Annotated in this window: 52 protein-coding genes (1 of these 52 only partly in view); 33 read left to right on the forward strand and 19 right to left on the reverse strand. The window is 59.3% G+C overall.

The features are described from left to right. Positions 1-203: 203 nt before the first annotated feature. Together trmA and AO065_RS10905 are read right to left on the reverse strand one after the other, a co-directional pair. The gene (gene trmA / locus AO065_RS10900) at positions 204-1,289 is read right to left on the reverse strand and encodes a tRNA (uridine(54)-C5)-methyltransferase TrmA (RefSeq protein ID WP_004883990.1); all 1,086 of its coding nucleotides are present in this window, start codon (positions 1,287-1,289) and stop codon (positions 204-206) included. Further along, the gene (locus AO065_RS10905; RefSeq protein WP_004883993.1) at positions 1,286-2,581 is read right to left on the reverse strand and encodes an NCS2 family permease; all 1,296 of its coding nucleotides are present in this window, start codon (positions 2,579-2,581) and stop codon (positions 1,286-1,288) included. The genes trmA and AO065_RS10905 overlap by 4 nt, the downstream gene beginning before the upstream one ends. 275 nt (positions 2,582-2,856) lie before the next feature. Here AO065_RS10905 and AO065_RS10910 point away from each other — a divergent pair, with 275 nt between their 5' ends. The 6 genes from AO065_RS10910 (at position 2,857) to AO065_RS10935 (ending at position 9,648) form a co-directional block, all read left to right on the forward strand. Beyond that, positions 2,857-3,393, forward strand: coding sequence for a (2Fe-2S)-binding protein (locus tag AO065_RS10910; protein ID WP_032651601.1), 537 nt, complete (start codon positions 2,857-2,859; stop codon positions 3,391-3,393). Further along, complete coding sequence (locus tag AO065_RS10915) at positions 3,390-4,379, forward strand: FAD binding domain-containing protein (protein ID WP_004883997.1); 990 nt, start codon at positions 3,390-3,392, stop codon at positions 4,377-4,379. The genes AO065_RS10910 and AO065_RS10915 overlap by 4 nt, the downstream gene beginning before the upstream one ends. Then, entirely contained in the window at positions 4,376-6,577 is a 2,202-nt protein-coding gene (locus AO065_RS10920; RefSeq protein WP_004883998.1) for a xanthine dehydrogenase family protein molybdopterin-binding subunit, read from the forward strand. The genes AO065_RS10915 and AO065_RS10920 overlap by 4 nt, the downstream gene beginning before the upstream one ends. Before the next feature lie 431 nt (positions 6,578-7,008). Then, positions 7,009-8,448, forward strand: a complete 1,440-nt coding sequence (locus tag AO065_RS10925) for a cytochrome ubiquinol oxidase subunit I (RefSeq protein ID WP_004884000.1) — start codon at positions 7,009-7,011, stop codon at positions 8,446-8,448. A 3-nt stretch (positions 8,449-8,451) separates the two neighbouring features. After that, entirely contained in the window at positions 8,452-9,459 is a 1,008-nt protein-coding gene (cydB, locus tag AO065_RS10930; protein WP_004884003.1) for a cytochrome d ubiquinol oxidase subunit II, read from the forward strand. A 21-nt stretch (positions 9,460-9,480) separates the two neighbouring features. Then, entirely contained in the window at positions 9,481-9,648 is a 168-nt protein-coding gene (locus AO065_RS10935) for a DUF2474 domain-containing protein (RefSeq protein ID WP_004884005.1), read from the forward strand. A 95-nt stretch (positions 9,649-9,743) separates the two neighbouring features. Here the strand turns inward: AO065_RS10935 and AO065_RS10940 are convergent, their stop codons facing one another. Continuing rightward, positions 9,744-10,868, reverse strand: coding sequence for a methyltransferase (locus tag AO065_RS10940; RefSeq protein WP_004884007.1), 1,125 nt, complete (start codon positions 10,866-10,868; stop codon positions 9,744-9,746). Between the two features lie 131 nt (positions 10,869-10,999). Next, positions 11,000-11,233, reverse strand: coding sequence for a helix-turn-helix domain-containing protein (locus AO065_RS10945; protein ID WP_004884008.1), 234 nt, complete (start codon positions 11,231-11,233; stop codon positions 11,000-11,002). 341 nt (positions 11,234-11,574) lie between these two features. Here AO065_RS10945 and AO065_RS10950 point away from each other — a divergent pair, with 341 nt between their 5' ends. After that, on the forward strand, positions 11,575-12,351 hold the full coding sequence (locus AO065_RS10950) for a ferredoxin--NADP reductase (protein ID WP_004884010.1): 777 nt from the start codon (positions 11,575-11,577) through the stop codon (positions 12,349-12,351). A 462-nt stretch (positions 12,352-12,813) separates the two neighbouring features. Here the strand turns inward: AO065_RS10950 and mscL are convergent, their stop codons facing one another. Next, entirely contained in the window at positions 12,814-13,260 is a 447-nt protein-coding gene (gene mscL / locus AO065_RS10955) for a large-conductance mechanosensitive channel protein MscL (RefSeq protein WP_004884015.1), read from the reverse strand. A 192-nt stretch (positions 13,261-13,452) separates the two neighbouring features. On the opposite strand from mscL, the gene radA reads away from it, so the two are divergent. Beyond that, positions 13,453-14,820, forward strand: a complete 1,368-nt coding sequence (radA, locus tag AO065_RS10960) for a DNA repair protein RadA (RefSeq protein ID WP_004884016.1) — start codon at positions 13,453-13,455, stop codon at positions 14,818-14,820. Positions 14,821-14,826: 6 nt separating this feature from the next. Here the strand turns inward: radA and AO065_RS10965 are convergent, their stop codons facing one another. Further along, positions 14,827-15,195, reverse strand: a complete 369-nt coding sequence (locus AO065_RS10965) for a PilZ domain-containing protein (RefSeq protein ID WP_004884018.1) — start codon at positions 15,193-15,195, stop codon at positions 14,827-14,829. A gap of 284 nt (positions 15,196-15,479) precedes the next feature. On the opposite strand from AO065_RS10965, the gene AO065_RS10970 reads away from it, so the two are divergent. The 3 genes from AO065_RS10970 (at position 15,480) to yjiA (ending at position 18,854) form a co-directional block, all read left to right on the forward strand. After that, positions 15,480-17,555, forward strand: coding sequence for a carbon starvation CstA family protein (locus tag AO065_RS10970; RefSeq protein ID WP_004884019.1), 2,076 nt, complete (start codon positions 15,480-15,482; stop codon positions 17,553-17,555). A 27-nt stretch (positions 17,556-17,582) separates the two neighbouring features. Next, positions 17,583-17,780, forward strand: coding sequence for a YbdD/YjiX family protein (locus AO065_RS10975; RefSeq protein ID WP_004884022.1), 198 nt, complete (start codon positions 17,583-17,585; stop codon positions 17,778-17,780). Between the two features lie 96 nt (positions 17,781-17,876). Beyond that, positions 17,877-18,854: a GTPase gene (yjiA, locus tag AO065_RS10980; RefSeq protein ID WP_004884024.1), complete on the forward strand. Its 978-nt coding sequence runs from the start codon at positions 17,877-17,879 to the stop codon at positions 18,852-18,854. 479 nt (positions 18,855-19,333) lie between these two features. On the opposite strand, the gene AO065_RS26605 is transcribed toward yjiA, so the two are convergent. The 5 genes from AO065_RS26605 to AO065_RS11005 form a co-directional block, all read right to left on the reverse strand. Further along, positions 19,334-20,053, reverse strand: coding sequence for an MFS transporter (locus AO065_RS26605; RefSeq protein WP_081256103.1), 720 nt, complete (start codon positions 20,051-20,053; stop codon positions 19,334-19,336). Positions 20,054-20,066: 13 nt separating this feature from the next. Next, positions 20,067-21,299: an aminotransferase class I/II-fold pyridoxal phosphate-dependent enzyme gene (locus AO065_RS10990; protein WP_032651605.1), complete on the reverse strand. Its 1,233-nt coding sequence runs from the start codon at positions 21,297-21,299 to the stop codon at positions 20,067-20,069. Positions 21,300-21,675: 376 nt separating this feature from the next. Further along, entirely contained in the window at positions 21,676-22,245 is a 570-nt protein-coding gene (locus AO065_RS10995; RefSeq protein ID WP_004884030.1) for a YdcF family protein, read from the reverse strand. A 103-nt stretch (positions 22,246-22,348) separates the two neighbouring features. Beyond that, the gene (gene glyA / locus AO065_RS11000) at positions 22,349-23,602 is read right to left on the reverse strand and encodes a serine hydroxymethyltransferase (protein WP_004884032.1); all 1,254 of its coding nucleotides are present in this window, start codon (positions 23,600-23,602) and stop codon (positions 22,349-22,351) included. A 374-nt stretch (positions 23,603-23,976) separates the two neighbouring features. Next, positions 23,977-27,813 (reverse strand): sensor domain-containing protein, encoded by a 3,837-nt coding sequence (locus AO065_RS11005; RefSeq protein ID WP_004884040.1) that lies wholly within the window; start codon positions 27,811-27,813, stop codon positions 23,977-23,979. Positions 27,814-28,196: 383 nt separating this feature from the next. On the opposite strand from AO065_RS11005, the gene ettA reads away from it, so the two are divergent. Next, complete coding sequence (ettA, locus tag AO065_RS11010) at positions 28,197-29,861, forward strand: energy-dependent translational throttle protein EttA (RefSeq protein ID WP_004884041.1); 1,665 nt, start codon at positions 28,197-28,199, stop codon at positions 29,859-29,861. 42 nt (positions 29,862-29,903) lie between these two features. On the opposite strand, the gene AO065_RS11015 is transcribed toward ettA, so the two are convergent. From AO065_RS11015 to AO065_RS11030, 4 genes are all read right to left on the reverse strand, one after another. Then, a complete protein-coding gene (locus AO065_RS11015) occupies positions 29,904-30,404 on the reverse strand; it encodes a GreA/GreB family elongation factor (RefSeq protein ID WP_004884042.1) in 501 nt (166 codons plus the stop codon). A gap of 79 nt (positions 30,405-30,483) precedes the next feature. Then, on the reverse strand, positions 30,484-30,837 hold the full coding sequence (locus AO065_RS11020; protein ID WP_004884043.1) for a hypothetical protein: 354 nt from the start codon (positions 30,835-30,837) through the stop codon (positions 30,484-30,486). A gap of 187 nt (positions 30,838-31,024) precedes the next feature. After that, positions 31,025-32,878, reverse strand: a complete 1,854-nt coding sequence (locus tag AO065_RS11025) for an Lnb N-terminal periplasmic domain-containing protein (RefSeq protein WP_004884044.1) — start codon at positions 32,876-32,878, stop codon at positions 31,025-31,027. Positions 32,879-32,939: 61 nt separating this feature from the next. Then, positions 32,940-33,428, reverse strand: coding sequence for a DUF3015 domain-containing protein (locus AO065_RS11030; RefSeq protein ID WP_004884045.1), 489 nt, complete (start codon positions 33,426-33,428; stop codon positions 32,940-32,942). Between the two features lie 287 nt (positions 33,429-33,715). Between AO065_RS11030 and AO065_RS11035 the strand changes: the two genes are divergently transcribed. The 5 genes from AO065_RS11035 (at position 33,716) to AO065_RS11055 (ending at position 38,486) form a co-directional block, all read left to right on the forward strand. Continuing rightward, on the forward strand, positions 33,716-36,151 hold the full coding sequence (locus AO065_RS11035) for a Lon protease family protein (protein ID WP_004884046.1): 2,436 nt from the start codon (positions 33,716-33,718) through the stop codon (positions 36,149-36,151). 173 nt (positions 36,152-36,324) lie between these two features. After that, positions 36,325-36,660, forward strand: coding sequence for a PA4575 family protein (locus tag AO065_RS11040; RefSeq protein WP_004884047.1), 336 nt, complete (start codon positions 36,325-36,327; stop codon positions 36,658-36,660). Positions 36,661-36,754: 94 nt separating this feature from the next. Next, the gene (locus tag AO065_RS11045; RefSeq protein WP_004884048.1) at positions 36,755-37,261 is read left to right on the forward strand and encodes a TIGR00645 family protein; all 507 of its coding nucleotides are present in this window, start codon (positions 36,755-36,757) and stop codon (positions 37,259-37,261) included. Positions 37,262-37,407: 146 nt separating this feature from the next. Further along, the gene (locus AO065_RS11050) at positions 37,408-37,716 is read left to right on the forward strand and encodes a DUF6482 family protein (protein WP_004884049.1); all 309 of its coding nucleotides are present in this window, start codon (positions 37,408-37,410) and stop codon (positions 37,714-37,716) included. A 152-nt stretch (positions 37,717-37,868) separates the two neighbouring features. Beyond that, positions 37,869-38,486, forward strand: a complete 618-nt coding sequence (locus AO065_RS11055; protein ID WP_004884050.1) for a BamJ family beta-barrel-assembly machinery protein — start codon at positions 37,869-37,871, stop codon at positions 38,484-38,486. 79 nt (positions 38,487-38,565) lie between these two features. Here AO065_RS11055 and AO065_RS11060 read toward each other — a convergent pair whose 3' ends face one another. Further along, positions 38,566-38,808 carry a PA4570 family protein gene (locus tag AO065_RS11060; RefSeq protein WP_004884051.1) on the reverse strand — a complete coding sequence of 81 codons (243 nt, stop codon included), beginning with the start codon at positions 38,806-38,808 and terminating at the stop codon, positions 38,566-38,568. Between the two features lie 395 nt (positions 38,809-39,203). After that, positions 39,204-40,172, reverse strand: a complete 969-nt coding sequence (locus tag AO065_RS11065; RefSeq protein WP_004884052.1) for a polyprenyl synthetase family protein — start codon at positions 40,170-40,172, stop codon at positions 39,204-39,206. A gap of 240 nt (positions 40,173-40,412) precedes the next feature. On the opposite strand from AO065_RS11065, the gene rplU reads away from it, so the two are divergent. The 5 genes from rplU (at position 40,413) to AO065_RS11090 (ending at position 44,182) form a co-directional block, all read left to right on the forward strand. Continuing rightward, positions 40,413-40,724, forward strand: a complete 312-nt coding sequence (rplU, locus tag AO065_RS11070; protein ID WP_002551971.1) for a 50S ribosomal protein L21 — start codon at positions 40,413-40,415, stop codon at positions 40,722-40,724. A 33-nt stretch (positions 40,725-40,757) separates the two neighbouring features. Then, positions 40,758-41,033, forward strand: coding sequence for a 50S ribosomal protein L27 (rpmA, locus tag AO065_RS11075; protein ID WP_002551972.1), 276 nt, complete (start codon positions 40,758-40,760; stop codon positions 41,031-41,033). Positions 41,034-41,249: 216 nt separating this feature from the next. Next, positions 41,250-42,473 (forward strand): Obg family GTPase CgtA, encoded by a 1,224-nt coding sequence (cgtA, locus tag AO065_RS11080; protein WP_004884053.1) that lies wholly within the window; start codon positions 41,250-41,252, stop codon positions 42,471-42,473. A gap of 90 nt (positions 42,474-42,563) precedes the next feature. Next, complete coding sequence (gene proB / locus AO065_RS11085) at positions 42,564-43,682, forward strand: glutamate 5-kinase (RefSeq protein ID WP_004884054.1); 1,119 nt, start codon at positions 42,564-42,566, stop codon at positions 43,680-43,682. Between the two features lie 29 nt (positions 43,683-43,711). Next, positions 43,712-44,182 carry a CreA family protein gene (locus AO065_RS11090; RefSeq protein WP_004884055.1) on the forward strand — a complete coding sequence of 157 codons (471 nt, stop codon included), beginning with the start codon at positions 43,712-43,714 and terminating at the stop codon, positions 44,180-44,182. Between the two features lie 216 nt (positions 44,183-44,398). Here AO065_RS11090 and rpsT read toward each other — a convergent pair whose 3' ends face one another. Beyond that, positions 44,399-44,677: a 30S ribosomal protein S20 gene (gene rpsT, locus AO065_RS11095; RefSeq protein WP_003344603.1), complete on the reverse strand. Its 279-nt coding sequence runs from the start codon at positions 44,675-44,677 to the stop codon at positions 44,399-44,401. Positions 44,678-44,928: 251 nt separating this feature from the next. Here rpsT and murJ point away from each other — a divergent pair, with 251 nt between their 5' ends. The 6 genes from murJ to ispH all read left to right on the forward strand — a co-directional run bounded on the left by murJ (position 44,929) and on the right by ispH (position 52,361). After that, positions 44,929-46,467: a murein biosynthesis integral membrane protein MurJ gene (gene murJ / locus AO065_RS11100; RefSeq protein WP_004884056.1), complete on the forward strand. Its 1,539-nt coding sequence runs from the start codon at positions 44,929-44,931 to the stop codon at positions 46,465-46,467. A 132-nt stretch (positions 46,468-46,599) separates the two neighbouring features. Then, on the forward strand, positions 46,600-47,550 hold the full coding sequence (gene ribF, locus AO065_RS11105; protein WP_004884057.1) for a bifunctional riboflavin kinase/FAD synthetase: 951 nt from the start codon (positions 46,600-46,602) through the stop codon (positions 47,548-47,550). Next, positions 47,547-50,378 (forward strand): isoleucine--tRNA ligase, encoded by a 2,832-nt coding sequence (gene ileS / locus AO065_RS11110; RefSeq protein WP_004884058.1) that lies wholly within the window; start codon positions 47,547-47,549, stop codon positions 50,376-50,378. Before ribF ends, ileS begins: the two co-directional genes overlap by 4 nt. After that, on the forward strand, positions 50,371-50,886 hold the full coding sequence (lspA, locus tag AO065_RS11115; protein ID WP_004884059.1) for a signal peptidase II: 516 nt from the start codon (positions 50,371-50,373) through the stop codon (positions 50,884-50,886). The genes ileS and lspA overlap by 8 nt, the downstream gene beginning before the upstream one ends. Continuing rightward, positions 50,879-51,355 (forward strand): FKBP-type peptidyl-prolyl cis-trans isomerase, encoded by a 477-nt coding sequence (locus AO065_RS11120; RefSeq protein WP_004884060.1) that lies wholly within the window; start codon positions 50,879-50,881, stop codon positions 51,353-51,355. Before lspA ends, AO065_RS11120 begins: the two co-directional genes overlap by 8 nt. Positions 51,356-51,413: 58 nt before the next feature. Beyond that, the gene (gene ispH / locus AO065_RS11125; protein WP_004884061.1) at positions 51,414-52,361 is read left to right on the forward strand and encodes a 4-hydroxy-3-methylbut-2-enyl diphosphate reductase; all 948 of its coding nucleotides are present in this window, start codon (positions 51,414-51,416) and stop codon (positions 52,359-52,361) included. A gap of 6 nt (positions 52,362-52,367) precedes the next feature. Here ispH and AO065_RS11130 read toward each other — a convergent pair whose 3' ends face one another. After that, the gene (locus AO065_RS11130) at positions 52,368-52,868 is read right to left on the reverse strand and encodes a GspH/FimT family pseudopilin (RefSeq protein ID WP_004884062.1); all 501 of its coding nucleotides are present in this window, start codon (positions 52,866-52,868) and stop codon (positions 52,368-52,370) included. Between the two features lie 131 nt (positions 52,869-52,999). Between AO065_RS11130 and AO065_RS11135 the strand changes: the two genes are divergently transcribed. The 5 genes in view from AO065_RS11135 to AO065_RS11155 are tightly spaced (at most 10 nt apart) and all read left to right on the forward strand, a layout consistent with a single transcriptional unit that may run on beyond the window. Further along, positions 53,000-53,482, forward strand: coding sequence for a GspH/FimT family pseudopilin (locus AO065_RS11135; protein ID WP_004884063.1), 483 nt, complete (start codon positions 53,000-53,002; stop codon positions 53,480-53,482). Next, positions 53,482-54,000: a type IV pilus modification protein PilV gene (gene pilV / locus AO065_RS11140; protein ID WP_004884064.1), complete on the forward strand. Its 519-nt coding sequence runs from the start codon at positions 53,482-53,484 to the stop codon at positions 53,998-54,000. Before AO065_RS11135 ends, pilV begins: the two co-directional genes overlap by 1 nt. Beyond that, the gene (locus tag AO065_RS11145) at positions 53,997-54,701 is read left to right on the forward strand and encodes a PilW family protein (protein WP_004884065.1); all 705 of its coding nucleotides are present in this window, start codon (positions 53,997-53,999) and stop codon (positions 54,699-54,701) included. Before pilV ends, AO065_RS11145 begins: the two co-directional genes overlap by 4 nt. Before the next feature lie 10 nt (positions 54,702-54,711). Further along, a complete protein-coding gene (locus AO065_RS11150) occupies positions 54,712-55,218 on the forward strand; it encodes a pilus assembly PilX family protein (protein ID WP_004884066.1) in 507 nt (168 codons plus the stop codon). Continuing rightward, on the forward strand, positions 55,205-56,983 hold the 5' portion of the coding sequence (locus AO065_RS11155; RefSeq protein ID WP_004884067.1) for a pilus assembly protein. Its footprint extends 1,482 nt past the window's final position; the window shows 1,779 of its 3,261 coding nt (coding positions 1-1,779); its start codon is at positions 55,205-55,207; the stop codon falls past the right edge of the window. The genes AO065_RS11150 and AO065_RS11155 overlap by 14 nt, the downstream gene beginning before the upstream one ends.

A 56,983-nucleotide genomic window follows, 5' to 3' on the forward strand; every position in this document is an offset into this window, starting at 1 on the left:
GGCGTCTTGCGGACTTGTGTATAACGATGAGCGCAGAGCGTAGGAACGATCATCATCGTATTCCTCCATGAGGACTTGTGTATAACGCCGAGCGCGGAGCATGGGCACGATCGGCGTACTTGATATCACCGCTCGTTCCCACGCTCCTGCGTGGTAACGCCTCTCGGGACGCTCCGCGTCCGCTGTTGGGGCGACGCGGAGTGTCAGCGCCTGACCAGCAACACACCCGATTCCATGTGGTGGGTATACGGAAACTGATCAAACAATGCACAGCGCTCGACCCGGTGGGTGTCGTGCAACTGGGCGATGTTGGCGGCCAGGGTTTCCGGGTTGCAGGAGATGTACAGGATGCGCTCGAAGCGGCGGGTCAGCTCGCAGGTGTCTGCGTCCATGCCGGCGCGCGGCGGATCGACGAACACGCTGCCGAACTCGTAGCTCTTGAGGTCCACGCCCTGCAGACGGCGGAACGGACGCACCTCGTTCAATGCCTGGGTCAGTTCTTCGGCCGACAGGCGCACCAGCGTGACGTTGTCGACCGCGTTGTCTTCCAGGTTGCTCAGCGCAGCATTGACCGAGGTCTTGCTGATTTCGGTCGCCAGTACCTTGCGCACCCGAGTGGCCAGCGGCAGGGTGAAGTTGCCGTTGCCGCAATACAGCTCCAGCAGATCGTCACTGCGCTCGCCCAGCGCGTCATACGCCCAGTCGAGCATCTTCTGGTTCACAGTACCGTTAGGCTGGGTGAACGCGCCTTCCGGCTGGCGATAACTGAAGGTGCGACCGGCAACGTCGAGCTTCTCGGTCACGTAGTCATGCCCGATGACCAGACGCTGACCCTTGGAGCGACCAATCAGGCTCACGTTCAGGTCGGCTGCCAGTTGCTCGGCTTCAGCCTGCCAGACCTCGTCCAGCGGGCGGTGATAACACAGGGTGATCATCGCATCGCCCGCCAGGGTGGTCAGGAAGTCCACCTGGAACAGCTTGTGGTTCAGATTCGGGCTGGCTTCCCAGCGCTCGCGCAGCACCGGCATCAGCGCATTGATGCGCTCGCTGGCAATCGGCAGGCCGTCGAGCAGGATCGGCGTTCTGTTGTCGCCCGGCGCGAACATCGCGTAATAACGCTTCTGGTCTTCGCGCCAGAGGCGGAACTCGGCGCGCAGGCGGTAATGCTCGCGCGGCGAATCGAATACCTGAGGTTCAGGCGCGTCGAAAGGTGCCAGCAGTTCGCGCAGGCGGACGGTCTTTTCTTCGAGCTGACTTTCGTAGCTCGCGGGATCGAAAGGAACACTCATGCGTTGAACCAGCCCAGCTTGATCACGAACAGGATCGACAGAATCACCAGCGCGGCATTCAGCTCGCGCCCGCGACCCGACAGCAGTTTGATCGCCGTCCAGGAAATGAAACCAAAGGCGATGCCATTGGCGATGGAATAGGTGAAGGGCATCGCCAGCGTCGTAATCACCACAGGTGCGGCGACGGTGATGTCGTCCCAATCGATTTCGGCCATGCCCGAGGCCATCAGCACCGCAACGAACAGCAGGGCAGGTGCGGTCGCATAGATCGGTACGCTGCTGGCCAGTGGCGCGAAGAACAACGCCAGCAGGAACAGCACGGCCACCACAATGGCCGTCAGGCCGGTACGGCCGCCGGCGCTCACACCGGCCGCGGATTCGATGTAGCTGGTGGTGGTCGAGGTGCCGAGCAACGAACCGGCCATTGCCGCCGTACTGTCAGCGATCAGTGCGCGGCCCATTTTCGGCATGTGACCGTCCTTGCCCATCAGTCCGGCGCGCTTGGCCACGCCGATCAGGGTGCCGGAGTTGTCGAAGATGTCCACGAACAGGAAGGCGAAGATGATGCTGACCAGACCGACGTCCAGTGCGCCCATGATGTCCAGTTGCATAAAGGTCGGCGCCAGCGATGGCGGCATCGATACGACTCCGCCAAACTCACTGAAGCCCAGCGCAATCGAAGCAATGGTGACCGCCAGAATGCCGATCAGCACTGCGCCTTTGACCTTGAGCTTGTCCAATGCAACGATCAGAAAGAAGCCCAGCGTCGCCAGAATCGGTGCGGGCTGCTTGAGATCGCCCATGGTGAGCATGGTGACCGGGTGGCTGGCCACGATACCGGCGTTCTGCAGGGCAATCAGCGCCAGAAACAGGCCGATACCGGCCGCAATGGCCGAGCGCAGGGGCAAGGGGATGCTGTTGATGATCCATTCGCGGATGCGGAAGATCGACAACAGAAAGAACATCACTGCCGACAGGAAGACCGCACCCAGTGCCACCTGCCAGGTATGGCCCATGTGCAGGACCACGGTGTAGGTGAAGAAGGCGTTCAGGCCCATGCCCGGTGCCAGGGCAATCGGGTAGTTGGCGATCAGGCCCATCACGGCCGAGCCGATGGCGGCGGCCAGACAGGTCGCAACGAACACAGCGCCCTTGTCCATGCCGGTTGCGCCGAGGATGCTCGGGTTGACGAACAGGATGTAAGCCATCGCCAGGAACGTCGTGACGCCCGCGAGGATTTCAGTCCTCACGTTGGTGTTATGTGCCTTGAGTTGAAACAGCCTTTCCAGCATGTCTGGCTCCCCGTGACGCGGCCTGCGTCGTGAATGATTCAACTCCAACAGCAAAGCACAGGCTGCCCGGGCAGCTCGCGAAATGATGCGGGTCGGAAAAAGCCGCGCATCATACCAGCAGCCAAACACGATGGGTGCGCGTGGATGACGGCTTTTGGATGATCTGCACGCCTGTCTATCGCTGCCGAGAAACCCTGAACGTTGCAAATCATGCGAAGTCGTACCCCCTAAGACGCATAAAAATGCGCTGAATGAGTACCTACCGTGAGGTTTCCATGAATGCTACGAACCCGATTCCCAAGGATGTCGCAGGTCATGCGATCTCGCTGACCCTCAATGGGCAACTGCGTCAACTCGATGTACAGCCCTGGACCACCTTGCTTGACCTGTTGCGCGACGGACTCGACCTGGTCGGCACCAAGAAAGGCTGCGACCACGGTCAATGCGGTGCCTGCACCGTACTGCGCGACGGCAAGCGGATCAATGCCTGCCTGACGCTTGCGATCATGTGCGATGGCGCCGAACTGACCACTATCGAAGGCCTGGCGGATGGCGACACGTTGCATCCGATGCAGCAGGCATTCATCAAGCACGATGCTTTCCAGTGCGGCTACTGCACGCCGGGGCAGATCTGCTCGGCCGTAGGCCTTGCCAATGAGGGACGCGCCAGCACTCGCGCCGAAATTCAGGAACTGATGAGCGGTAACCTGTGCCGTTGCGGCGCTTACAGCAACATTCTCGCCGCCGTGGAAGAAGCCTTGCCGCAGTTTCATGACGCGACCCAGACTCAAGAGCAGAAGGTGAGCGCATGAATCCGTTCACCTACAGCAAGCCGGCCGATATCCGCGCCGCCATCGACCTGAGCGGCCCGGCCACACGCTTCATCGCGGGTGGTACCAACCTGCTCGACCTGATGAAAGAGAACGTCGCCCGTCCCGAGCACCTGATCGACATCAACGATCTGCCGCTCAAGGACGTCACTGAAACCGCTTCGGGCGGCTTGATGATCGGCGCGCTGGTCAGCAATGCCGATCTTGCCTGGCACCCTCTGGTCGAACAGCGGTATCCGCTGTTGAGCCAGGCGCTGCTGGCCGGTGCATCGCCGCAACTGCGCAACATGGCCAGCACCGGTGGCAATCTGTTGCAGCGCACGCGCTGCTATTACTTTTACGACACCGGCGTGCCGTGCAACAAGCGCGAGCCTGGCAGTGGCTGCCCTGCAAAAGACGGCATCAATCGTATTCACGCAATTTTTGGCGCCAGCGATGACTGCGTCGCGACGCATCCGTCCGACATGTGCGTGGCCATGGCTGCGCTGGAAGCGGTGGTGCATGTAGAAGGCCGTGCCGGTCGCCGCACCATCGAGTTCGCGGATTTCCATCGTCTGCCGGGCGATGCGCCGCAGCGTGACAACCAGTTGGCCGATGATGAGCTGATTACCGCCATCGAGCTGCCCGCTCCGCGCTTCACGGGTCACAGCACCTACCTGAAGGTCCGTGATCGTGCGTCCTATGCGTTTGCGCTGGTGTCGGTCGCAGCGGCGCTGGAGCTGGATGGCGATGTGGTGAGCGATGCACGTCTGGCGCTTGGCGGTGTGGCCCACAAACCGTGGCGCGACAAGCAGATCGAGCGTTTGCTGATCGGCAAACCCGCCACCCGCGAGTCTTTTGCTGCTGCCGCAGACGCCATGCTGGCTGACGCGCAGCCGCTCGAGCACAACGCGTTCAAGGTCAAGCTGGCGCGCCGGGCGATCATCCGCGCCCTGAGCGACGCGGCACTGGGAGGTACTGCCCAATGAATGTTCCCTTCTCCCCGATGGGCAAGCCCGTGGACCGAGTCGACGGCAAACTGAAAGTCACCGGCGGCGCACGTTACGCCGGTGAATACCCGGAAGACGGACTGCTGTTCGGCAGCGTCGTTTCCAGCACCATCGCCAATGGCCGTGTGCTGAACATCGATACCTCCGACGCCTTGAAGGTGCCGGGCGTGGTTGCGATTCTGGACCACACCAACCGTCCTTCGCTGGCCAGCTATGACGAGAACTACGAGGACGCGGACTCTGCAGACGGTTCCCCGTTTCGGCCTCTTTATAACGACAATGTGCTGTACAGCGGCCAGCCGCTGGCGCTGGTCGTGGCCGAGTCGCTGGAAATGGCCCGGCACGCAGGCTCGCTGATTCGCATCGAATACGAGCAGCAGGCACACCAGACTGACCTGCAGGCCGACCTGGAGCAGGCTCACGACGTGTCGTCCAGCCTGCCCAAGCCGCGTGGCAACTTCGAGGGCGAGCTGGCCAGCTCGGCGCTGAGTGTCGACGTGACCTACAACACGCCGAACGAATACCACAACCCGATGGAGCCGCATGCGTCCACGGTTCTGTATCAGGCCGACGGCAGTCTGCAGATCCACGACAAGACCCAAGGCACGCAGAACTGTCAGGATTACCTGCACAAGGTCTTCGGCCTGGAGAAAGACAAGATTCGCGTGCTGGCCGCGTTTGTCGGCGGTGCCTTCGGCTCCGGTCTGCGTCCGCAGTATCAACTGCCTCTGGCGGTGATGGCGGCCTTGCACCTCAAGCGTTCGGTGCGAGTGACGCTGACGCGTCAACAGATGTTCACCTTTGGCTATCGTCCACGCACCGTGCAACGCCTGCGCCTTGGCGCTGCTGCCAACGGGCGTTTGCTCGCCGTCGGTCACGAAGCCATCGGCCAGACGTCACGCTTCGAGGACTTCACCGAGCACGTCGTGGAATGGAGCGGCATGCTCTATCAATGCGACAACGTGCAGTTGACCTACAAGCTGGTGCCGCTGGACGTTTACACGCCCTTGGACATGCGTGCGCCGGGTGCCGCGTTGGGCCTGATCGGCCTGGAGTGCGCGATGGATGAACTGGCGTGTGCGCTGGCCATTGATCCTGTACGCCTGCGTCTGACCAATTTCGCAGAGCGCAATGGCAACGAGGACAAGCCGTATTCCAGCAAAGAGCTGCGTGAATGTTATGCACAGGGCGCCGAGCGCTTTGGCTGGGAGCGTCGCAACCCTGAACCCCGCAGCATGCGCCAAGGTCGCCAACTGGTGGGCTGGGGCATGGCCGGTGGTGTGTGGGAAGCGATGCAGATGAAAGCCAGCGCCAAGGCGCGTCTCGGCTCGGACGGCAAACTGGTGGTCAGCAGCGCAACCACCGACATCGGCACCGGCACTTACACGGTCATGACCCAGATTGCGGCTGAAACCCTGGGGCTGGCGGTGGAAGACGTTACCTTCCTGCTGGGCGACTCTTCACTGCCAACTGCGCCGCTGCAAGGCGGCTCGTTCACCGTGTCGTCAGTCGGCACAGCGGTCCAGCAGGCGTGTCAGGCCATGCAGCGTCAGTTGCTTGAAGTCGCAAAGGGCCTGTACCCGCAACACGCCTCGACCACGCCGGATCAGGTGCGCTTTGAGTCGGGCAGCCTGCATCTGGGCGATCAGACAGTGTCGATCGCTGAACTGGCGGCTGCTCAGGCGAGCGGTGTGATCGAAGTTCAGGTTGACGCCGAACCGGACAAGAAGCGTGAAGCTTATGCAGCGGCCACGCATTCGGCGGTGTTTGTCGAAGTGCTGGTGGACGAGGACCTAGGCACTATCAAGGTCAATCGTGTGGTCAGCGCCATTGCGGCGGGCCGTGTGGTCAATCCCAAGATGGCACGCAGTCAGATCCTCGGTGGCGTGGTCTGGGGCATGGGCATGGCCTTGCAGGAAGAGGCCATGGTCGATCACGGTCTGGGACGGCCGATGAACCACAGCCTGGCCGAATACCATATTCCGGTGAATGCGGACATTGGCGACATTGACGTGCTGTTCGTTGAGGAACACGACGAAATCGTCAATGCGCTGGGTTCCAAGGGCGTGGGCGAAATCGGCATCGTGGGTGTTCCCGCAGCGATCGCCAATGCTATCTACCACGCCACCGGCAAACGCATCCGCGAGTTCCCGATCACGCTGGACAAGCTGTTGTAACCCATCAGGAACTCCTCTCGGGATGCTCCGCGTGCACTGTTGAGGTGACGCGGAGCAAGCGATCGGTGTGTTCAAGGCCTGTGATCGTTCCCAAGCTCTGCGTGGTAACGCCTCTCGGGACGCTCCGCGTCCGCTGTTGAGGTGACGCGGAGCGTCACGGGCTGGCCGGTTCGTTTGAGAGAAGCGTCATTCCTGCCAGGTGAGTCATCCCGCCACGCGACAAAAGACCACACGGCTCAAGTGGCTGAATGGGACTACTCTTTACCTGTCGGTTGACCCGTGTCATTGCGCAATGACCGCTGATGTGAGCCAACCCGCCAATCCCTGCGTACGTCATCAGAACAAATAGAAAGATAAGCACTCCATAAACGTGGGGGCAGTCACTGTTGGTTTGCTGCCAACAGCCGGTTTCACCTGAGAGAGGAACACTTATGTTCGGTTTAGAGGCTATCGATCTCGCCCGAATTCAGTTCGCATTCACGATTTCGTTTCACATCCTGTTTCCTGCCATCACCATCGGTCTGGCAAGTTACCTGGCTGTGCTCGAAGGCCTGTGGCTGAAGACCCGCGAAGATGTGTATCGAGACCTTTACCACTTCTGGTCCAAGATCTTTGCCGTCAACTTCGGCATGGGGGTGGTTTCCGGTCTGGTCATGTCCTATCAGTTCGGCACCAACTGGAGCCGCTTCTCGGACTTCGCAGGCGCGGTCACAGGGCCGTTGCTGACGTACGAAGTGTTGACCGCGTTCTTCCTTGAGGCCGGCTTCCTCGGTGTGATGCTGTTCGGCTGGAACCGCGTCGGGCGCAAACTGCACTTTTTCTCCACCGTGATGGTCGCCATCGGCACCCTGATTTCCACGTTCTGGATTCTGTCGTCCAACAGCTGGATGCAGACCCCGCAGGGCTTCGAAATCATCGACGGTCGCGTGATTCCGACCGACTGGTTTGCGGTGGTCTTCAACCCTTCATTCCCCTATCGCTTGACGCACATGGCGATTGCCGCTTTCGTCGCGACGGCGTTCTTCGTCGGCTCGTCGGCTGCCTGGCACCTGCTGCGCGGTCGCGACACGCCAGCGGTGCGCAAGATGCTCTCGATGGCGATGTGGATGGCGCTGATCGTTGCACCGATCCAGGCCGTCGTGGGCGACTTCCACGGTCTGAATACGCTCAAGCATCAGCCAGCCAAGATTGCCGCCATTGAAGGTCACTGGGAAAACATCGGTGACGAACCGACCCCGCTGATCCTGTTCGGCATTCCCGACATGAAGGAAGAGCGCACCAAGTACGCAGTGGAAATTCCGTACCTTGGCAGCCTCATCCTGACCCACAGCCTGGACAAGCAGGTCCCGGCGCTGAAGGAATTCAAACCTGAAGACCGGCCGAATTCGACCATCGTGTTCTGGTCGTTCCGGGTCATGGTTGCGCTGGGCATGCTGATGATCCTGACCGGTCTGTGGAGCCTGTGGCTGCGCAAGCGGGGCACGCTCTATCAGTCGCGTCCGTTCCTGTACCTGGCCTTGTGGATGGGGCCGTCCGGTCTGGTAGCTATCCTCGCAGGCTGGTTCACCACCGAAATTGGCCGCCAGCCGTGGGTCGTCTACGGCCTGATGCGCACCGCCGATGCTTCGTCCAACCACAGCTTCGCGCAGATGAGCATCACTCTGGTGCTGTTCGTGGTGGTCTACTTTGTACTGTTCGGCGCTGGTCTGGGCTACATGATGCGTCTGGTGCGCAAAGGCCCCAAAGCGTACGTCGAGCATGTACCACAAGGTGGTCCCGGTCAGAAACGTACACCGGCCCGTCCGCTCTCCGCCGCCGTTGAAGGCGCTGAAGATGGCGACAACGTTGACGCGCTCGGCAAGGGGAATTAAGCCATGGGTATCGATCTTCCGCTGATCTGGGCCGTCATCATCATCTTCGGCATCATGATGTACGTCGTGATGGACGGCTTCGACCTGGGTATCGGGATTCTCTTCCCGTTCATGAAAGACAGTTCCGACCGCGACGTGATGATGAATACCGTCGCGCCGGTCTGGGACGGTAACGAAACCTGGCTGGTACTGGGAGGCGCCGCGTTGTTCGGCGCGTTCCCGCTGGCTTATTCGGTGGTGCTGTCAGCGCTGTACCTGCCACTGATCTTCATGCTGATGGGCCTGATTTTCCGCGGCGTGGCATTCGAGTTCCGCTTCAAGGCGACCGACGAGAAGCGTCACCTGTGGGACAAAGCCTTCATCGGCGGTTCTCTGGCCGCGACGTTCTTCCAGGGCGTGGCACTGGGCGCGTTCATCGAGGGCATTCCGGTAGCGAATCGTCAGTTCGCAGGCGGCTCACTCGATTGGCTGGCGCCGTTCCCGATGTTCTGCGGTCTGGCGCTGATCGTGGCCTACGCGCTGCTGGGTTGCACCTGGCTGATCATGAAGACCGAGGGGCCGTTGCAGAAAGCGATGCATGATCTGGCGCGTCCTCTGGCAGTGGCTGTGCTGGTCGTGATGGGCGTGATCAGCCTGTGGACACCACTGGCCCACGCCGACATTGCGCATCGCTGGTTCAGCATGCCGAACCTGTTCTGGTTCATGCCCGTGCCGATTCTGGTACTGGTGACCATGTACGGACTGTTCAAGGCCGTGGCCCGCAACGCGCATTACACGCCGTTCCTGCTGACCCTGCTGCTGATCTTCCTGGGCTACAGCGGGTTGGGCATCAGTCTGTGGCCGAACATCATTCCGCCGTCCGTTTCGATCTGGGAAGCTGCCGCGCCACCGCAAAGCCAGGGTTTCATGCTGGTCGGCACGCTGTTCATCATCCCGTTCATCCTCGGATACACCTTCTGGAGCTACTACGTGTTCCGCGGCAAAGTCACTGCTGAAGACGGTTATCACTAGTCCGAACAGAGGAGATTGATCATGTCTGGCAAGAACTCCATGCACGACCCGGATCCGGCGCTGAGCAAGCCGCTCTGGCAACGACTGGCCTGGCTGGTCGGCATCTGGGCGGGCAGTGTGACTGCGCTGTTTATCGTCGCCAGCCTGATGCGGATGTTCATGAGCGCTGCGGGCCTGACGACGCACTGATCGTCACTGAAAGCATTCCCACACCGTGTCCACGGACACGTTTTACAAACCCTCCGGTTTCGGAGGGTTTTTTTTGGCTGCGAAAAAGTGGGGCGTTACTTGCGTGCTTTCAGAATCACGAACTTGGGCGTTGCCGCGACCTGCTCGACGCCCCGAAACAGCCGGGACAGCTTGGTGTGATAGCCCAGATGGCGATTGCCGACGATGTACAGTGCGCCGCCCGTGACAAGTGCGGCGCGGGCCTGCTGGAACATGCGCCAGGCCAGAAAGTCGCCGACCACCTGTTGCTGGTGGAAGGGCGGGTTGCACAGCACCACATCCAGCGAGTCCGGTTCCTGTCCCGCCAGCCCGTCGGCCGCCCGGATAACCACCTCCCGGTCGCCCAGACTGGCCTGCCAGTTTTCGGCAGCGGACTGCACGGCCATGTATGACTCGTCGACCAGCGTGTAATGCGCCTGCGGGTTCTCCAGTGCACTGGCAATCGCCAGCACGCCGTTGCCGCAACCCAGATCGGCAACGCGCGCCGAACCGAGGTTCTTCGGCAGATAAGGCAGGAATGCGCGCGTACCGATATCCAGACCTTCCCGACAAAACACGTTGGCATGGTTGAGCAGTTCGATGGCTGGCTCGTCGAGCCTGTAGCGCGTGGGGTAGGGCGACGTCCGGATTTCCCTGATCTCTGGGGTGGCGAACAGCAGGCGGGCTTTCTTGACCGCGAGCGAGGCCTGCACCGGCCCTACGTATTCTTCAAGCAAGTCACCGGCCGAGCGCGGCAGGTGCTTGATCATCGCCGCCGCTATCACGCGTGCGCCGGGTGCCAGTTGGCCTTGCAGACGGATGAGTTGCTCTTCGAGCAGCGCCAATGTCTTGGGCACCCGGATCAGTACCCAGTCGAAAAGGCCGGTCAACGGCTCGCTGGCAGGAATCAGCGGCACGCTGTCGTAGGCCATACCGTTACGGGTCAGGTTCTTCTCAAGGCCCTGGGCGGCGAGAAAGGAGTCGGTGCTGCTGACCACAGTCGCGTGAGCGGCAAGGCTGGCCGCCAGAGCGCCAAAGCTGTCATTAAGGACCAGGACCCGGCTTTGCAGGGTCAGCCCGATTTCCGCCACGTGGTTGAGCAGGTACTCGTCAGCGGCATCGAATGCCTGAAGCGGCTCATCTTGCTGTTCGGGCTGGCGAATAAGATCAAGCTGAGCGAAAGGGCTGATGAGCAAGGGCATTGGCAGGAAAACTCTGTGCAGGCGTGCGTATGTCACGTAAGCCCGTCCACTGACGGGCTCGCTGAGAGCGGTGATTTTACGTACTTTTTGCGCTTTGACACGTGCCCATTTAGTGCCGCTCGCCTGCTTTTTCAGAACATGCCGCTCAAGGCTGCCTGAACCACGGCGGCGGTCTTGTTACACACCCCCAGCTTCTGGACTGCGCTGGCCACGTGAAAATGAATGGTGCGCTCCTTCAGGCATAGAATCAGGGCTATATCACCTGCGGTTTTGCCTTTGGCGGACCACTTGAGGACTTCTATCTCCCGTTCGGTCAGCCCCTTGGGATTCGATGGATCCGTCGAGTTGATTTCCATGTTCTTCATGATCGCCTCCATACCCTTTGATGGCGAGATATCGCTGTGCTTTTATCCAGTCTAGGAAAAATGCACCGGGAATTTTGCAGGCTGGAAGGTATCCAGACGGATGGGCTGATGGCTTTTATGTATTCAAAAAGGAGTATCCCGGCTGGAACAGCCGTCGTAGCGCGGTTTGCTTCATGCTGTTTAGTCGGGGTCCGGCAACATGGCCGGGCAGGCAAGAACCAAATGCTCTAAACGTTTCAGGCGTCACCAGGTACAAGCCACTACAAACCGCCGGTGTTTATCCGACGTACTTTGCGGGACACTTAGCGTCAACGTTCACATTCGGGAGCCCGAGGCACACCATGACCGTCAGCGAAGACAAGTTCACCCGGCAGACGCTTCAGCGTGTCACACCGTTGACCCCCAACCTGTTTACCCTGCGCACCACGCGCGATCCCGGTTTTCGCTTCACCGCGGGGCAGTTCGCGCGCCTGGGCGTGACCAAGGCAGACGGCACCACCGTGTGGCGAGCCTATTCGATGGTGTCTTCGCCCCATGACGAGTTTCTGGAGTTCTTTTCCATCGTCGTGCCTGACGGCGAGTTCACCAGCGAACTGAGCCGCCTGCGCGAAGGTGACAGCCTGATGGTCGAGAAGCAGGCCTTCGGCTACCTGACCCTGGACCGTTTCGTCGATGGTCGCGATCTGTGGCTGTTATCCACAGGCACTGGCGTCGCACCGTTTCTGTCGATCCTGCAGGACTTCGAGGTGTGGGAGAAATTCGAGCGTGTGATTCTGGTGTACAGCGTGCGCGAGTCGAAGGAGCTGGCTTATCAGCAGTTGATAGGCGAATTGATGCAGCGTGAGTACCTGGCCGAATACGCCGATAAATTCCTGTTTCTGCCTGTCGTCACCCGCGAGCAGCACCCGGGGGCCTTGAACGGCAGGATCACGCAACTGATTGAAAATGGCGAGCTGGAGCGTGCGGCAGGCATCCCCATGACCCCTGAGCATTCTCGGGTCATGCTGTGCGGCAACCCGCAGATGATCGACGACACCCGCGCCGTGCTCAAACAGCGCGACATGCGCCTTAGCCTGTCCCGCAAACCGGGGCAGGTGGCGGTGGAGACGTACTGGTAAGCAAGGCCCGATTCATCTACACCGCGCAGGTCGCTCGTCGTTATACACAAGGCTGCCCCGATACCGATCGTGCCCGGACGTGAAGCGTCCTGAGAGGCGTTACCACGCTGGAGCACTCATCGTTACACACACGTCCACCTCAACACTGATCGTGCCCACCGCTCCGCGTGGGCATGCCTCCCGTGACGCTCCGCGTCACAAATGGCACAGACTGAGGATTCAGTGAGCCGAGCGCATGACGTGGATAACGNAAGCTTGGTCCAGCATCTGCGCCACATTCAAGAGCGGACGCGGAGCGTCCTGGGCGGCATTCCCACGCAGAGCGTGGGAACGATCAGTGTGATCTCAAGCACGCCGATCATGCCCACACTCTTTGGTTGCAGCAGGACTTGTGTCGAACGCTGAGCGCAGGAGCGTGAGAACGATGCACTCGGTTTGCCGTTGATTGCAGACGAGTCACGCTCACAACGGACGGGCTGGGTCTACGGTAATCGGCGTCGCGGGCTTGTTCTGCTCCTTGAGCAGGTCGCGAATCTCGCCCAGCAGGACTTCTTCCTTGCTCGGCGTTGGCGGCAGGGTAGGGGCCTTGGCTTCTTCACGCTTCAGGCGGTTGATGGCCTTCACACCCATGAAGATGGCGAATGCAACGATGATGAAGTCAATGACCGTCTGAATGAACTTGCCGTAGGCCAGCAGCACGGCCGGGGTAGCCCCGTCGGCAGCCCGCAGGGTGACGGCCAGGTCGCTGAAGTCCACGCCACCGATCAACAGGCCCAGTGGCGGCATGATCACATCGCCAACGAACGACGAAACGATTTTGCCGAATGCCGCGCCAATGATGATACCGACGGCCATATCGACCACGTTACCTTTGACCGCGAATGCCTTGAACTCGCTTAGTACGCTCATGAGTAATTCCTTGTTACAGATAAATTGACCCGAATGAGTGTAATCCACTCACGCAGGTACTGCCCGATGCACGTTCAATCGACCGGACCGAGCCTTGGAAGTTTTATTCCGTTGTGAACGCTATGGGTCGCTGACCGCCCAATTGATGCGGCAACCTGCGTTATCATGTGCGCTTTTACGACTGGGGTTGTCATGGCCAAGGCCAAACGCTTGTACGGCTGCACCGAGTGCGGCGCGACGTTTCCCAAATGGGCGGGCCAGTGCAGCGATTGCGGCGCCTGGAACACGCTTGTCGAAACCATGATTGAAAGTGGTGCCGCCGCTCCCCTGAGTGGTCGTGCCAGCTGGACCGGCGCGCAGGCGCAGATCAAGACGCTGGCCGAGGTCAGTGTCGAGGAGATCCCGCGTTTCTCCACCAACTCCGCCGAGCTGGACCGCGTGCTGGGCGGCGGTCTGGTAGACGGCTCCGTGGTGTTGATCGGCGGCGACCCCGGCATCGGCAAGTCCACGATTCTGCTGCAGACCCTGTGCAACATCGCCCAACGCATGCCCGCGCTGTACGTAACCGGCGAAGAATCCCAGCAGCAGGTCGCCATGCGTGCCCGCCGTCTTGGGCTGCCGCAGGACAAGCTGCGAGTGATGACCGAGACCTGCATCGAGTCCATCATCGCCACGGCGCGTGTCGAGCAGCCGAAGGTGATGGTGATCGACTCCATCCAGACCATTTTCACCGAGCAACTGCAATCGGCTCCCGGCGGAGTGGCGCAGGTGCGCGAAAGCGCTGCGTTGCTGGTGCGCTACGCCAAGCAGAGCGGCACGGCGATCTTTCTGGTCGGCCACGTGACCAAGGAAGGCGCGCTGGCCGGGCCGCGCGTATTGGAACACATGGTTGATACCGTGCTGTATTTCGAAGGTGAGTCCGATGGACGCCTGCGTTTGTTGCGGGCCGTGAAGAATCGCTTTGGCGCTGTGAACGAACTGGGCGTTTTCGGCATGACCGACAAGGGCCTGAAAGAGGTCTCCAACCCGTCGGCGATCTTCCTCACTCGTGCGCAGGAAGAAGTGCCGGGCAGTGTGGTCATGGCCACATGGGAAGGCACCCGGCCGATGCTGGTCGAAGTCCAGGCGCTGGTGGACGACAGCCATATGTCCAACCCGCGTCGCGTGACGCTGGGTCTGGACCAGAATCGGCTGGCGATGTTGCTGGCGGTTCTGCACCGGCATGGCGGGATTCCGACTCACGATCAGGACGTGTTTCTCAACGTGGTCGGCGGCGTGAAAGTGCTGGAAACCGCGTCCGACCTGGCCTTGATGGCGGCGGTCATGTCCAGCCTGCGCAACCGACCGCTGCCCCATGACCTGCTGGTCTTCGGCGAAGTAGGGCTGTCAGGTGAGGTCAGGCCTGTGCCCAGCGGGCAGGAGCGTCTCAAGGAAGCGTTCAAACACGGCTTCAAACGAGCCATCGTGCCCAAGGCCAACGCGCCTAAAGAGGCCCCTCCAGGCTTTCAGATCATTGCCGTGACCCGTCTGGAGCAGGCACTGGACGCGCTATTCGAATAACAGGCACTAGATTTCGATCAGGGCTGCCAGTTCACGATCCAGTTCTTCCTCATCGCCAAGGTTCAGTTCGATCAGCCGTTTCAAGTGGCTGATCGACTGCAGGCCGATGTGCCGACAGACGAAGCCCAGTTGCCGATTGTTGTCGTGGGTCAGGTGCACATCCATTTTTACGTAAACGTCCGGGCTCAGGTGGATATCCACCAGAAAGTCCTGGGCAGGGTCGCCCGTCCAGGGCTCGGGCCGTTCGATGAGCAAACCTTTGAGCGACAGGTCGACCAACTGCACTTTCCAGCTTTTGTCGCCTTGCGTCAGGTCGGTCTTCGCATCGAAGGCAATGCGTTTGAAGCGTCGGCGATCTGCATGTGAGTCGGTCATCGAGAGGGCTCTCTTGTTGCGGTATTCCGTGGGCCGGGGGCAAGGCTTCGGACTGTTTTATCAAGGCTGTTCATGCACGATAGACCTGAAAGAGGTTGCCGGACAGATGGTGCCCCCAGATTTCTTTCCGACCTGCCAACAAGCCCGCCTGCGCCGCTCCATGCCGGGTATCTGCCTTAATTGATCAAATTCCGGTCTAGACCATCGTGGGGGGTGGCCTTTCGCTGTGACGGCGCTAAACTCGGACTGCTTGCCTTCTAGTCAACTCTGCTGGAATAAAAAAAATGAAAAATAATAATAGTCTGATGCGCCATGTTCCCTGGCTCATCGTCGCAATTGTTGGAGCATGTGCTCTGGGGGTCGTGGCCTTGCGCCGCGGAGAGGCGATCAACGCCTTGTGGATAGTGGTTGCAGCGGTTGCCATCTATCTGGTTGCTTATCGTTACTACAGTCTTTTCATCGCCAATCATGTCATGCAACTCGACCCGCTGCGTGCAACGCCTGCGGTGGTCAACAACGACGGCCTGGACTATGTGCCGACCAACAAACACATTCTTTTCGGTCACCACTTTGCGGCCATCGCAGGCGCAGGCCCGCTGGTCGGTCCGGTGCTGGCGGCGCAGATGGGGTATCTGCCCGGTACGCTGTGGCTGATTGCCGGTGTGGTGCTCGCCGGTGCGGTGCAGGACTTCATGATCCTGTTCCTCTCCACACGCCGTAACGGTCGCTCGCTGGGCGACATGGTCCGTGAGGAAATGGGCCGTATTCCCGGCACCATCGCCTTGTTCGGCTGCTTCCTGATCATGATCATCATCCTCGCGGTGCTGGCGCTGATTGTGGTCAAGGCCCTGGCCGAGAGCCCTTGGGGAATGTTCACCGTCATAGCGACCATCCCGATTGCGATGTTCATGGGCGTCTACATGCGCTACATCCGTCCGGGCCGCATTGGTGAGATTTCCATCGTCGGTGTGATTCTGCTGCTGGCCTCGATCTGGATCGGCGGCCTGGTTGCAGCCGATCCGACCTGGGGTCCGGCGTTCACCTTCACCGGCGTGCAGATCACCTGGATGCTGGTGGGCTACGGTTTTGTGGCAGCCATGCTGCCGGTCTGGCTGCTGCTGGCCCCGCGTGACTACCTGTCGACCTTCCTGAAAATCGGCACCATCCTGGCCCTGGCGATCGGTATCCTGATTCTTGCGCCCGAGCTGAAAATGCCGGCCCTGACCCAGTTCACCAACGGCACTGGCCCGGTCTGGAAAGGCGCGCTGTTCCCGTTCCTGTTCATCACCATCGCCTGCGGTGCGGTGTCCGGTTTCCACGCGCTGATTTCCTCGGGTACCACACCCAAGCTGCTGGATAACGAGAAGAACGCCCGTTACATCGGTTACGGCGGCATGCTGATGGAGTCCTTCGTAGCCATCATGGCGATGGTTGCCGCTTCGGTGATCGAGCCGGGCGTGTACTTCGCGATGAACAGCCCTGCGGCTGTGGTTGGCAGCGACGTGGTGACAGTCGCACAGACCGTTACCAGTTGGGGCTTCACCATTACGCCTGAGCAACTGACGGCGGTGGCCAAGGATATCGGCGAAAACACCGTGCTGGCCCGTGCCGGTGGTGCGCCGACGCTTGCGGTCGGTATCGCGCAGATCCTGCACCAGGTGCTGCCGGGTGAAAACACCATGGCGTTCTGGTACCACTTTGCGATCCTGTTCGAAGCGCTGTTCATCCTGACAGCGGTAGACGCCGGTACACGTGCCGGTCGTTTCATGCTGCAGGACTTGCTGGGCAGCTTCGTTCCGGCGCTGAAACGCACCGAGTCCTGGACCGCCAACGCCATCGGCACCGGTGGCTGCGTGGCGCTGTGGGGGTATCTGCTGTATCAGGGCGTGATCGATCCGCTGGGTGGCATTAACACCCTGTGGCCGTTGTTCGGTATCTCCAACCAGATGCTGGCCGGTATCGCGCTGATGCTCGCAAGCGTTGTGCTGATCAAGATGAAGCGTCAGCGCTATGTCTGGGTCACCATGCTGCCTGCCACGTGGCTGTTGATCTGCACCGTGACGGCTGGCCTGATCAAACTGTTCGACTCCAACCCTGCAGTGGGCTTCCTGGCGCTGGCCAAGAAGTACAGCGCAGCGGCGGACGCCGGTCAGATTCTGGCCCCGGCCAAGACCATGGACCAGATGCAGCACGTAATCTTCAACGCATACACCAACGCGGGCCTGACCATCCTGTTTCTGTTCGTGGTGTTCAGCATCCTGTTCTACGCCCTGAAAGTCGGCATTGCCGCCTGGGGCAAGAAGGAGCGCACCGACAAGGAATCTCCGTTCCAGGCCATGCCGCCAGCGTCGCAGGTGTGATGATGGTCAACCACAGAGGATTTGCCCATGTTCAATGACCTGAGTCGCCTCGGGAAATACCTCGGTCAGGCCGCGCGTCTGATGGTGGGCATGCCGGACTACGACACCTATGTCGAGCACATGCAGACCACACACCCGGACAAGCCGATGATGACCTACGAGCAGTTCTTTCGGGAGCGGCAAGAGGCGCGTTACGGCGGCAAGGGCGGTCCGAAGTGCTGCTGATCCTTTGATCTGCGTTATCGTGTGACCCGACGCGCCACAGGCTGCTACCTGTGGCGCGTTTTCATTTCAGCCCGATTTGCACCTGTCTGGAGCCTTATGAGCGAGTTGCAACCTATCCCCGTTACCGTACTGACCGGCTTTCTGGGCGCAGGCAAGACCACGCTGCTGCGCCACCTGCTCAAGGCCGAACACGGCCTGAAAATCGCAGTGATCGAGAACGAGTTCAGCGATGCCGGCATCGACAGCCAGTTGCTGGGCACCGATCCTGTGCAAGTCATGACCCTGTCCAACGGCTGCGTCTGCTGCACCATTCACACCGACCTGACCAAAGCGCTGTACCTGCTGCTCGAACGGCTGGACAGTGGCGAAATCGCCTTCGACCGGCTGGTGATCGAGTGCACCGGCCTGGCCGATCCCGCACCGGTTGCCCAGACTTTCTTCATCGATGAAGAACTGCGCGAGCGCTACATCCTCGACGGCATCATCACCCTCGTTGATGCGGCTCATGCCGATACCCACCTGACCCAGACCATCGCCCAGGCACAGATCGGTTTTGCCGACCGCCTGCTAGTGAGCAAGCGTGATCTGGTGGACGACGCAGCGTTTGACGCACTCAGCGCGCGCCTGACCCGCATCAACCGCCGTGCGCCGATCCGTATCGTCGAGCATGGCAAGATCGACCTGGCTGAACTGCTCGACGTGCGTGGCTTCAACCTCAACGCCGATCTGGGCGGCGGCATGGTCCTGCGTCCGCTGGCGCCGGTCGGCAACTCCGGTGACCGCATCACCAGCCTTGTGCTGCGCAGCGACAAACCGCTGGATCTGGACCGCCTCAGCGAGTTCATGAACGCGCTGCTGGAAGACCACGGTAAACAACTGCTGCGCTACAAGGGCGTGCTCAACATTGCGGGCGAAGACAGGCGCATGGTGTTTCAGGGCGTGCTCAAGCTCTACGGCTTCGACTGGGATACCGAATGGGCCGAAGGCGAGCCGCGCGAAAGCGTCATCGTGTTCATCGCTGACGAATTGCCGGAGGAGAAGATTCGGGCCGGGTTCGAGGCGATGGTGAGCTGAGGTACTTTTAGGCTCAGCCGGTCTTGAGTCTCTCTCAAGATCGGCTCCTGCGCTCACTCAGCCAGTACACCGTCAAAGCCATTGCTGAAAGCGCAATGCATGCCAGTGTGAAAGGTGCGGGATCGCCCTTCGGCAGTAAGCTGGCGATCAGTGCACAGCAGGCGGCCATCGTTTGGTGAATGAAACCGATCAACGCCATGGCGTGGGGGCCTTTTACGGGCGCGTTCTGGCTGGCAAGAGACTGACAGAGCGGATAAACAGCCCCCTGACCCGCCAGCAGCAGGCAGTAAGGCAGCCAGAGCGCAACGCCCGACGCGGGGTAAATCAGCTGTCCGGCACCCATCACTAAGGCACCCGCCATCAGACATTTCAATCCAGTCAGCAAACCCTCTTGCTGGCTGTGTGTCGCGATCAGCCAACGGACCGAAAGTGCGCCCAGCAAATAGGCACCACTGATGGGCCAGCCGATCCAGCCGTATTCAAGTACCGTCCAGTTGAAGTGCAGCTGAAATATGGCGGGGGGGNCTCGCACCAAAAAGGACAACCACTCCATACCCCAGTCCGCCTGCAAGCACCGGACTCATGAATCGCAAGTCCCGAATCAGTACCCTGTACGAGTCGTCCGGTCGAAAGTCTGTCCTTCTGGACGAAATGACTTTTACGAATAACCTGACTGGAATTATCGAGAGCGCACCCGCTACGGCACTAGCGATAAATATCGCTCTCCAGTCCCAGATCGAGTCCAGTACAGCGCCCGCGAACTGCGCCATACCCAGTGACAAGACAAAGCAGATAGAGAGCCAGCTGAATGCGCGCGGCAGTTGTTCAGCGCTGTAGCTATCGCGCAATAACACGCGGGCCATGACTGAAATCCCACCTGCTGCAATGCCTTGAACCACACGGCACATCAGGAACGTTGTCATGTCTATCGACAGCGCGGTACCTGCACTGCCAACTGAAAAAACCATCAACGCCAAAACCAGCGTCCTCCGACTGCCCAGACATGCAGCCAGCTTGCCCCATAACAACATCGACAAACCCATGCCAATCAGAAAGCTTGACAGCGTCAGAGCCGAAAAATAATCGGGTGCATTGAAAGTCTCTGCTATCGACGGCAGGGACGGCAGATGCAGCGTTATTCCTGACTGTGCAACCAGTACGGCCAGGCAGGGTACCAGCAGGCGACTTTCGATTTTCATGGGGATGATGTTTTTATTGGGTTGCAGGCTTATTGAACTCTGCTGTGCCAAGCGCTTCAGTCAGGCTTTTTAAAAAGTCACTGATCAAGATGTGTGTCATGTCCGCTCGGAGCGTGATTCGTATTGCAGGCTTGTCTTGCGCTACAACGGGGAAGAATACTGTAGACGTAAAAAAACCTTTGTTGGCCAGTTCGGCTGCAATCCGATTTGCAACCTCTGCACTGGAACACTGGATGAGGCGAATGGCCGAACTGCTGCCTTTCTGTTCTGTGTTAATGATGGAATCAAAATATTGAATGTTGTGCTGTAGCTTCCGCTGCAGTTTTTCAACTTCGCCATTACGGTGCAACGCTATTGAAGCCCTCCCTGCGCCGATGGCTGCAATGTTAAGACTTTGAGACCAATTGCTTGGTCCTCCGTATCGATGAATCAGTTTTTTCTGGCGGTCGTTGCCTAACATCGCTACGCCACCACTTGCGCCAAATGCCTTTCCGAGTGACGCCACGATGATGGTGTTCTCATCAAGCTCGTCGAGCTTAGACCGTGCGTAGCCTGTTCCTCCTGCTCCTAACGCGGAAATAGCATGCGAATCGTCAAGGTACAGAAATAGCCCGTATTTCTCTTTCAAATAAATCAGGCTTTCTATCTCTGCCATGCCACCCATGCTATAGACGCCATCGGCAACATAAGCAACCCTGTCATGTGCTTTACATAATGTCTCAAGTTGCTCCATGTTGTTATGGCTTACTGTCAAAACCGTCGCTTCACCTGCGCACGCCGCCTTCATATGGTTCATTGAATAGTGCGCATGCCTGTCAAAAACCATGGTGGGAACCCGGCCGTCGGTAAAGGCGCCTGACGAAAGTAGAGGCAATATGCCTGCGCTGGCTGCACTGCAGGATAAAGTAACATGGCAATGTGCGTTGAGCCATTCTGACAGCTCGGTTTCATACTCAGCCAAGTTAGATAATTGACAGCGGTTTCGTGAATTGGCTATGCGCAACGTACCGGTTTTCTGGAGTGCTTGAATCGCGCCGTCGAGCAGTGCCGGGTGATAGTCCAAACCTAAATAGGATGTTGTGCAAAAATGATAAAACGACCTTCCGAATTGATCGTGCAGATAGTTGTCGTCTTTTACAGTTACGTGGAGACTGGATAGCTTTAGCTTGTCTGCCTCATCCCAGTTGGTTTCTGCCAGACGTATCAAGGTTTGATAATTGCTATGGCGATTGGCTGTCGAGTTCATGCTGCATCCGCTAATTGGAATTTTTCGGTTTGAGCAGCGGTTGATCTCACCAAAAGGAAAAAATAACCGCCAAGACAGCCATTCTTTCGCTGGAAAATTTTCATGTATGTCAGACAGATCCGTGCCCAGCGGATAGTGGTGTATTTCCTCTGTAAGAAATATCTTGTTTTACTCGGCTTCCCGATCAGCAACTCTATGTTCTGCTGACACCTGCGGCGGGCGCATATCACTCTGCCGATTTTGTGATGTTTCAAGGAGGGGCGAGCCGCGCGAAAGCGTCATCGTGTTCATCGCCGACGAATTGCGAGAGGAGAAGATTCGGGCCGGGTTCGAAGCGATGGTGGGCTGAGGTCGCTCTCCAGGCCTACTGGCCTGATCAGGTGCTGGCTGCCCACCAGTAGGCGGGCAGCGCCACCACTTCACGGGCGATGGAATACAGGTCGCGCCACTCGAAATAACGCGCGTGTGCTGTCGAGACCTGCATGACTCCGGCCTGCTTAAGGGCGTACTGGCTGCGGGTGACGTGAAAGTATTGAGTGACCACGACTGCGCTGGTGAAGCCTTTGCCTTTCATGATCCCGGCGCTGTTGATGGCGGTGTCTCGGGTGGTGTTTCCCTGTTCGTCCAGCAGGATCGCTTCCCGCGCAATCTTGCCGTGGTCAACAAGATAGTCTGCCATGACGGCCGCTTCGCTGAAGCCTTCCTTGCCTGTGCCGCCGCTGACGATGATGTGGCGAACCAATCCCTGTCGGTAGAGCTCTTCAGCCCTGTCGAGCCTGGCTCGCAGGCGATCGGACGGCGTCCCGTCCGGGAGCACTTGCGAGCCTAGGACGATGGCGGTGTCGCTGGTTTTGGCGGTGTCGGACAGCCCGTCGATCACGATGGCCCCTGCAAACAGCATGAGCAGCATCGGCAGGCTTATCGAAAGGGTGCGCAACAGCTTCATGGATCGTCTCCCGATCGGTCGGTGGGCTCTCTGTAACAGTGTCACAAAAAAGCCCCGGCTCTTTCGAGTCGGGGCTTTGAGTTACTGCGTCAGACGATGTGGATCAAGCGCCGTAGACCGGCAGCTTGGCGCAGATGGCCTTGACCTTCTCGCGAACCGCGTCGATCACGGCTTCGTTGTTCAGGTCAGCCAGGATGTCGCAGATCCAGCCAGCCAGTTCCTTGCACTCTGCTTCCTTGAAGCCACGAGTGGTCACAGCCGGGGTGCCGAAGCGCAGGCCGGAGGTGACGAACGGGGAGCGTGGGTCGTTCGGTACGGAGTTCTTGTTGACGGTGATGAAGGCGCGGCCCAGGGCAGCGTCGGCATCTTTACCGGAGATGTCCTGCTTGATCAACGAGAGCAGGAACAGGTGGTTTTCAGTACCGCCGGAAACCACGTCGAAACCGCGCTCGATGAACACACCGGCCATGGCCTTGGCGTTCTTGACCACTTGCTGCTGATAAGCCTTGAACTCAGGCTGCAGCGCTTCCTTGAAGCACACGGCCTTGGCCGCGATGACGTGCTCCAGCGGGCCGCCCTGCGAACCCGGGAATACGGCCGAATTCAGCTTCTTCTCGATGTCGGCGTTGGCGCGAGCCAGGATCAGGCCGCCACGTGGACCGCGCAGGGTCTTGTGAGTGGTGGTGGTCACGACGTCGGCGAACGGCACCGGGTTCGGGTAGACACCAGCGGCGACCAGACCGGCCACGTGGGCCATGTCGACGAACAGGTACGCACCGACCTTGTCAGCGATGGCGCGGAAGCGTGGGAAATCCAGGATCTGCGAGTAGGCAGAGAAACCGGCCACGATCATTTTCGGCTTGTGCTCGACGGCCAGACGCTCGACTTCGTCGTAGTCGATCATGCCGTTGGCATCGATGCCGTACTGCACAGCGTTGTACAGCTTGCCGGAGGACGAAACGCTGGCGCCGTGGGTCAGGTGACCGCCGTGGGCCAGGCTCATGCCCAGAATGGTGTCGCCGCCCTGCAGCAACGCGAGGTACACAGCGGAGTTGGCCTGCGAGCCGGCGTGTGGCTGAACGTTGGCGTAATCGGCGCCGAACAGTTCCTTGGCACGGTCGATGGCCAGTTGCTCGATCACGTCGACGTATTCACAGCCGCCGTAGTAGCGCTTGCCTGGGTAGCCTTCGGCGTACTTGTTGGTCAGGACCGAGCCCTGAGCTTCCATGACGGCCGGACTGGTGTAGTTTTCCGAGGCAATCAGCTCGATGTGTTCTTCCTGACGCAGAGCTTCTTGCTCCATGGCGGCAAACAGATCGGCGTCGTACTTCGCGAGAGTCAAATCACGGCTGAACATGGCAGTCCTCAAGGGGGCATGGCGGAAAAGGGGGGCATTCTAACCCATCGGGTTTTATCTGGCATATGAAAGGCAGTCATGTGCCGGATGAATGGGGTGCAGCTTGGGGCCGGCTGAGGGCTGCCAAGCTCTGGCACTACACCGAACTGAAACAGGTCTGGCTGGCTGAACACGTGCCCGTAGACATAGCGCTGTCGTGAAGCGAACACAGGACTGTGGGAGGCGGCTTGCCGGCGATGCAGTCGACGCGGTATGTCAGGAAAATCGCGTCATCGTTTATCGCCGGCAAGCCGCCTCCCACGGTCCGTTGTTTGCAGCGCGACAGCGTTACGTCGAAGACGTGGTGGCGCCTCCCACAGGGTCTGCAGTCCCTCTCAATCCAGCATGAACAACGCATCGTTGCTGAATTGCGCCTCGAACTGGCTGGCGGGCATCGGGCGGCCGAAGAGGTAGCCTTGTACTTCGTCGCAGCCGTGTTCGCGCAGGAAGTCCAGTTGCTCCTGGGTTTCCACGCCTTCGGCGATGACCGCCAGGTTCAGGCTGTGGGCCATGGCGATGATCGCGCGGGCGATCTGTGCGTCCTGTTCGCCGGAGGGCAGGCCGTCGACGAAGGTGCGGTCGATCTTCAACACATCGATGGGGAACTGCTTGAGGTAGTTCAGCGACGAGTACCCCGTACCGAAGTCATCCACCGCAATGCTCAACCCCAGATTCTTCAGCCCGTCGAGTATCTGCATGGCTTCGTTGACCTCGCGCATCAGAATGCTTTCGGTCAGTTCCAGTTCCAGGCACGCAGGGGGCAGGCCGACGGTGTGCAGAATGCTGGCGATGCGTTTGCCAAGTTGGCCGTCCGAGAACTGCCGGGCCGAGATATTCACGGACACTTTCGGCACGCGAACTTTTGCCTGATGCCATTTCTTCAACTGGGTGCAGGCTTCGGTCAGGACCCAGTCGCCGACTTCGACCACCAGCCCCAGTTCTTCAAGCACCGGAATGAAGTCGTTCGGCGGCACCAGACCACGGCGGGGATGGCGCCAGCGCAGCAAGGCCTCGGTCCCGGTCAGGCGTTTGCCATCGCCGCTGAACTGCGGCTGGTAGTACAGCGTAAATTCCTGTTGTTCCAGCGCATGACGCAGATCGCTTTCCAGCTCCAGACGCTCCAGCGCCGAGGCGTTCATGTCGGCCTGATAGAACTGAAAGTTGTTCTTGCCGCGCTCCTTGGCGTGATACATCGCCGTATCGGCGTTCTTCATCAACTGGCTCAGCTCATCGCCGTCCTGCGGGCTCAGGGCGATGCCGATACTGGCGGTCACAAAAAACTCGCGTCCCTCCAGCACGAACGGGGTCACCAGACTGGTGAGGATTTTCTCGGCGACATGAATGGCGCGGTTCAAGGCGCTTTCCCGGGTCGGACCTGGCTGCAGCAACAGGGTGAACTCATCGCCGCCCATGCGCGCAACCGTATCGTCGTCCGTAACGCAGGCCAGCAGGCGTGTGGCCATCTCCTGGAGCATGCGATCCCCCGCAGCATGGCCCAGGGAGTCGTTGATCGGTTTGAAACGGTCCAGATCGAGGAACATCAGCACGACCCAGGCCTGTTGCCGCTCGGCCTGCTGCAACGCCGAATGCAGGCGGTCCTGGAACAGCGTGCGGTTGGGCAGGTGGGTCAGGGCATCGTAGTAGGCCAGGCGATGGATGCGTTCTTCGCTGGCCTTGCGCTCACTGATATCACTGAAGAAGCACACGTAGCTCGCCAGATCGCCTTCATCGTCCACCACCGCCGTGATGCCGACCCATGCCGGGTAATGCTCGCCGTTGCGCCGCTTCAGCCTGACCTCGCCCTCCCAGGTGCCGCTCTGGTTGAGTTGCCTGATGACGTAGCGCAGGTGTGCTTCCTGTTCCGCTTCCACCGTCAGCATGCCGGGCAACTGATCGAGTACCTGAGCCACTTCGTAGCCGCTGACCCGGGTGAACGCTTCGTTGGCCTGCACGATGTAGCCTGCGGGATCGGTGATCAGAATGGCCGACGTGGAGTGTTCAAATACGGTGGCAGCCATGCGCAGGTCTTTTTCCGCGCGGCGCTGCTGGCTGATGTCGCGGCCAACCCCGAGAAGCCCCTCGAAATTGTCGTGCTCGTCCCAGACCAGCACCATGCGCAGTTCGACCGGTACCTTGCGGCCGTCGGCCCGCAGGCAGTCGAACACGAACAGACGCGGCGTGTTGTCGCTGCGCAACTTCGCCAGTTCTTCCGGCTTGTCGAGAACTTTGCGGATGTTGCGGATCAGCGCATCGAACCCCGTCAACTGTTGCGGGTTGGCAACGGTCACGCCCCAGCCGTGAGCGAGAATCCAGTCGGCGGTGTAGCCCAGCACGCTCTGAACCGAGGGGCTCACGTAATTGGGCTCGAGCTGATTGTCGGTGGAGAAAATCACGTCGCTGATGCTCTCGGCAAGCATCCGATAACGCTGTTCGCTGTCACGCAAGGACTGGCTGGACGTGACCTGATCGGTAATGTCCTTGGCAACGCCGATGATGCGTGTCACCAGGTTCTGGCTATCCCGCGCCAGCGCCTGCTCGCGAATGTCGAAGCAGCGCCACTGGTTATCACAGTCGCGGAAGCGCAGGACACATTGCAGCAGTTCGTTGTGCCCGTGATGACGCTGGCGCAGACGCATGTCCTGATAGGGTTTTGCGTCTTCCGGATGGAGCAGGATTTCCCAGAAGAACTCGCCCATCCCGTGCAGTTCCGACTTGCTGTAACCCAGCGTCTTGCCGAGATGGTGGTTGCTGTAGATCATCCGCTGGCTGAGCACATCCTGCACGTAGAGGTGGTCCGGCACGGTGCGGACCACATCGGACCAGAAGCTTTCACGGTCCAGCAACGACAGTTCGATCTGTTTGCGGCTGGTGATATCGCCAATGCTGAGAATCACGGCATCGAAGTCGGCGGGACTTTCCGGAAGCCTGAGCACCAGCCACAGGTGTTGATCCTGGCCGTCCTCGCGGGTTCGGCGGATTTCCAGTTCCAGTCGTGGCTGTTTGTCGAGCACCGCGCGGATTATTTGAATGCCGATGCCGTGACGAGTGCGCGACTCGCCTTCGATCAGTTGCTGCCAGGCCTGCTCGCCGCATTCGACGTTCAGCAGGCCCAGAGCAACGTCATTCACCTCGTTGATCCGCAGCTGTTGCAGCAGCCGGTCAAGCAGGCCCGGCTGGTTCTTCAGCAGCAGGTCGAGGTCTTCGCAGGTCCGGATCTGCAGGGTTTCCAGGCGGCCCGGCAGGCTGGACATGTCCAGGACACAGATCGCAACGCCAGCACCTTCGAAGATATCCCGGTAGCGGCGGCGGCTTTCCAGCAGTTGACGCTGCCTGCCCCGCAGGCTCAGGAGGGCAATGAGTGGCAGAATCGAAAACAGCAGGCCGATGATGCATTTGCCCACGAGAGGCGCCAGCAGGTCCTGGCGAGCCTTGTGTGCATCGAAAAGTCCACGCAGCTGCCAGTCGCTGTTGCCCAGAGGCTGAAGCAGGACGGTCTCTGCATGGCCGGTGTCCGTGACGTTGTCAGGCAGCGTCTCGCGCAGTATCACCTGCTGAGTGACACGTTTTTCCAGCCGCCACAGATGCTGGAAATCCTGCGTCGGTTGCTGGATGAAACCCTTGAGGGCGTCGGGCAGCATGCGCACGGCCCAATAGTTGCCGGTTGTGCCTGCGCTCTGGCGCAACAGCAGATAGATCTGTGAACCGTCCTCATTGCTGGTGTAGTAGAAAGGACGGCCAGTGGCCTGCTTCAGCGCACTTTTCAACAGCGTGGCATCGCTGCTCATGTCGGCGCTGTCCCTGATGACCTCGCCGTTGGGGGCGAGGCTGACAACGCTGCGCAATGTCGGCAAGGCTGCGCGCAGCGCGCTCATTGGCGTCGCCTGTTCGGGCTTGTCTTCGCCTGACTGGATTTCCTCCAGCAGATTCATCGCAATCTGGGCGTTGAGCGCCATGTTCAGACTGATCCGGTCGCAAAGCTGTGTCGCGTAATCGAGGCTGCGCTGGCGCTGGCGTTCCTGGGTCTGATGGAATTGTTCGATAAGTTCCCAGAGCAGCAGCGCGATCATCAGCAACACCAACGTCGCCAGCACCCCCTTCAGTGAGCCGCGCAGAGGCCTGACGGTACTGCTTTTGGCGATACGCGATGGTGAAGAAGTCGTTGATGTGGGCAAGTCGTTGTTCCTGACTACTGGACTGAAGCAGCGATGCACTATGCAATATAAGCTGGCCACCCAAAAGGGCGGCTAGCATGCCTTGAGTTGTGGCAGAGTGCCAGTCCCGCTGGGCCGGATGGTTTGCCCTGCAGGCCGCATTCGGGTAGCTTTGCGCAACGCGCGATTACAGCCCGACTCCTGCATGAGTGACTCCACTGTGTGCAAACAAGACCCAGCTTCATAGCTGCCCAGGCACACGAGTCTGCTCACTGCCTGTTCTGATTCAAGGCGTGGAACGCTCATGCGGCAAGTCTGAAAGACAAATAAAAGCTTTTTTTCGGTCGGGGCTTTAAGCTCGCGTCCCAGATCGGTCCTTATCACAGACACCAGGTTTTCATTCCATGGCTCAATACGTCTTCACCATGCATCGGCTGAGCAAAGTTGTGCCGCCGAAGCGGGAAATCCTCAAGAACATCTCCCTCTCTTTCTTTCCGGGCGCCAAGATTGGCGTGCTGGGTCTCAACGGTTCGGGCAAGTCGACACTGTTGAAGATCATGGCCGGCGTCGACACCGAGTTCGATGGCGAAGCGCGCCCGATGCCTGATCTGAACGTAGGTTATCTGCCGCAGGAACCGCAACTCGATCCCACCAAGACTGTGCGTGAAGTGGTCGAAGAGGCGGTCAGCGTCATCAAGGACGCCCAGGCGCGTCTGGACCAGGTCTACGCCGAATACGCCGACCCGGATGCCGACTTCGACAAGCTGGCCGCTGAACAGGCCAAGCTCGAAGCCATCCTGCAGGCCAGCGACGGTCATAACCTTGAGCGTCAGCTGGAAGTCGCCGCCGATGCGCTGCGTCTGCCTGCGTGGGACGCAAAGATTTCCGTATTGTCCGGTGGTGAGAAGCGTCGTGTCGCGCTGTGCCGCCTGTTGCTGTCCGCTCCCGACATGCTGCTGCTCGACGAACCGACCAACCACCTGGACGCCGATTCCGTCGCCTGGCTGGAGCACTTCCTGCACGACTTCCCGGGCACCGTGGTTGCGATCACGCACGACCGTTACTTCCTGGACAACGTCGCGGGCTGGATTCTGGAACTCGACCGCGGCGCCGGTATTCCTTACGAAGGCAACTATTCGGGCTGGCTTGAAGCCAAGTCCGATCGTCTGGCCCAGGAATCCAAGCAGCAGTCGGCCCATGAAAAGGCCATGAAAGACGAGTTGGAATGGGTTCGCAAAGGTGCCAAGGCGCGCCAGTCAAAATCCAAGGCTCGTCTGCAACGCTTCGAAGAAATGCAGTCGCAGGAATTCCAGAAGCGCAGCGAAACCAACGAGATCTACATCCCGGCTGGTCCGCGCCTCGGCGACAAGGTCATCGAGTTCAAGAACGTCACCAAAGGCTATGGCGATCGCGTCCTGATCGACAACCTGTCATTCGCCATGCCCAAAGGCGCCATTGTCGGCGTGATCGGCGGTAACGGTGCCGGTAAATCGACCCTGTTCCGCATGCTGATGGGCAAGGAGCAACCGGATTCGGGCAGTATTGAAATCGGTGAAACCGTGCAACTGGCCTGCGTTGACCAGAGCCGTGACGATCTGGACGGCAGCAAGTCGGTGTTCCAGGCGGTTTCCGACGGTTCGGACGTGATCCGTATCGGCAACTATGAAATCCCGTCGCGCACCTATGTCGGCCGTTTCAACTTCAAGGGCGGCGATCAGCAGAAATTCGTCAAGGACCTGTCCGGTGGTGAGCGCGGTCGTCTGCACCTGGCGTTGACCCTGAAAGAGGGCGGCAACGTGCTGCTGCTCGACGAACCGTCCAACGACCTCGACGTTGAAACCCTGCGTTCGCTGGAAGAAGCATTGCTGGACTTCCCGGGCGCGGCCATTGTGATCTCCCACGATCGGTGGTTCCTTGACCGTGTCGCGACCCACATTCTGGCGTACGAAGACGACTCTCAAGCCGTATTCTTCGAAGGCAACTACACCGAATACGAAGCTGACCGTAAAAAGCGTCTTGGCGATGCCGCTGCCCAGCCGCACCGCGTACGTCACAAGAAGCTGGCGTAACTCAGATACAGCGGGAGCGCCTTTTCTGGCGCTCCTGTTGTCTCAGCCTACGTCCGTCTCAATCAGCACCACCTCGATCACCTGATCGCCCGCCGGTCGTTTCCACAACACCTCATCGCCCAACTGCGCACCCAGCAACGCGCGGCCCAGTGGCGAACCCCAGTTGATCAAACCATTGGCCGCATCGGCCTGATCCTCACCAACCAGTTGCACACGCTGCTGGCGGTCGTCTTCATCGGCAAATGTCACCCAACTGCCAATCTGCACCTTCTCGGTCGAAAGGGCGGGCGTGACCACCTGTGCGCTTTGCAGGCGCTGGTTGAAGTAACGCAGGTCTCGCTCCAGGTCTGCCAGACGCTGCTTGTCGGCATTGTCGCCCAGCGCCGTTTGGGCGCTGTGCTGCGCCTGAAGATCGCTCACGTGCTGTTGCAGCAATACCAGACCGTGAGCAGTCACGTAATTGGGCTGTTCGCTGACCGTGCGCTCCACCGGCTGGTTGGCGTCGGCGGCGGCGTTGTCTTCGTTTACAAATGCGCGACTCATGAAGTGTCCTCCCTCAATTGGGTTTGGGCCACGGTGAGGCGTGATTGGTTTCGTTGAAATGCCGGCTGCGACGTGCCAATCAGTTCGGGCGGTAGGCTTTTGCGGCGCTGCGGGTCTTTTCCCGCTCCCAGTCGCGGTCACGATCATTGAAGATCTGCCCCGGATCGAAGCGGCTGCGATTTTCCTGAGAGGCCTGACACTGGCGAAAACCATCGCCCCAGCCTTCTGCGTAGAGCTTGTCCTTGAGGTAGCGCGGTACGTTTTTCTTGAACTCCCCGGTGAACGCACCTGCCGCGGCCTTGCCGCTGCCACATCCGTCCTGGTAGCCGTCGGCGAAGCCGGGCGGATAACCCTCAGCCAGCATTTGATCACGGGCGGACTGACAACCCGCCAGCCCGATGGCCAGCGACAACAACACCCAATGCAGCTTCATGATGGTTTCCTCTACGTATGAGGAGAGTCTAGAAGCGAATGTGTGAGTTATTTGTAAAAACGACGTGGGGAATGTGTAGTGTCGCTTCGCTATCTGCTGAATGACTCAGGCCGGATCGCTGGTCTGACGGTTGCGCTGCAGTTTTTCACGGCTCCCACAGACGCTCATATCGTTTTCGCCAGTGATATCAATAGTGATACCACTTCACCTCAAGCATCACTTCGTTCTGTGGCGAGCTCATCTGGCTGAATTCGCGTTGGGCGCTCAGGCGCAGGCCTACGTTGCGGGAGAGTTCCCACTGCTGGTTGAGGCTGACGCTGCGGCGTACTTCGCCGTTGGTGAAGTAATCGCCCTTGGCTTCCAGGCTCAGGTTGCCCAGCGGGTTGCGCCACAGCAGGCCGGTGTTGAAGCCAGCGGCTGGCGAGATGAATTCCGAAAAGTCATTGTTGTGCTCGACACGCACTGTGCCCAGCGCGAAACCCAATACCTCTTCGCCCAGTTGCCAGGTGCCGCCCGCGCCGCCGTTGACGTGGCTGACCAGATTTTCATCGCCATGCTTGCCCAACACGCGTTCAAGGCCGCCGGTGACTTGCCATGACCATGGCTTGAGCAGTTCGGTACGGGGTGTCAGTGAACGAATCGTGGCCAGATCCAGTTGCTGGACCTGCCAGTCGTTGCCTTCGTACTGACGCACCTTGAGCTGCAGGATCTCAATCTGAGCGCCAAGCGGGAAGCCGTAGGCGTTGTCGTTCAGGTCGTGATACGCCATGCGCAGGCCGTACTCACCGAACGCCCGGTCGCCGCGTGTGCCTACGCCCAGCTGCCAGGTGCGTGACTCATGTCCGTCTTCCGGCAGGCCGGGGCGCTGGATGTCCAGTTGCGGCGGCGGGTTCTGGTTGATGGCCTGCAACAGTTCGAAACTGCGCTGGGAGCGCGCTGCGTCACGCTCCAGGCCATTGGCACGATAGCGTTCGAGGCGATAGGCCGCGTCCTGAATCAACGCGCGACGCTCCTTGGGCTGTGCCAGATACTGCGGGTCCTGCAGTTGTTTCTGGTCAGCGCTGACTTTCAGCACCCATTGCTGTTCGTCAGCGTTCAGCGGTTCGGCACGGCTCAGCAGTTCGCGTTCGCGAGAGGGGCGGTAATCAATGCTTTCAACCAGTCCCGCGGCCTTGATGGCTTTGACCGTGTCGGTCGGAATGGCCGTCAGCCCGAACTGTTCGGTCAGGTGCAGGCCGGGGCGCGCGACCTGCAGCAGTTCCAGGAGGCGATACGAGCAGTTTTCGTCGAAGAAGAAGTAGCTGAAGCGAATCTGTTTCAGTTCCCAGACATGTTCGACCATGCGCCCGGTTTCCTCGGGCGTCAGGTTCAGTCGGTATTCCCACAGATCACGGTTTTCCAGACTGCGGTATTCCGACAGTTTTTCCTGATACGGCACCAGGGCGAACAGGCCGGGGTAGCCGCCCATCAGGCCTTTCCATGCATACAGGATGCTGTTGTCCATGCCTTCGATGTAGGCACCGAAGTTGATTGCGTAGCTCAGCAGTGTGGTGTTGTTTGCCTTGGCGCTGGCCGGATCAATCCTCAGCAGCGTGTGGCCGAACATGGAAGACGGACTGTTGAGGTAGGCCGCCGGGAAGATCAGCACGGTGCTGTCCGGGGCTACGTCTTTGTACCAGGTCTTGAATTCCTTGCAGTCCAGCACCGGCAGGTCGGTCAGTTTCAACTGATCGCGCAGCCAGCGGGTCCTTGCAGGGTAAACGCACTGTGCGTGGGTCTGATCGTTGGTGACAGGCGCATAAATGGCGTCGAGCGTCGCGCTCAGTTCAGCCTTGGGGTCATGCGCGCCATCAGCCGCGAGAAAGAATTTGGGGTCGTCAACGTAACTGCGCCAGCCGCCGAGCTTGCCAGCCTCGTAATGGCCCAGTGAAATCCAGAATGGCTCGTTGGCCAGTTGCTGCAAACGGTCGGCAGCCACACGCGGGGCGGCAGACAAGGGGGCACAGACAAACAGCGCCAGCAAGGCAAGACGTTTGAGCATAGAGGGCAACTAGTCAGGGAGAAGAGTCCCGCCCCTCATGAAGAGGGGCGGGCGAACGACTTTAAGCCTGGGTAGCGTACTTGGCCAGGGTTGGATCGTTTTTCAGAACGTTGACGGTGTTGGCGTGAACGTCTTCGGCAGTGGCGTCAGCCTTGCTGAAGATTTGCGAAAAGTGCTCGTGAGTGACAGAAGCGAAACGCGCACGATCTTCCGGTGCGACGCCCAGCACGACCGCGTAAGTGGTCAGTGCTTCGCCTTGGCCCATGGCCATGTCTTTGGAAAGCTCATCCATCATGCCGTTCATGGCCAGCCAGGATTTGCCGCCATAAGTCAGAGCACTGTTGGTAGAGCAGCCGTTGGTGCCGGACGTCATGCCGAAGGTGGCGTTGCCCGAAGTGCCGTTGGTAGTGGAAGCCAGGAAGTGAGCGGGAGTGCCGCGTTGACCTTCAAACAGCATGTTGCCCCAACCGCAGTCCGGACCGCCTGGCGCTTGGGCCATGGCGTTGATGGATACAGCGGCGAAGAGCGTTCCTAGAAGAATCCGTTTCATAGCTTTTTTCTCTTTATGGTCAGCCAAGGGTCGAGTTTCTTTCGTGTCACACCAAACCGGAGGGTTGTTTTGAACCTTCCGCGCAGTTTTGAGTTTAGGCAGGTTCCAAGGGTTCCGTGAGCTATTGCAGAATATTGCGTAAAACCGCTTTTTTTATTGCACATGAAGCGTCTTTCATGGAAGTGAAAATCTTCAAGACGTCTTCTGCCATGAAAGCCTGTCTTGCAAGTCGTGTGCAGCGAGCGCCAGAATGCCTGCATCTGCCCCGCCTGATGTAAGGAACACTGATGCCCGATTCTGTCGCAGCCAACCTACGCCTGGCGCCCCACGCGCTGACCCGTCCGTTTTCCGCTGAGCAGTTCAGCTTTTCGACCACCAACGATCTGGAACCCTTTCGCGGTGTGCTCGGCCAGGAGCGAGCGGTAGAAGCCTTGCAGTTCGGGGTCGCGATGCCGCGTCCCGGTTACAACGTATTTGTCATGGGCGAACCCGGCACCGGCCGGTTCTCGTTCGTGAAGCGCTACCTCAAGGCCGAAGGCAAGCGTATGCAGACGCCGTCGGACTGGGTTTACGTCAACAATTTTGACGAGCCTCGCGAGCCGCGTGCGCTGGAGCTGCCGCCGGGCAGCGCGCAATCCTTCATTGCCGACATCGGCGGCCTGATCGATAACCTGCTGGTCACCTTCCCGGCGGTGTTCGAGCACCCCTCGTATCAGCAGAAGAAGAGTTCGATCGATCGTGCCTTCAATCAGCGCTACGACCGTGCACTGGACGTGATCGAGCGCCTGTCGCTGGAAAAGGACATCGCGCTGTACCGCGACAGCAGCAACATCGCCTTCACGCCAATGGCTGATGGCAAGGCGCTGGACGAAGCCGAGTTCTCGCAACTGCCGGAAGCGGATCGCGAGCGTTTTCATGAAGACATTTCCGCGCTTGAAGAGCGTCTGAACGAAGAACTTGCAAGCCTGCCGCAGTGGAAGCGCGAGTCGAACAACCAACTGCGTCAGCTCAACGAAGAAACCATCACCCTGACCCTGCAGCCTTTGCTGGCACCGTTGTCGGAAAAGTACGCCGAGAACGCCGCCGTCTGCGCTTATCTGCAGGCGATGCAGGTTTACCTGCTCAAGACGCTGGTCGAGCAACTGGTCGACGACAGCAAGACCGACGCTCAGGCCCGCAAGCTGCTTGAAGAGCAATACAGTCCGAGCCTGGTGGTCGGCCACACTCACGATGGCGGCGCACCGGTGGTGTTCGAGCCGCATCCGACCTACGACAACCTGTTTGGTCGTATCGAATACAGCACCGATCAGGGCGCGCTCTACACGACCTATCGGCAGTTGCGTCCGGGCGCACTGCACCGTGCCAATGGCGGCTTCCTGATTCTGGAAGCCGAGAAGATGCTCAGCGAGCCGTTCGTGTGGGATGCGCTCAAGCGTACCCTGCAGTCGCGCAAGCTGAAAATGGAATCGCCGCTGGGCGAGCTGGGCCGTGTCGCAACCGTGACCCTGACGCCGCAGGTCATTCCGTGGAACGTCAAGATCGTCATCATCGGCTCGCGTTCGCTGTACTACACGCTGCAGGACCTGGATCCGGACTTCCAAGAGATGTTCCGCGTGCTGGTCGACTTCGACGAAGAAATTCCGATGGTCGACGAAACCCTCGAGCAGTTCGCCCAATTGCTGAAAACCCGTACTTCGGAAGAAGGCATGGCGCCCTTGACCGCTGACGCCGTTGCGCGGCTGGCGACCTACAGTGCGCGGCTCGCCGAGCACCAGGGGCGTTTGTCGGCGCGCATTGGCGATCTGTTTCAGCTGGTCAGCGAGGCGGACTTCATTCGTCAATTGGCGAGCGACGACAAGACCGACGCAGGTCACATCGAACGTGCGCTGAAGGCCAAGGCCACGCGCACCGGACGCGTTTCGGCACGGATTCTCGACGACATGATGGCCGGTGTCATTCTGATCGACACCGACGGTGCGGCCGTCGGCAAGTGCAACGGCCTGACTGTGCTGGAAGTCGGTGATTCGGCGTTCGGCGTGCCGGCCCGTATCTCTGCGACGGTGTATCCGGGTGGCAGCGGCATCGTCGATATCGAGCGTGAGGTCAACCTCGGTCAGCCGATTCACTCCAAGGGCGTGATGATTCTGACCGGTTATCTGGGCAGCCGTTATGCGCAGGAATTCCCGCTGGCGATCTCGGCCAGCATCGCGCTTGAGCAATCCTACGGCTATGTCGATGGCGACAGTGCTTCGTTGGGCGAGGTCTGTACGCTGATTTCGGCGCTGTCACGCACGCCGCTCAAGCAGTGTTTCGCGATCACCGGCTCCATCAACCAGTTTGGTGAGGTGCAGGCGGTCGGCGGGGTCAACGAGAAGATCGAAGGCTTCTTCCGGCTGTGCGAGGCGCGCGGTCTGACGGGCGAGCAGGGCGCAATCATCCCGCACGCCAACGTGACCACGCTCATGCTCGATGAACGTGTGGTGCAGGCCGTACGTGACGGTCAGTTCCATATCTATGCGGTGCGTCAGGCCGATGAAGCTTTGAGCCTGCTGGTCGGCGAGCCGGCCGGTGCGCCGGACGAGCAGGGCGAATTCCCCGAAGGCAGCGTCAATGCCCGCGTGGTCGAGCGGCTACGCGACATCGCCGAAATGCTCAGCGATGAAGACCTGAATGAAGAGCTGGAAAAGGAGCCTGCCCAGTTGCAACCTGAACTCAAGGTCTGATGTCATCTTGAGCGGCGCCGGGTGCTCTTGCGAGCATCCGGTGGCCGTTCATCAGGCCCGGTTTCGCAACGTCACTTTTCTTCTATCCTGTCAGGTGATCGTGGTGGCCAAATGGACTGGCACATTTTCCTGCTGTGGAGGAGGGTGATACCGCTGCTGACAAGGAGCTCGCCATGCCGCGCAGCCTCTGCCTCAACCGTGAATGCCTCGGGCTCATCACCCGAATCGAATGCGTCATCAGGCCGATGTCCGGTGAGGATGGCCTTTGGATGGTGCTGTTTGCCGCCGGAATGTCCGGCGAACAACCTTCTGCACTTCGCTCTCAGGGACCGTTCACCAGTCTGGCTGCTGCCCAGTCCATTCTCGACAGTATTGCCGAAAATCTGCTGCTGGGCGGTTATCGCCCGGCTGACGATGTGCCTATCTGGACGTTGCACATGCAGGCTGAATTGCGCCGGCTCAACGGCGACCTGTCCCGCCATCAGCGTTCTTCCCCGTTCAAGTTCTAGCCCATGTTTTCTGCGTTATTTTGTCGCACATCTAGAGCCGTCCGTTCCCGCTGATATACTCGCGCGTCTTTTTCCACAACACTTGCGAGTCTCAATGGAACGTTTCTTCGAAAATGCCATGTATGCATCGCGCTGGTTGCTGGCGCCGATCTATTTCGGTTTGTCCCTTGGGTTGCTGGCGCTGTGCCTGAAGTTCTTTCAGGAAATCTTTCACGTCCTTCCCAATATCTTCAGCCTGGCCGAAGCCGATCTGATCCTGGTGCTGCTGTCGCTGATCGATATGGCGCTGGTGGGTGGTCTGCTGGTCATGGTGATGATTTCCGGCTACGAGAACTTCGTTTCGCAGCTGGACATCGATGAGGACAAGGAAAAGCTCAACTGGCTGGGCACCATGGATTCCTCGTCGCTGAAGATGAAAGTCGCAGCGTCCATCGTGGCGATTTCGTCCATCCACCTGCTGCGCGTATTCATGGACGCCACCAACATCAAGACCGAATACCTGATGTGGTACGTGATCATCCACATGACCTTCGTGATCTCGGCGTTCGCGATGGGTTATCTGGACAAGCTGACCAAACTGGACAAGATGACCAAGCAGTAACCCCACGACTGCTTCAGGCTCACATCCGCCTGCCCCGCGCTTGAATCCGAGCGAGGGGCGGGCGGTTTCGTTTCTGGATTGTTGTTTCGACGTGCTGTAAAAAGTCCGTTGCGATGCTTTCAGCAAACGACGAAAGAGGTTCGATCATGAATTATCAGGAATTTACCGACCATGCCCAGGCTGGCCGGGTCAATGAGCTGAATCTGATCTCGATCGAGGGCGGCATTTACCTGCTGGAGGTGCTGATGAACGGCAGCTCCGGGATGCTCAAGGATCAGGCGGGCAAGACCCTGCACCTGCGCTCGGTCGAACACGCACGCGACCTGCTCAAGAACCTGCCAGTGGTGCCTTTCTATCTGGTCCACTGTGTGGTGCATGACGAGCTGTGCGGCATGCCGGTCAATGACCGTTCCGAGATGCGCATGCCGATCTCCTTTCACTCATCCTGGTCCTGACGCAACGTAGCGCTTCGCCGCGGCGGTAGGGCCTGTCAGGTCAATTGTGCTAGGCTGGCTGCCCTTTTGGTTCGGGGTGCCACCGAGCGGGTCATGATTGCCAAGCTGGTTTTCATGTCCGTCGACAGCGCGCCCCTCTGCGGAGCAGTGTCATGTCCGAAGTCAATCTGTCCACCGACGAAACACGCGTCAGCTACGGCATTGGCCGTCAGTTGGGCGACCAACTGCGCGACAACCCGCCACCGGGCGTCAACCTGGACGCCATCCTGGCGGGTCTGACCGATGCGTTCAACGGTCTGCCGAGCCGCGTTGGTCAGGAAGAAATGTCCGCCAGCTTCAAGGTCATCCGCGAAATCATGCAGGCTGAGGCAGCTGCAAAGGCCGAGAAAGCCGCAGGTGCCGGTCTGGCTTACCTGGCTGAAAACGCCAAGCGTGAAGGCGTGACCACATTGGCCTCGGGTCTGCAGTTTGAAGTTCTCACCGCTGGCACAGGTCCAAAGCCGACGCGTGAAGATCAGGTTCGTACTCACTACCACGGCACGCTGATCGATGGCACCGTGTTCGACAGCTCGTACGATCGTGGCGAGCCTGCCGAATTCCCGGTTGGCGGCGTGATCGCTGGCTGGACCGAGGCGTTGCAACTGATGAACACCGGCAGCAAATGGCGTCTGTACGTGCCGAGCGAGCTGGCTTACGGCGCTCAGGGCGTTGGCAGCATCGCACCGCACAGCGTGCTGGTGTTCGACGTGGAACTGCTGGCCGTTCTGTAACGGCTTCAGGCGGTACGCAAGGTTGCTGAACGAGTCGTCTTGATCCGTTCAGCAACGGGGTTGTGCTGATGCTTCATGCTCAGTGCAACTCGCCTATCGGGCGCAATGCCCGCGCATAACAGAACAGAAACAGATTGCGCACCAGCTCCTTGAGCACCACCGGCTCGCTGGAACTGAGGCTGTAGACATCCAGATCACCCTGATCACGCAACTCCTCCAGCGCTTCCTCTTCCAGTACGGCACACACCTCCCCGGTTTCGCGGTGAAGAATTCGCAGGTACGGGTGTGGGCGGTCCAGCCATGCATCGATCAAATAAGTCATGTTCCATCTCCTGTATCGGTTTGATGAGAATAATTCTTATTGGGATAATAGCAAGGCTCTATTGAGATTAATTCTCATTTTGTGCCGGACGGTTGATGTGGGTCAGTGAGCGATGGCGATCGTGTTTATGCTCTGCGCTCATCGTTATACACAAGTCTGTTAGACGCAAAACGGGGCCAAAGCGAAAGTGACCGACTGAATGCATACCCCGTGGGCGACGGCTTGTCGGCGATGGCGTCCGTTCAGTCACTGATAGGTCGCTTCAGAAAAAGCATCGCCGGCAAGTCGCCTCCCACAGTAGTCCGTGGCTGCAGCAAGACTTGGCTGAATGGGCATCAATCAGTGCAACAAAAAAGCCCGTCACGAGGACGGGCTTTTTCGTGCTGCCGATGCAATCAATGCGTACGTGCGACGGCAAACTCGCTCAGTTCGACCAGCGCATCGCGGTACTCGCTGGGCGGCAGGGCGTCCAGGCAGGCGATGGCCTTGGCGGCGTAGTCACGGGCCAGTTGTGCGGTGTAATCCAGGGCTCCGGCGCTTTCGACGGCGTTGCGGATGCTTTCCAGATCTTCCAGGCCGCCTTTCTGAATGGCCTGACGAACCAGGGCAGCCTGCTCGGGCGTGCCTTCGCGCATGGTGTAGATCAGCGGCAGGGTAGGTTTGCCTTCGGCCAGATCATCGCCGACGTTCTTGCCCAGTGTCTCGGCGTCGCCACGGTAGTCCAGCAGGTCGTCCACCAGTTGGAACGCAACACCCAAGTGATCGCCAAAGGTACGCAATGCTTCGGTCTGTTCGGCAGAGGCGCTGCACAGTGCTGCGGCGCTGTGGGTCGAGGCTTCGAACAGCATGGCTGTCTTGCCGCGAATCACTTCCATGTAAATTTCTTCAGTGGTGCTGGCGTCGCGAACCTTGGACAATTGCAGCACTTCGCCTTCAGCGATGACGCGCGTGGCCTTGGACAGGATTCTCATCACGTCCATCGAGCCAAGTTCGACCATCATTTCGAAGGAGCGCGAATAAAGGAAGTCGCCGACCAGCACGCTCGGCGCATTGCCCCACAGGGCGTTGGCCGTCGAGCGCCCGCGACGCATGCCGGACATGTCGACGACGTCGTCATGCAGCAGGGTGGCGGTGTGCAGGAATTCGATGGTGGCGGCCAGTAGGCGCACATCGTCGCCTTCGCGGCCCAGCGCCTTGCCGCACAGCAGTACCAGCAGGGGACGCAGGCGTTTGCCGCCAGCGGACGTAATGTAGTCGCCGATTTTCGAGACCAGCGGTACGCGTGACGTCAGTTGCTTTTTGATGATAACGTCAACGGCACTAAAGTCGTCCGCCACCGCGCGGTAGAAGGCTTGGGGTTGCATCAGCGACACGTGCTCCGGAAAGGTTGCGCCGCATGCTAGGTCGCGGGGTAGAGCGTGTCAAGGTATGACGAGCGGCCCCTTGCAACCCATCATAGGCTTGCGTACAATCGCGCACCCTAACTTTCCTGGGCAGCACCTGCCTTACGCAATTGCAAACGGGCCGTTCCAGCCCCATGCAGCCATGCCAGCCGATACTCTTCTTATAAAGAGCTGGGTGAGCAGGATTTTCGGAGAAATACCATGTACGCAGTAATTGTTACCGGTGGCAAGCAGTACAAAGTCGCCCCAGGTGAATACCTGAAAATTGAAAAACTGGAAATCGCTACTGGCGAATCCGTCACTTTCGACCGCGTTCTGCTGGTTGGCAATGGCGACGACGTCAATATCGGTGCTCCAGTTGTTGCTGGCGCTACTGTCGTGGCAGAAGTGGTTTCGCAAGGTCGTCACGATAAGGTTCGTATCATCAAGTTCCGTCGTCGTAAGCACCACATGAAGCGCATGGGCCACCGCCAGTGGTACACCGAGATCAAAATCACAGGTATTCAGGCTTAATTTCAGCCTAATCCTCATTTGGAGAATTGACTCATGGCACACAAAAAAGCTGGTGGTAGTACCCGTAACGGGCGCGACTCAGAAGCCAAACGCCTTGGCGTGAAGATGTATGGCGGCCAGGCTATCATTCCGGGCAACATCATCGTGCGTCAGCGCGGCACCCAATTCCACGCTGGCTACGGCGTTGGCATGGGTAAAGATCACACCCTGTTCGCGAAAGTGGAAGGCGTGATCAAGTTTCAAGTCAAGGGCGCCTTCGGTCGCCGCTACGTGAGCATCGTTCCGAAGACTGAAGTCTCCGCAGCGTAATCACGCAGTAGCTTAAAAGCCCTGTCTTGCGACGGGGCTTTTTCGTTTGTAGAGGTAGAGAGTCAGGTGAGTCTCTTGCAAAACTGTTTGTGCGGGCTGTTGTGATGTTGACCCCTGGGGTCGCTGGTTTCTGATCGGTATCGCAACGCTCATTTTTGCAAGAGTCTTATGTAATTTATGTGGTTCTGCTCGTCCCTGTGGCGGGAGGCGTGCGTTATGAAATTTGTAGATGAAGTATCCATTCGAGTAAAGGCCGGTGACGGCGGCAACGGTTGCATGAGCTTCCGTCGTGAAAAATTCATCGAAAACGGTGGCCCCAACGGCGGCGACGGCGGTGATGGCGGTTCGGTCTACATGATGGCCGACGTTAACCTGAACACCCTGGTCGACTACCGTTACACGCGTCACTTCGATGCCGAGCGCGGCTCCAACGGCGGCAGCACCGACTGCACCGGTCGTAAAGGTGAAGAGCTGGTGCTGCGCGTACCGGTCGGCACCACGATCATCGATGCCACCACTCAGGAAATCATCGGCGACCTGACCAAAGACGGTCAGCGCATCATGGTTGCCCAGGGCGGCTGGCACGGTCTGGGCAACACGCGTTTCAAATCCAGTACCAACCGTGCTCCACGCCAGACCACGCCGGGCAAGCCTGGCGATCAGCGTGATCTCAAGCTGGAATTGAAAGTGCTGGCGGACGTTGGCCTGCTGGGTTTGCCGAACGCAGGCAAAAGTACCTTCATTCGCTCGGTGTCTGCCGCCAAGCCGAAAGTGGCCGACTATCCGTTCACGACCCTGGTGCCGAACCTGGGCGTGGTCAGTGTCGATCGCTGGAAAAGCTTCGTGGTTGCCGACATTCCGGGTCTGATCGAAGGCGCATCCGATGGCGCGGGCCTGGGGATTCGCTTCCTCAAGCATTTGGCGCGTACTCGTCTGTTGCTGCACCTCGTCGACATGGCGCCGCTGGATGAAACCAGTGCTGCGGATTCGGCTGAAATCATCGTCAACGAGCTGGTCAAGTTCAGCCCGTCTTTGGCCGATCGTGATCGCTGGCTGGTGCTGAACAAGTGCGACCAGTTGCTTGAAGAAGAGCATGAGGCCCGCAAGCAGGAGATCGTTGATCGCCTGGAGTGGACCGGTCCGGTCTATGTGATCTCTGCCATCGCCAAAGAAGGTACCGAGCAGCTGACGCGCGACATCATGCGTTATCTCGAAGAGCGCAGCCTGCGCATCGCCGAAGAGCCTGGTTATGCCGAAGAGCTGGCCGAGCTGGATCAGCGCATCGAAGACGAGGCGCGTGCGCAGTTGCAGGCGCTGGATGATCAGCGTGCGCTGCGTCGCAGTGGCGTGAAGAGCGTGCATGACATCGGCGACGATGACTGGGATGAAGAAGATGTGGACGATGAAGATGGTCCGGAAATCATTTACGTCCGTGACTGATCGCTTGAAGTAAACTTGAACGCCGCTACTTTTGTTAGCGGCGTTTTTGTATCCCGAATTTGAAAACTCTCTGGCTAAGGTTGGAAGATGATGCGCAGCAAAGTGACGGGTGCCCAGCGCTGGGTCGTGAAGATCGGCAGTGCCCTGCTGACAGCGGATGGCAAGGGTCTGGATCGCACGGCCATGAGTGTGTGGGTCGAGCAGATGGTGGCGCTGCATGAAGCAGGTGTCGAGCTGGTGCTGGTTTCCTCCGGGGCGGTAGCTGCCGGGATGAGTCGCCTGGGCTGGACTGTTCGACCCAGTGCGATGCATGAGCTGCAGGCGGCTGCCGCCATCGGTCAGATGGGCTTGGTGCAGGCATGGGAATCCAGCTTTGCCGAGCATGATCGGCACACCGCGCAGATCCTGCTGACTCACGACGACCTGTCCGATCGCAAGCGCTACCTGAACGCTCGCAGCACGCTGCGTACTCTGGTTGAGCTGGGTGTAGTGCCGGTCATCAACGAAAACGACACCGTGGTCACCGACGAGATTCGTTTTGGCGACAATGACACGCTCGCTGCGCTGGTGGCCAATCTGGTCGAGGCTGACCTGCTGGTCATTCTTACGGATCGCGACGGCATGTTCGATGCCGATCCGCGCAACAATCCCGATGCCCAACTGATTTTCGAAGCTCGCGCTGATGATCCTGCTCTGGATGCGGTGGCGGGCGGTACAGGTGGAGCGTTGGGTCGTGGCGGCATGCAGACCAAATTGCGGGCTGCGCGTCTGGCGGCCCGCTCGGGCGCGCACACCGTGATTGTCGGCGGTCGCATCGAGCGCGTTCTGGCGCGGCTCAAGGGTGGTGAGCGGCTGGGTACGCTGCTGTCGCCGGAGCGCGGCATGCTGGCGGCGCGCAAGCAGTGGCTGGCTGGGCATTTGCAGACGCGCGGTACGCTGGTGCTGGATGACGGTGCGGTGTCTGCCCTGGCTCGGGACCACAAAAGTCTGCTGTCGGTCGGCGTCAAGCTGGTGCAAGGCAGTTTTCGGCGCGGCGAGATGGTGGTTTGCGTGGCGCCGGATGGGCGTGAGGTTGCTCGGGGTCTGAGCAACTACAGTGCTGTTGAGGCGCAGAAGATCATTGGGCAGTCGTCCGAGGCCATCGTGCGCGAGTTGGGCTACATGGCTGAGCCTGAACTGATTCACCGCGACAACCTGATTCTCGTCTGAGTCGGGTCATTAACTGGAAGGAAGGCTCGATGCGCGTCATGAAGGGTTTTTTGACTGCTTTGCTGTTCGTGCCTGTGCTGGTCTCGGCAGAAGAGATCGGCCAGGTGTCAACGGTGTTCAAGATGGTCGGGCCAAACGACCGGATCGTGGTGGAAGCCTTCGATGATCCTAAGGTGGATGGCGTGACCTGCTACCTGTCGCGTGCCAAGACGGGCGGCATCAAGGGTGGTCTAGGGTTGGCTGAGGATCGGGCGGAAGCGTCGATTGCCTGTCGTCAGGTCGGCCCGATCCACTTCAAGGAAGACCTCAAGGATGGTGATGAGGTCTTCAAGGAGCGCACGTCACTGGTGTTCAAGACCATGCAGGTGGTGCGTTTCTTCGACAAGAAGCGTAATTCGCTGGTGTATCTGGTCTACAGCGACCGGATCATCGAAGGTAGCCCGCAGAATGCGGTGACGGCTATTCCGATCCTGCCATGGTCGCCCGCGCCAGCGCCATGATTTGAGGTCTATGTCTTTGGCATGGTGGCGGGTGCGGACTTGTGGGAGGCGGCTTGCCGGCGATGCGGTTTCTGTAGCGCCATATTAGTGATTGAGCTGGCGCGATCGTCGGCAAGCCGCCTCCCACAAAAGGGCGTACTTTCAGTAATCTGGTCCCGCTTTCCCGCAGGCAATAAAAAACCGACCCTGAGGTCGGTTTTTCAACAAGCGGATCGCTTAGGCTGCAGCAGCAAGGCTCAGAGCCTTGATGTGACCGTTCAGGCGACCTTTATGGCGAGCAGCTTTGTTCTTGTGGATGATGCCTTTATCGGCCATACGGTCGATAACAGGTACAGCCAGAACATAAGCAGCTTGCGCTTTTTCAGCGTCTTTTGCGTCGATGGCTTTAACTACATTCTTGATGTAGGTACGAACCATGGAACGCAGGCTGGCGTTGTGGCTGCGACGCTTCTCAGCCTGTTTTGCACGTTTTTTGGCGGAAGGTGTGTTGGCCACCGTCGAGCTCCTCGAAAGACTTTGTGAAATAGCAAACAAAATAGGCCGCGAATCATGCCGATGAGTTGAAGTCTTGTCAAGGGCAGTTAAGGTGTTCCGCTGAGTGGTCGCTGCTTTTATCCGGATGATTTATTTCCGGCGTGCGACCTGTAAACTCGCGGCCTTTGGCTTCGGGCTATTTAGCGGCGCGAAGTATCGCATAAATGGACGGCTTAATCGCCCATCCTTTGCCAAGGCATACAAGTCTTTCAATGAATCTACTCAAGTCACTCGCCGCCGTCAGCTCTATCACAATGGTTTCCCGGGTTCTGGGCTTCATCCGGGACACCATCATTGCGCGCACTTTCGGGGCCGGAATGGCGACCGACGCCTTCTTCATCGCCTTCAAACTGCCCAATCTGCTGCGGCGGATTTTCGCCGAGGGGGCGTTTTCCCAGGCATTCGTGCCGATTCTTGCCGAATACAAGAGCCAGCAGGGCGAAGAGGCGACCCGCACGTTCGTGGCTTACGTCACAGGGCTGCTGACGCTCGCTCTGGCACTGGTGACTCTTCTGGGCGTGATCTTCGCGCCCTGGGTGATCTGGGCCACGGCGCCGGGTTTTGTCGACACGCCTGAAAAGTTTGCGCTGACCTCGGATCTGCTGCGGGTGACATTTCCTTATATATTGCTGATCTCGCTGTCTTCGCTGGCGGGCGCGATCCTCAATACCTGGAACCGCTTTTCCGTACCTGCCTTCGTGCCGACCCTGCTCAATGTCAGCATGATCTTTTTTGCGCTGTTCCTGACCCCGTATTTCGATCCGCCGGTCATGGCGCTGGGATGGGCGGTGCTGGCGGGCGGTCTTCTGCAGCTGCTTTATCAACTGCCGCACCTGAAAAAAATCGGCATGCTGGTGCTGCCGCGCCTGAATCTGCGTGACTCAGGCGTCTGGCGTGTGATGAAGCAGATGCTTCCTGCCATCCTTGGCGTCTCGGTCAGTCAGATTTCTCTGATCATCAACACGATATTTGCCTCGTTCCTCGTCGCAGGGTCGGTGTCGTGGATGTACTATGCCGACCGCCTCATGGAACTGCCGTCCGGAGTGCTGGGTGTTGCGCTGGGTACAATTCTGCTGCCGATCCTGTCCAAAACCTACGCCCAGCGGGATCGTCAGGAGTATTCGCGCATTCTCGACTGGGGCTTGCGTCTGTGCTTCGTACTGGTGTTGCCGTGCACCCTGGCTCTGGGGCTGCTGGCTGAACCGCTGACCGTTTCTCTGTTTCAATACGGCAAGTTCGATGCGCTGGACGCCGCGATGACCCAGCGGGCGCTGGTCGCTTATTCGGTCGGCCTGCTGGGGATTATCCTGATCAAGGTGCTGGCTCCCGGCTTTTACGCGCAACAGAATATTCGCACCCCGGTGAAAATCGCGATCTTCACCCTCATAGTGACTCAGTTGCTCAACCTGGCCTTCATTGTGCCGTTGCAGCATGCGGGGCTGGCGCTGGCGATCAGTGTCGGGGCGTGTATCAATGCCGGCCTGTTGTTCTGGCAACTGCGCAAACAGGCGCTGTTTCAGCCGCAGCCGGGCTGGACGAAGTTTCTGTTCAAGCTGGTGATTGCGGTGGCGGCCATGTCGGGTGTTCTTCTGGGGATGATGCATTTCATGCCCGCGTGGGATGAAGGACACATGCTGGAGCGTTTCCTGCGCCTGGGCGCGCTGGTGGCAGCCGGTGTGGTGACGTACTTTGCAATGCTTCTGTTGCTGGGTTTCCGGCTTCGGGATTTCGCCCGCAAAGCCATCATGTAAGCAATATTTCAAAGGTGAGCGGTCGTGTTTGCGTGTCATGCGCCGACCGCTTTGATCGGGTCCCGGCGTGTTGCCTGTCGTCCGGGGCCGTGTGTGGTTATAATCGGCCACTTTATGAGCAAGAAGTGCGTTATGCAGCTGGTTAGAGGTCTTCACAACCTGCGTCCCCAGCATCGGGGCTGCGTCGCCACGATTGGCAATTTCGACGGTGTTCACCGGGGCCACCAGGCTATTCTGGCGCGTCTGCGTGAGCGGGCTGTCGAGTTGGGTGTGCCCAGCTGCGTGGTCATCTTTGAACCCCAGCCGCGCGAGTTCTTTGCGCCAGAGACTGCTCCGGCACGACTGGCACGTCTGCGCGACAAGCTCGAACTGTTGAGCGCCGAAGGTGTGGACCGGGTGCTGTGCCTGTCCTTCAATCAGCGCCTGAGGAAACTCAGTGCGGCCAGCTTCGTCGAAACCGTGCTGATCGACGGGCTGGGCATTCAGCACCTTGAAGTGGGCGATGATTTTCGTTTTGGCTGCGACCGGCTCGGGGATTTCTACTTCCTGCAGCAGGCCGGAACGACTTACGGATTTACGGTGGAAGCGGCGCAGACCGTTGAAATCGATGGCCTTCGCGTCAGCAGTACCAAGGTGCGTAAAGCCCTGGCTGCCGCGGATTTTGCCTTGGCCGAGCGTATGCTCGGTCGCCCGTTCCAGATCACCGGACGGGTCTTGCATGGCCAGAAGCTGGCGCGTCAGTTGGGTACGCCCACCGCCAACGTGCAACTCAAGCGTCGTCGTGTGCCCTTGAGCGGGGTTTACCTGGTCAGCGTAGACATCGATGGCAAGGTTTGGGCGGGTGTCGCCAACATCGGCGTGCGTCCTACCGTGGCGGGTGATGGCAGTGCCCACCTTGAAGTGCATCTTCTGGATTTTGCCGGCGACCTTTACGACCGGCGTTTGACGGTGGCTTTCCACCACAAGCTGCGTGATGAGCAGCGTTTTGCCTCTCTGGAGGCGCTCAAGACGGCGATCAATGCGGACGTCGCCGCCGCCCGTGCCCATTGGCATGGTCAACCGCTAACCAAGAGCCTGAAATGACCGACTATAAAGCCACGCTAAACCTTCCGGACACCGCCTTCCCTATGAAGGCCGGCCTGCCCCAGCGCGAGCCGCAAACTCTGCAGCGCTGGGACAGCATTGGCCTGTACCAGAAGCTGCGCGAAATTGGCAAGGATCGTCCGAAGTTCGTCCTGCACGACGGCCCTCCGTACGCCAACGGCAATATTCACATCGGTCATGCCGTCAACAAGATTCTCAAGGACATGATCCTGCGTTCCAAGACCCTGGCGGGCTTCGATGCCCCGTATGTGCCGGGTTGGGACTGTCATGGCCTGCCGATCGAGCACAAGGTCGAAGTGACCCACGGCAAGAACCTGTCCGCGGACAAGACCCGCGAGCTGTGTCGTGCCTACGCTGCCGAGCAGATCGAAGGCCAGAAATCCGAGTTCATCCGTCTGGGTGTGCTGGGTGACTGGAGCAATCCGTACCTGACCATGAACTTCGCCAACGAAGCCGGGGAAATCCGCGCGCTGGCCGAGATGGTCAAGGGCGGTTTCGTCTTCAAGGGCCTGAAACCGGTCAACTGGTGTTTCGATTGTGGTTCGGCTCTGGCTGAAGCCGAAGTTGAATATCAGGACAAGAAGTCCTCGACCATCGACGTCGCGTTCCCGATTGCCGACGAAGCAAAACTGGCCGCTGCATTCGGCCTTGCTTCGCTGGACAAGCCGGCTTCCATCGTCATCTGGACCACCACCCCGTGGACCATCCCGGCCAACCAGGCGCTGAACGTCCATCCCGAGTTCAACTACGCGCTGGTCGATGTCGGCGACAGACTGCTGGTGCTGGCTGAAGAGCTGGTCGAGTCCTGCCTGGCCCGCTATAAGCTGGAAGGCTCAGTGATCGCGACCACCACTGGCCAGTCGCTGGAGCTGATCAACTTCCGTCATCCGTTCTACGACCGTCTGTCGCCGGTCTATCTGGCTGACTACGTCGAGCTGGGTGCCGGTACCGGTATCGTTCACTGCTCGCCCGCCTATGGCGTGGATGACTTCAATATCAGCAAGGCTTATGGCCTGAGCAATGACGACATCATCAGCCCGGTGCAGAGCAACGGCGTGTATGTCGAATCGCTGGAGTTCTTCGGTGGCCAGTTCATCTTCAAGGCCAACCAGAACATCATCGACAAGCTCGCCGAAGTCGGCAGCCTGATGGACACCGAAACCATCAGCCACAGCTACATGCACTGCTGGCGTCACAAGTCGCCGCTGATCTACCGCGCCACTGCGCAGTGGTTTGTGGGCATGGACAAGCAGCCTGTGGTGGGTGACACGCTGCGTGAGCGTGCGGTCAAGGCCATCGAAGACACTCAGTTCGTTCCGGCCTGGGGTCAGGCGCGTCTGCACTCGATGATCGCCAACCGTCCCGACTGGTGCATCTCGCGTCAGCGCAACTGGGGCGTGCCGATTCCGTTCTTCCTGCACAAGGAAAGCGGCGAGCTGCACCCACGCACCGTCGAACTGATGGAAGAAGTGGCGCAGCGGGTCGAGAAAGAAGGCATCGAGGCCTGGTTCAAGCTGGACGCCAGCGAACTGCTGGGTGACGAGGCGGCCAAGTACGACAAGATCTCCGACACCCTGGACGTCTGGTTCGACTCCGGCACCACTCACTGGCACGTGCTGCGCGGCTCGCACCCGATGGGCCACGAAAGCGGTCCGCGTGCCGACCTGTACCTCGAAGGCTCCGACCAGCATCGCGGCTGGTTCCACTCGTCGCTGCTGACCGGTTGCGCCATCGACAACCATGCACCGTATCGCGAACTGCTGACCCACGGGTTCGTGGTCGACGAGAACGGCCGCAAGATGTCCAAGTCGCTGAACAACGTGGTTGCGCCGCAGAAGGTCAACGATTCGCTGGGCGCCGACATCATGCGTCTGTGGGTCTCGGCAACTGACTATTCCGGTGAAATGGCGGTGTCCGACCAGATCCTGCAGCGCAGCGCCGATGCCTATCGTCGTATTCGCAACACGGCGCGCTTCCTGCTTTCCAACCTGTCCGGCTTCAACCCGGCGACCGACCTGCTGCCAGCCGATGAAATGCTTGCGCTGGACCGTTGGGCGGTGGATCGCACCTTGCTGCTGCAACGTGAGCTGCAGGAGAACTACAGCGAATACCGTTTCTGGAACGTGTACTCCAAGGTCCACAACTTCTGCGTGCAGGAGCTGGGCGGGTTCTACCTGGACATCATCAAGGATCGCCAGTACACCACGGCTGCCAACAGCACGGCACGTCGCTCGTGTCAGACCGCGCTGTTCCACATCTCCGAAGCGCTGGTTCGCTGGATCGCGCCGATCCTGGCGTTCACCGCCGACGAGCTGTGGCAGTTCCTGCCGGGCGAGCGCAACGAATCCGTGATGCTCAACACCTGGTACGAAGGCCTGACCGAAATGCCAGCCGACTTCGAAATGGACCGCGCCTACTGGGAGCGGATCATGGCGGTGAAGACCTCGGTCAACAAGGAAATGGAAAACCTGCGCGCGGCCAAGGCCATTGGCGGCAACCTGCAGGCTGAAGTGACCCTGTATGCCGAAGACTCGCTGGTGGCGGATCTGTCGAAGCTGAGCAACGAACTGCGTTTCGTGCTGATCACCTCCACGGCCAGCGTCGCGCCTCTGGCGGCGGCTCCGGCTGATGCAGTGGTGACCGAAGTCGCCGGTCTGAAGCTCAAGGTCGTCAAGTCCGGTCACGCCAAGTGCGCCCGTTGCTGGCATCACCGTGAGGATGTGGGGGTGAACCCTGAGCATCCGGAAATCTGCGGTCGCTGCGTGGACAACATCAGTGGTGCAGGCGAGGTGCGTCACTATGCGTGATTCCGCTCCGGGCCGTTTCGGCCGTCTGAGCTGGTTGTGGTTGAGCGTGCTGGTGCTGGTCATTGACCAGGCCAGCAAGTTCTACTTCGAAAACCGCCTGGACCTGTACGAACAGATCGTGGTGATTCCCGACTACTTCAGCTGGATGCTGGCGTACAACACGGGCGCAGCCTTCAGCTTTCTGGCTGACGGTGCCGGTTGGCAGCGCTGGTTGTTCGCCCTGATCGCCGTTGTGGTCAGCGCGGTGCTGGTGGTCTGGCTCAAGCGTCTGGGGCGCGACGACACCTGGCTGGCCATCGCGCTGGCACTGGTGCTGGGCGGCGCACTGGGCAACCTGTATGACCGCATCGTGCTGGGCCACGTGATCGACTTCATTCTGGTCCACTGGCAGAACCGTTGGCACTTCCCGGCCTTCAACGTGGCCGACAGCGGTATCACCGTTGGCGCAATCATGCTGGCGCTGGATATGTTCAAGAGCAAGAAAACCGGAGAGCCTGCCCATGACTGAACAGTCTTCGACCCAAGGCTCGTCCGACGAGCTGCGCATCGGTCAGAACACGCAGGTCACGCTGCATTTTGCCCTGCGTCTGGAAAACGGCGACACCGTCGACAGTACCTTTGAAAAGGCTCCGGCCACGTTCAAGGTCGGTGACGGCAACCTGCTGCCGGGCTTTGAAGCCGCCATTTTCGGCTTCAAGGCAGGCGACCGGAAGACCGTGCAGATCCTGCCGGAAAACGCCTTTGGTCAGCCCAACCCACAAAACGTGCAGATCATGCCACGCTCGCAGTTCGCGGGTATGGAACTGTCCGAAGGGTTGCTGGTGATCTTCAATGATGCGGCCAACACCGAGTTGCCCGGCGTGGTGAAGGTATTCGATGACGAACAGGTCACTATCGACTTCAATCACCCGCTGGCAGGCAAGACGCTGAGCTTTGAAGTGCAGATCTTCGAAGTAAAAGCGATTCTGGCGTCCTGATCCCGATATCGAGCCCGGCTCCGGCCGGGCTGCTTCGCACGTAACCATGAGGCACAGCATGCAAATCAAACTCGCCAACCCCCGCGGCTTTTGTGCCGGTGTGGACCGCGCGATCGAAATCGTCAATCGCGCCCTGGAAGTGTTTGGTCCGCCGATCTACGTGCGCCATGAAGTGGTTCATAACAAATTCGTCGTCGAAGACCTGCGCTCCCGTGGTGCGATCTTCGTCGAAGAGCTGGAGCAGGTGCCGGACGACGTCATCGTAATCTTCAGTGCTCACGGTGTTTCCCAGGCTGTGCGTACCGAGGCGGCAGGGCGTGGCTTGAAAGTGTTCGACGCTACCTGCCCGCTGGTCACCAAGGTTCACATCGAAGTCGCCCGTTACAGCCGTGATGGTCGCGAATGCATCCTGATCGGTCATGAAGGCCATCCGGAAGTCGAAGGCACCATGGGCCAGTACGATGCCGCCAATGGCGGTGCAATCTATCTGGTCGAAGATGAAGCCGACGTTGCAAGCCTGCAGGTGCGCAACCCGGACTCGCTGGCGTTCGTGACCCAGACCACATTGTCGATGGATGACACCAGTCGCGTCATCGATGCATTGCGCCAGAAATTCCCTGCTATCGGCGGCCCGCGCAAGGACGATATCTGCTACGCCACGCAAAACCGTCAGGACGCGGTCAAGCAACTGGCCGACGAGTGCGACGTGGTATTGGTGGTGGGCAGCCCGAACAGCTCCAATTCAAACCGCCTGCGTGAGCTGGCCGAGCGGATGTCGACACCTGCGTACCTCATCGATGGCGCCGAAGACATGCAGCGCAGCTGGTTCGATGGCGTCGAGCGCATCGGTATCACCGCAGGTGCTTCAGCACCGGAGGTGCTGGTGCGCGGAGTGATCCAGCAGTTGCAGGCCTGGGGTGCAACCGGTGCCGATGAGCTGGCCGGTCGCGAAGAGAACATTACGTTCTCCATGCCCAAGGAATTGCGGGTCAAGTCGCTGCTCTGAATTCGCTCAATTGCACAGTGGCGCATCAGCCTTTTTATCGTCGATCCTGACCCGCCCGGTCCTGGCCACTATCACGCGATAGTGGCTCACCGGCTGGTCTTTGACGCACACATGTATCGTCCCGTTGGCCGAGTTACGCAGGCCGCCCAGCCCGGTGAATGTCAGATGTTCAGCCACTTTCCTGTTGCCGACGATTCGGGTGCCGGGCGACCTCGCGCGCTCGATGAGCCACACGTCCTGATCGTCGGGGCCTTTGCCGTCCGCATCGAGAATGATCCGCCAGCCGTTACTCCAGTCCCCGTCTATTGCATGGATAGTCGTCCACTGATTGCGCGTGATGGCAGCCACTCGTGCCGATCGAATTCCGCTGGCCAGCTCCTGGGCTGCGACGAGTCTGCGGTTGCTGTCGATCACGCCTGTAAGAGAAGGCATCGCGACGTTGGCAAGAATGGCAACCAGTGCCACGACCACCAGCAGTTCGATCAGCGTGAATCCTGTCTGCTTCATCTGTTTTCCTTCCCTGGAAAGACCGTTTCAAACGCGTCCGGGCGCTCGTCATCGCAAAACAACCGTATGTCCCGCTATAGATTTTCCGACGGCATTGCTGCCTTATAGTCGTAACGTCTAGGAGACACTCAATGCGTCATATAGCCAAGGGATTCAGCCTCATCGAATTGTTAGTCACTGTGTCCCTGGTGGGCATCCTGGCAGCTATCGCGATCCCGAATTTCACCAGCACCCTCCAGAGCAACAAGGCCGATACCGAACTCAATGATTTGCAGCGGGCCCTCAACTATGCGCGGCTCGAGGCGATAAACAGAGGAGTGAGTGTGCGAATCGCTCCGACCACCGGCACTGCGTGGAATACCGAGTTGCAGGTGTATCGAGTCTCCGATGCGGGCACGGTCGCGTCCGACTCGACCAGGGTCTTGCGCAAGGTGGCGGCCATGAGCAGCGGCGGTACGCTGGTGGCGGCCAACGTGAATGCAATCGACTTCAATAACCTGGGCGGGCTCATCGCGCCTGCTACGGCGGTGGCAATGACTTACACCCGAGGCTCCGTCACCAAAAACCTGAATATTTGTCTGACCGGCCGGATCGTCCTCGGTGGAAGCTGCTGATGCCCAATAAACCCCGACATCGCCAGAGCGGCATGACCCTGATCGAAGTGCTGGTTTCGGTGTTGATCCTGGCCATCGGCCTGCTGGGCGCGGCGGCAATCCAGCTGAACGCCCTGAAATACACCGACAGTGCGGCGATGACCAGTCAGGCCAGCTTTATCGCATACGACATGATGGATCGGATTCGGGCGAATGTGGATGGCAATTCAGCCAGTACTGGCGGACAAAACGTCCTGGCAACCTATGGCCTCAACGGTCTGTCGGCTGCACCGGCTGCCAATATCAACGTCGCGCGGGATCAGGATCTGTTCGATTTCAAAACCAACATCATCAATTTTGCAGGTGCTACCGGGACAGGGGTGATCAACGTTGCCAATGCGCCGGAAGTGACAATTACCATCACCTGGGACGACACGCGTGCCGCGAGCGCCAATACCGTGGCGAACACGGGGACTGCACCCGTCATCCCGACGACCCGAACGTTTACACTGACTTCACGTATCGGGGTGAATCCATGAGAAGGCTGTCCAGAGGCTTTGGCCTGGTCGAAATCATGGTCGCTCTGGTGCTCGGGCTGGTGGTCAGCCTCGGTATTGTTCAGATATTCACCGCATCCAGAGCCACGTACCAAAGCCAGAATGCGTCGGCCCGCATGCAGGAAGATGCGCGTTTTGTGTTGAGCAAGATGATTCAGGAAATTCGCATGACCGGCATGTATGGATGCCTGAGTCTCTCCAACGTGACGCCTGTGGCACCTGCGATTGCCCTGCCTGTTGCGCTCGATAACGCCATTCTCTGGGACAACGCGAACGCGAAGCTCACGCTGGTGACCGCTGACGTGGGGAGCACGGGCAGCACGCCGACCTGGACCATCATCTCAGACTGCAGAACCACGACGCAGTTGTACAACGGTGCAAGAGCACCCGCGGCCGGGCAGACGGCCTTTCCATTGCGGCAACTGGTTTACAGCCTTTCCGGGACTGATCTGAGCATCAGATTCGGCGCGACGGCTGATCCGCAACCACTCTTGCAGAATGTCACCAGTTTTTCTGTTTCCTTTGGCATGGTCGGTAATCCCATGTCCTACAAAACGGCGATCACCGCTGGCAATGCTGGTGACATTCGCAGTGTGCGCATCAGCCTCACATTGCATGACCCTGACAATCGGGTCGAAGACCAGCAATACAGCGTCGTTGCCTACTTGCGTAACCGCTTTTGACAGGCCCAGCATGAACAAGACCGTGCGATTCAATTCGATCATTGCCTTCCCTCGTCGTCAGGGCGGCATGGTGTTGCTGGTAAGTCTGGTATTTCTGCTGCTGCTGACGTTGCTGGGGATTTCTTCGATGCAGAACGCAACCCTGCAGGAAAAAATGGCCGGCAGCGTGGTGGTCCGCAATCAGTCGTTCCAGTTGGCAGAAAGCGCGCTGCGCCTCGGTGAGTCTGCCATCAAGGCAGGGACTGTTTCACCGGCAGTCTGTTCGGGAGCCGCGTGTGCACCACCTGCCGAGTCCACCACGGTAACCGCTGCCGGAGTGGGGGCTTCCGGTGTGATCTGGACGGCAGCGGCCGGAGGAGGGTTTTATGCTGTTCAGAATCTGGGTACGACGATGGAGCCGATAAGACGGCCGCCAAATTGTACTTCTCTTGCTGTCGCTCTCTACCGGGTAACCTCCGTGGCCATCCAGAATGGCACCTCACGAACCGTGCTGGAGAGCATCTATGCCAACTGCTAAGGCGTTTCGTCATGCTCTGAAGTATGTGTATGGCGTGCTGTTGACGCTTTACCTCGCCGCGCCAGTCTATGCGTTCACGCCTGCGCAGGTGCCGTTGCTCAGCTCATCAGCGGTGCCGCCCAACCTGATGCTGCTCGTGGACAACTCGGGGAGTATGTACAACATCATCTGGGCGTCCGGGTTTGATCCGAACGTCAATCGTCCTGATATCCAGTTTTACTCCACTCAGTGTGTGAGTGGCCTGATAACGGTTCCTTGCCCGTTCATAAGCACCATCTCGGGCGGGGAGACGTTGGCAGTAGGAGACATCAACGCCACGGGAGTGGCCGGGATTTCACTGTCTTGCCTGTTCGGCGGACGCACGATTTTTCGCAACGGCGTTCGATACTGCGTCGTGCTGCCCGATCCTGCCGGAAATGGCCTGACGCGTTATACCGCAGACTATCTGTCGTATTTGATTGATCTGGTCACGCCCGGGCTGTTCGATTTCGGTGTGCGAGACTACACCAATGGCATAATTCCCAATGATTTCCGCATGAACGTCGCGAAGACCGTGGCTACCAATCTGGTATCCAACAACCTCACGCTCAGGATCGGGCTGGCGACCTTCAATGAACCGAACAATTTCGATCTCGGTCCGGGTGGTCGGATTTCCAGATTGGTCACCGATCTGTCTCCGGTCACGGCCTCGACTTATCAGCCTGCTGTCACTCAGGCGCAAGCCACTGCCAACGTTAACGCGCTCAAGCAGGCCATCGCCAACCTGACGCCTTCCGCCAACACGCCGCTGGCGGAAACCTATTACGAGATCACCCGTTATTTCCGTGGTATGGCGCCCTTTTATCAGAGTGCCGCCAACTATGTGAGCCCTATTCAATACCGCTGCCAGAAGAACTATGGCGTGGTGGTCACCGACGGGTTGCCCACCTATGACCGGACGTTTCCCGCCAACGACCCGGAAGACGTCGCCGATACCACACGTTCATTGCCCAACTGGGACCTGAATGCCGCCAATGACGGAAACAATCTGTCGGGTGATGGGGAAGGGGATACGCTTTATCTGGATGACCTGGCCAAGTTTGCCTACGACATCGATCTGCGCCGTGATGTCTCCGCGCCGGGGGGCGATCTGACCGGAAAAAGCTGGGACACCGCAGGTTTCCCCAAACAAAACCTGAGCACCTACACCATCGGCTTCACAGCCAATAACCAGATGCTGATCGATGCCGCGAACGATACTCACGGTCGTGGAAAGTACTTCCAGGCCAATGACAGTTCGGGATTGAACACGGCCTTGAACCTTGCGCTGAGCGATATCTACGCGAAGGCAGGTTCTGGCGGTGGCGGTGCGGCCAACTCCGCGACCCTGCAAACGGGCACGCGCTTTTTCCAGACGCTTTATGACCCTGCCGACTGGCACGGGACAATCAATGCGTTTGATCTGGATGCCCGGACGGGTGACCCAGGCGCAGCAGTGTGGACCACTGACACAACGATAACGTCATCTTCGACCGCTCCGACTTTCGAAACCTGGAACACTGCCGCAGCTACGCCCACTGCTGCCAGGATTGCTCTTGATTTCAACGCGCTGTCTCAACCTCAGAAGGACGCTGTCACGGCCACACTGCCCGCCGGCGTGACGGGTATTCAGCTGATCAACTGGGCCAAGGGCACCGCCAACGCGGCATTGCGAACCCGTACCCGATTGCTGGGCGATTTGATCAATACGAATCTGGCTGTCGCGCTTCCAACGGAAAAGACCTCG

Origin of the sequence: Pseudomonas viridiflava, assembly GCF_001642795.1 — a bacterium.
GTDB lineage: Bacteria > Pseudomonadota > Gammaproteobacteria > Pseudomonadales > Pseudomonadaceae > Aquipseudomonas > Aquipseudomonas viridiflava.

What these genes read in the sequence shown, in the direction of transcription:
- trmA (WP_004883990.1), bottom strand. Translation starts at nt 1,289, where the DNA reads ATGAGTGTTCCTTTCGATCCCGCGAGCTACGAAAGTCAGCTCGAAGAA.
- AO065_RS10905 (WP_004883993.1), bottom strand. Translation starts at nt 2,581, where the DNA reads ATGCTGGAAAGGCTGTTTCAACTCAAGGCACATAACACCAACGTGAGG.
- AO065_RS10910 (WP_032651601.1), top strand. Translation starts at nt 2,857, where the DNA reads ATGAATGCTACGAACCCGATTCCCAAGGATGTCGCAGGTCATGCGATC.
- AO065_RS10915 (WP_004883997.1), top strand. Translation starts at nt 3,390, where the DNA reads ATGAATCCGTTCACCTACAGCAAGCCGGCCGATATCCGCGCCGCCATC.
- AO065_RS10920 (WP_004883998.1), top strand. Translation starts at nt 4,376, where the DNA reads ATGAATGTTCCCTTCTCCCCGATGGGCAAGCCCGTGGACCGAGTCGAC.
- AO065_RS10925 (WP_004884000.1), top strand. Translation starts at nt 7,009, where the DNA reads ATGTTCGGTTTAGAGGCTATCGATCTCGCCCGAATTCAGTTCGCATTC.
- cydB (WP_004884003.1), top strand. Translation starts at nt 8,452, where the DNA reads ATGGGTATCGATCTTCCGCTGATCTGGGCCGTCATCATCATCTTCGGC.
- AO065_RS10935 (WP_004884005.1), top strand. Translation starts at nt 9,481, where the DNA reads ATGTCTGGCAAGAACTCCATGCACGACCCGGATCCGGCGCTGAGCAAG.
- AO065_RS10940 (WP_004884007.1), bottom strand. Translation starts at nt 10,868, where the DNA reads ATGCCCTTGCTCATCAGCCCTTTCGCTCAGCTTGATCTTATTCGCCAG.
- AO065_RS10945 (WP_004884008.1), bottom strand. Translation starts at nt 11,233, where the DNA reads ATGAAGAACATGGAAATCAACTCGACGGATCCATCGAATCCCAAGGGG.
- AO065_RS10950 (WP_004884010.1), top strand. Translation starts at nt 11,575, where the DNA reads ATGACCGTCAGCGAAGACAAGTTCACCCGGCAGACGCTTCAGCGTGTC.
- mscL (WP_004884015.1), bottom strand. Translation starts at nt 13,260, where the DNA reads ATGAGCGTACTAAGCGAGTTCAAGGCATTCGCGGTCAAAGGTAACGTG.
- radA (WP_004884016.1), top strand. Translation starts at nt 13,453, where the DNA reads ATGGCCAAGGCCAAACGCTTGTACGGCTGCACCGAGTGCGGCGCGACG.
- AO065_RS10965 (WP_004884018.1), bottom strand. Translation starts at nt 15,195, where the DNA reads ATGACCGACTCACATGCAGATCGCCGACGCTTCAAACGCATTGCCTTC.
- AO065_RS10970 (WP_004884019.1), top strand. Translation starts at nt 15,480, where the DNA reads ATGAAAAATAATAATAGTCTGATGCGCCATGTTCCCTGGCTCATCGTC.
- AO065_RS10975 (WP_004884022.1), top strand. Translation starts at nt 17,583, where the DNA reads ATGTTCAATGACCTGAGTCGCCTCGGGAAATACCTCGGTCAGGCCGCG.
- yjiA (WP_004884024.1), top strand. Translation starts at nt 17,877, where the DNA reads ATGAGCGAGTTGCAACCTATCCCCGTTACCGTACTGACCGGCTTTCTG.
- AO065_RS10990 (WP_032651605.1), bottom strand. Translation starts at nt 21,299, where the DNA reads ATGAACTCGACAGCCAATCGCCATAGCAATTATCAAACCTTGATACGT.
- AO065_RS10995 (WP_004884030.1), bottom strand. Translation starts at nt 22,245, where the DNA reads ATGAAGCTGTTGCGCACCCTTTCGATAAGCCTGCCGATGCTGCTCATG.
- glyA (WP_004884032.1), bottom strand. Translation starts at nt 23,602, where the DNA reads ATGTTCAGCCGTGATTTGACTCTCGCGAAGTACGACGCCGATCTGTTT.
- ettA (WP_004884041.1), top strand. Translation starts at nt 28,197, where the DNA reads ATGGCTCAATACGTCTTCACCATGCATCGGCTGAGCAAAGTTGTGCCG.
- AO065_RS11015 (WP_004884042.1), bottom strand. Translation starts at nt 30,404, where the DNA reads ATGAGTCGCGCATTTGTAAACGAAGACAACGCCGCCGCCGACGCCAAC.
- AO065_RS11020 (WP_004884043.1), bottom strand. Translation starts at nt 30,837, where the DNA reads ATGAAGCTGCATTGGGTGTTGTTGTCGCTGGCCATCGGGCTGGCGGGT.
- AO065_RS11025 (WP_004884044.1), bottom strand. Translation starts at nt 32,878, where the DNA reads ATGCTCAAACGTCTTGCCTTGCTGGCGCTGTTTGTCTGTGCCCCCTTG.
- AO065_RS11030 (WP_004884045.1), bottom strand. Translation starts at nt 33,428, where the DNA reads ATGAAACGGATTCTTCTAGGAACGCTCTTCGCCGCTGTATCCATCAAC.
- AO065_RS11035 (WP_004884046.1), top strand. Translation starts at nt 33,716, where the DNA reads ATGCCCGATTCTGTCGCAGCCAACCTACGCCTGGCGCCCCACGCGCTG.
- AO065_RS11040 (WP_004884047.1), top strand. Translation starts at nt 36,325, where the DNA reads ATGCCGCGCAGCCTCTGCCTCAACCGTGAATGCCTCGGGCTCATCACC.
- AO065_RS11045 (WP_004884048.1), top strand. Translation starts at nt 36,755, where the DNA reads ATGGAACGTTTCTTCGAAAATGCCATGTATGCATCGCGCTGGTTGCTG.
- AO065_RS11050 (WP_004884049.1), top strand. Translation starts at nt 37,408, where the DNA reads ATGAATTATCAGGAATTTACCGACCATGCCCAGGCTGGCCGGGTCAAT.
- AO065_RS11055 (WP_004884050.1), top strand. Translation starts at nt 37,869, where the DNA reads ATGTCCGAAGTCAATCTGTCCACCGACGAAACACGCGTCAGCTACGGC.
- AO065_RS11060 (WP_004884051.1), bottom strand. Translation starts at nt 38,808, where the DNA reads ATGACTTATTTGATCGATGCATGGCTGGACCGCCCACACCCGTACCTG.
- AO065_RS11065 (WP_004884052.1), bottom strand. Translation starts at nt 40,172, where the DNA reads ATGCAACCCCAAGCCTTCTACCGCGCGGTGGCGGACGACTTTAGTGCC.
- rplU (WP_002551971.1), top strand. Translation starts at nt 40,413, where the DNA reads ATGTACGCAGTAATTGTTACCGGTGGCAAGCAGTACAAAGTCGCCCCA.
- rpmA (WP_002551972.1), top strand. Translation starts at nt 40,758, where the DNA reads ATGGCACACAAAAAAGCTGGTGGTAGTACCCGTAACGGGCGCGACTCA.
- cgtA (WP_004884053.1), top strand. Translation starts at nt 41,250, where the DNA reads ATGAAATTTGTAGATGAAGTATCCATTCGAGTAAAGGCCGGTGACGGC.
- proB (WP_004884054.1), top strand. Translation starts at nt 42,564, where the DNA reads ATGCGCAGCAAAGTGACGGGTGCCCAGCGCTGGGTCGTGAAGATCGGC.
- AO065_RS11090 (WP_004884055.1), top strand. Translation starts at nt 43,712, where the DNA reads ATGCGCGTCATGAAGGGTTTTTTGACTGCTTTGCTGTTCGTGCCTGTG.
- murJ (WP_004884056.1), top strand. Translation starts at nt 44,929, where the DNA reads ATGAATCTACTCAAGTCACTCGCCGCCGTCAGCTCTATCACAATGGTT.
- ribF (WP_004884057.1), top strand. Translation starts at nt 46,600, where the DNA reads ATGCAGCTGGTTAGAGGTCTTCACAACCTGCGTCCCCAGCATCGGGGC.
- ileS (WP_004884058.1), top strand. Translation starts at nt 47,547, where the DNA reads ATGACCGACTATAAAGCCACGCTAAACCTTCCGGACACCGCCTTCCCT.
- lspA (WP_004884059.1), top strand. Translation starts at nt 50,371, where the DNA reads ATGCGTGATTCCGCTCCGGGCCGTTTCGGCCGTCTGAGCTGGTTGTGG.
- AO065_RS11120 (WP_004884060.1), top strand. Translation starts at nt 50,879, where the DNA reads ATGACTGAACAGTCTTCGACCCAAGGCTCGTCCGACGAGCTGCGCATC.
- ispH (WP_004884061.1), top strand. Translation starts at nt 51,414, where the DNA reads ATGCAAATCAAACTCGCCAACCCCCGCGGCTTTTGTGCCGGTGTGGAC.
- AO065_RS11130 (WP_004884062.1), bottom strand. Translation starts at nt 52,868, where the DNA reads ATGAAGCAGACAGGATTCACGCTGATCGAACTGCTGGTGGTCGTGGCA.
- AO065_RS11135 (WP_004884063.1), top strand. Translation starts at nt 53,000, where the DNA reads ATGCGTCATATAGCCAAGGGATTCAGCCTCATCGAATTGTTAGTCACT.
- pilV (WP_004884064.1), top strand. Translation starts at nt 53,482, where the DNA reads ATGCCCAATAAACCCCGACATCGCCAGAGCGGCATGACCCTGATCGAA.
- AO065_RS11145 (WP_004884065.1), top strand. Translation starts at nt 53,997, where the DNA reads ATGAGAAGGCTGTCCAGAGGCTTTGGCCTGGTCGAAATCATGGTCGCT.
- AO065_RS11150 (WP_004884066.1), top strand. Translation starts at nt 54,712, where the DNA reads ATGAACAAGACCGTGCGATTCAATTCGATCATTGCCTTCCCTCGTCGT.